We start from the raw sequence: 55,402 nt of genomic DNA on the forward strand, positions 1-55,402 counted from the left end.
AGTTCTACAACAGCAGCAAAAGTTGTTAAGGCAAGGGTATGGTTGAAGCGCAGTACTGCTATGGGTAAGAACGATAAGAATGAGGCAGATTTTGATGATGTCACTTTTAAATTAAATTGTAAGTAATTCGAGGTGATGTCTGGTGTTTTTTAAAGAGAGGAGGACGAAAGTCCTCCTCTCTTTTTCTAAATGTGCGAAAAATTATTGACACTACCTTATAACCTTCTTTATCTCCTCTTGCTCCTCTGTTCCAATTTTGTTATTTTCTCACCGTGAAAAGAATCATGACCATTGCGACTGGAACAGAGCTCATGCTGGGTTCAACCCGGGATGAGGATTTTGTTTTCATGGCATCTCGACTTGCTGAAAAAGGGTGTCCCATCTATCGTCATTACGTGGTGGGGGATGATCTTAAAAGTTTAAAAACCGTTTTTTCTGAGGCCCTTTTTCATGGAGATATTGTTATTCTTTCCGGGGGATTGGGACCTACCACGGATGATTTGACACGGGCGATGGCATCAGAAGTTTTGAATCGATCCTTAAAAATAAATCATCAAGTTCTGCAAGCAATTGAGGAAAAATTTCGCTTGCGTCATTTAGAACTTCCTGAATGTAGTCGCGAGCAAGCCCTGATTTTAGAAGGAGCCGAGGTTATTCCTAATTTTGTAGGGACAGCTCCTGGGATGTATCTCAAGGATCAAGATAAAGATATTTTTTTCCTTCCTGGCCCTCCTTATGAATTAAAACCTATGTTTGATAAAAATGTATTGCCTAAAATTCTTTCCATTTGCCAGACGCGTATGAAGAGTTTTACTGTCAAAACTTTTGGTGTTCTTGAGTCCAGTGTGCAAACTTGGATGAGTGAACTTTTTAAGAGTGAACCTGCTTTTTTAAAAAGCCTAGGTTATACCTCGTCTCCTGAAGGCGTTTCAGTAAGGGTTTTGGAGGGGGAGGACCGATGGAAGGAGATTCAACTTTTAGTAGAGAAACTTAAAAAAAGATTAGGGCCGTGGACTTATGGTCAAGATCAGGAAACTTTACCTAGGGTGGTCGCAAAACTTTTGAGAGAGGAAAAGAAGACGCTTGCGATTGCAGAGTCCTGTACGGGTGGCTTGATGGCAGAACGCTTGACTCAGATTCCCGGTATCTCTGAGGTTTTTAAATTAGGCGTGGTGACTTATTCTAATGATGCCAAGATGAATTTAATAGGTGTTTCAAAAGAAAATTTAGAGAGATGGGGAGCGGTGAGCGAAGCTGTTGTTTTGGAAATGGCTCAGGGTGTAAGAGAGAAGGGTTATACAGATCTGGGGCTTTCCATAACGGGTGTTGCTGGGCCTGACGGAGGGACATCAGAAAAACCGGTGGGTTTGGTGTGGATTGGAATGAGTGATGGAGTGAAATCTTTCGCTCAATCATATCAATTTTTTGGGGATCGCCCGACCATTCAGTTTAAAGCCTCTCAGGCGGCATTTGATTTGCTAAGGCGTTCATTGGCATAATAAATTAAAATCCAAAAATCAAAATGCAAAATGACATATTAAAATTCAAAATTTCTAATGCTATTGCAAGGAAGACATTTTAAGTTTTACATTGTCATTTTGATTTTTGATATTTGATTTTTGATATTCAAATATGAGACTTTTTATTGCAATTGAGCTTCCTCAAACACTTCAGAATGAAATTGCCCACTTCATCGAACCTTTAAGAAAACAGGTGAGGGGTGCTCGATGGATTCCTTTACAAAATTTGCATCTGACCCTTAAATTCCTGGGTGAAGTCCCCGAGATAGATATTTTGAAAATTAAAAACTGCATGGAGGAGGTGATTCGAGAAGAAAATTTTCAACCTTTTAAACTTCAATTTTCAAAAATCGGAGGTTTCCCTACCTTAAAATCTCCTCGAGTGATTTGGCTTGGTGTTTCAATTGGAGAAGAAGTTTTATCAAAAATCACCTCTTCTTTAGAAGGTTCGCTAGAGTTATTGGGATATCCTAAAAAGGATCGTCCTTATCAAGCTCATTTGAGTTTGGGAAAGGTCAAAGATCCCAAGCAATTTTGGGGTGTAGAAAAGTTTGAGTTGATCCATAAAACAAGCTTTGCTGGCTTTTCGGTGGGTGTGATATCATTGCTGCAAAGTTTTTTGGGCCGGGATGGGGCGAGTTACGAGAAGGTTTACGAAGTGAAATTATAAAAAGGAGCACTTATCATGCCAGAATCAGCCACGCTTCAAGAGAAACAAGAGAAACAGGAGAAAAAAGAATTAATTCAGAAAGAGAAGGACTTGGGAAGAGAGAAGGCGTTAGATGTAGCTCTTTCCCAGATCGAAAAACAATTTGGGCAGGGCGCCATTATGCGTTTGGGGAGAGATCATCCCATTTTTCCTATTGCAGCCATTTCGACTGGAGCCCTGACTTTGGACATTGCTCTTGGGATTGGTGGAGTGCCTCGGGGGCGTGTGGTAGAAATTTTTGGACCTGAATCCTCTGGAAAAACGACGCTGGCACTTCAGATCATTGCGAATGCCCAGAGGGCAGGAGGAAAAGCGGCTTTTATTGACGCGGAGCATGCCCTGGATTCTGGCTATGCGAAAGTGTTAGGGGTTGACATTGAGAATTTGCTTATTTCTCAACCGGATTGTGGTGAAGATGCCTTGAATATTGCAGAGGTTTTGGTTCGGTCTAATGCCTTGGACGTTGTGGTCGTTGATTCCGTTGCAGCGCTGGTTCCTCGAGCAGAGATTGAAGGGGATATTGGTGATCAGCACATGGGGCTTCAAGCCCGGCTCATGAGCCAAGCCCTTCGAAAATTAACGGGCTCCATCAGTAAATCGAGAACCTGTGCCATTTTTATTAATCAAATTCGTGAAAAAATTGGAGTTATGTTTGGAAGTCCAGAAACAACCCCTGGAGGACGGGCTCTAAAGTTCTATTCTTCAGTCAGGCTTGATATCAGGCGGATCGGAGCGATTAAAGATCCCAAAGGAGTGGTCGTTGGAAATCAGGTGAATGTGAAGGTGGTCAAAAATAAAGTAGCGCCCCCTTTTAGAGAAGGAGCCTTTGATATTCTTTTTGGGGAAGGAATTTCAAAGGAAGGATCTGTGGTGGATATGGGAGTGGCGCTCGGGGTTATTGAAAAGAAGGGATCTTGGTTCACCTATAAGAATGACAAATTAGGGCAGGGAAGAGAACAAGCCCGAGACTTTTTAAAGAGGGAAAAGGCTGTAATGCAGCAGATTGTGAAGGAAGTGAAAGAGAAGGCGGGCTTGAGGAGTTAAAGACAGTTTAACCCTGTCATTCGACAGGGTAAAAGTTTAAGGTTCAAAGATAAAAGTTAAAAGAGTTAAAATTTTTTATAACTCCTAACTCTCTAACTTTTCTTCTAAATTCATGCTATGAAAAGAAATATCTTAATTACCATTTTATTATTTTTTATTTCGCTGCCACTACGGGCTTCTCCCTTAGGGGATTTGGAGAATGCTTTTGCCGAGGTGGCTGAAAAGGTAGGGCCTGCGGTGGTCAGTATCAGCACGGTTCAGACCTATCGGTTGGGGACGGGCTATCTTGTAGAGCCTTATGAACTTCCGGATCAGACGTTTAATGATTTTATCAGCCGGTATTTTATGGTTTCCCCTGAAACCGAACTTCATAAATATGGTTTGGGTTCTGGAATCATTGTGAAGGAAACGGGTGAGATTTTAACCAATCGCCATGTTGTTCAGGGAGCCAGTGAAATTGATGTTACGCTATCCGATGGTCGGAAGTTTAAAGCGACTGTTAAGGGATCAGATTCTCGATCGGACTTGGCCATTCTTAAGATTGAAGCGGATCACTTAACCCCCGCTCAATTAGGGAATTCGTCTTCCGTTAAAACAGGAGAGTGGGTGGTTGCGATTGGTAATCCCTTCGGTTTTTTACTTAAGGATAATCAACCGACGGTGACTGTGGGTGTGATCAGTGCAACGCACCGAAAACTTCCAGAAGCGGGTTTAGGACAAGGTCCTTATTATTTTGATTTGATTCAGACGGACGCCGCGATTAATCCAGGAAATAGTGGAGGGCCTCTTGTCAATTTAAAGGGAGAAGTCATTGGCATTAACATGGCTATTTTTTCAAGTACGGGAAGTTATTCTGGGGTAGGCTTTGCTGTTCCGATTGATGTTGCAAAAGAGATTCTTGAGGATTTAATCAAGGGGGACAAGATTGTTTACGGTTGGATGGGTTTAGGGGTGGGTGCCCTCGATGAGAGAATGGCGAAAGAACTTCATCTTCCAGACTCCCGTGGCGCTTTGGTGCTGAAGGTGTTTGAAAATAGCTCTTCGGAAAAAGCAGGAATTACTGAGTTTGATGTCATTCGTAAATTGGGAAATATTCCGATTAATACTCCCGAAGATTTGATTCAGGAAATTTCAAGATTAAAGGTGGGAACACATTTAAAAGTTGAACTATTGCGTCGGGGAGAAGCTCTTCAACTGGAAGTGATTCTAGAGGCACATCCGTTGGAAAGAGAAAAAACGTGATTCGGTCATCAGAGATTCGTCAAAAATTTTTAGAGTTTTTTAAATCACGAAGTCATTCGATTGTTGTGAGTGATTCCTTAATTCCAAAAGGAGATCCCACCCTTTTATTTACAACAGCCGGTATGGTCCAGTTTAAATCTCTTTATGCAGGGGCCCCTTTACCTTATAAACGTGCGGCCAGTTGCCAAAAGTGTTTAAGGGCGGGAGGGAAGGGGAGTGATTTAGAAAATGTGGGCAAGACGATTCGCCATCATACTTTTTTTGAAATGCTCGGCAATTTTTCTTTTGGGGATTATTTTAAGGAGGAGGCCATTCTGTGGGGATGGGAGTTTTTAACTCAAGTGATGAATCTTCCCCAGGAAAAATTGTGGGTTTCTGTTTTTCGGGAAGATGATGAAGCTTATACCCTTTGGACAAAGAAGGTTGGAATTTCTGAAGGCCGAATCGTTCGCTTGGGTGAGAAGGACAATTTTTGGGGCCCTGCGGGAGATACAGGGGCTTGCGGCCCTTCTTCTGAAATTCATTTTGATTTGGGAGTTGAGCGCGGTTGTCAAAAAGACCCTTGTGCTCCGGGTTGTGACTGCGAACGATTTTTAGAAATTTGGAATTTGGTCTTTCCTCAATTCTATCAAGAAGCCGATGGAACAAGGAAATATTTAGTTCGTCGTGGGATCGATACCGGAATGGGATTGGAACGAATTACCTTTGTCGTTCAAGGTGTTCAAAATAATTATCAGACAGATCTTTTTCGACCGATTCTTTCAGAAATATCTAAACACACCCCTCAAGGGTATGACTCAAAAACTCAGATGGCTTATCATGTGATTGCCGATCATGTGCGGGCGTTAACTTTTGCTATTACAGATGAAGTTCTTCCTTCGAATGAAGGGCGAGGTTACGTTTTAAGAAGAATTTTGAGAAGAGCCAGCCGCTATGCGAAAAAATTAGGAATTCAAGAGGCGATTCTTTATAAACTCGTACCTGTGGTTGTGGATGTGATGAAAGAAATTTATCCCGAACTTGTTTCTTCAAGAGAAAATGTTGCCCGTATCGTTAAGTTTGAGGAAGAACGATTTTTAGGAACCATTTCTTATGGTTGGACCATTCTTGAAGACTTAATGAAGACGAGTCCATCTAAAATGCTTTCAGGGGGAGAGCTTTTCCGTCTGTATGATACTTACGGATTTCCTCTTGAGATGGCCAAAGAAATTGCCCAGGAAGAAGGATTCAAAATTGATGAAGAAGGTTTTAAAAAATTAATGGGGGAGCAAAAAGAACGTTCTCGGGCAAGCTGGATTGGAAAAACAGAAGTGGAGGAAACTGTTGCTTTAGAAGAACTTAAGAAAAAGTTAGGCTCCACTGAATTTTTAGGTTATCAAACTTTATCGGCCGATGGGAAAATTTTAAGTCTCTTAAAGGATCAGAATGTGGTTGAAGAGGTGAGAGAGGGAGAAGAGATTCAAATTATTTTGAACCGATCCCCTTTTTATGGAGAATCCGGAGGCCAAGTCGGGGATCGGGGTTTCATTCAAACCACGCAAGGGGAAGTTGAGGTTTGTGATACTCAGTGGCCAATCGAGGGCCTAACCGTTCATCATGCCATCGTAAAGAAGGGCCTTCTTCATTTAGGAGATGAAGTTTTTGCAAAAGTGGATCCCCCTTTTAGGTATGCGACAGCCCGCCATCACACTGCGACTCATCTTCTTCATTATGCCTTAAGAAAGATTTTAGGGACTCATGTGAAACAGGCCGGTTCTCGGGTTTCCCCTGACCGATTGCGTTTCGATTTCGCTCATTTTGGAAAAGTGAGTGAATCAGAGTTAGAACATATTGAGTCTTTAATTAATGAAAAGATTTTGGACAATAGTTCACTTCGAACTTTAGTGATCCCGATTGAAGAAGCAAAAAAAGCTGGGGCCATGATGTTTTTTGGTGATCAATATGGATCAGTCGTGAGAATGCTTGATATTGGAGGGTATAGCTTGGAATTATGTGGAGGAACACATGTAAAAGCTACAGGAGAAATAGGACTTTTTAAAATTCTAGGTGAAGCCAGTGTGGCCAGCGGGGTTCGAAGAATCGAAGCCCTTTCGGGATTAAAGGCTTATGAGGCCGTTCGGCAAACCACGCAAACTCTTTCGGATCTTTGCTCTCGTCTAGGAACTTCTCGAGAGGCGGTATTGGAGAGAATGGAAAAATTGTTGGCCGATAAACGCCAGCTTGAAAAAACATTAGAAGCAGAGCAAATTCATCGGGTCCAAGGTCAGCTTTCTGAAATTCTATCTCAACCGCTTAAAATAAAAGATCATTTCTTTTATGTAGGTTCTTTTGATGGTTTGGATCAGGAAATCTTACGAACGCTGCTTGACCAGGCAAAAAATCAGGTTACTTCAGGCGTGATTATTCTCTCCTCTCAAAAAGAAGGTAAAGTCATTTTCCTTGTTCTTGTCACTCCTGATCTTGTGAAAAAGGGTCTCCATGCGGGAAAAATTGTTCAAGAACTGGCCAAGAAGGTTGATGGAAAGGGCGGAGGGAAACCTGACATGGCACAAGGGGGAGGGAAGGACCCCTCAAAACTTCGAGAGGCGCTTAAATCCCTGCCAGAAATATTAGAGAAATTATTGTAAATAATTTCTCTAAATCTGTTTCAATATGTTACGCAACCGTTACTTCTTTACACGTATAAACATCTTGAATCGCATTCAAGAGCTTAATCCCATCTTTCATTGGTTTCTGGAATGCCTTACGGCCGCTGATCAGTCCCATACCTCCGGCCCGTTTGTTAATGACAGCGGTTTTAACGGCATCGGCCAGATCATTCTTTCCTGAAGCTCCTCCGGAATTAATCAGCCCCATCCGGCCCATGTAATTGTTGAGCACTTGATAGCGGCAAAGATCAACTGGGTGATCGGTCGATAAATCGGTATACATCTTGGTGTCGTACTTACCATAGCCCTTTTTCTCTTTATTCAGAGCTTCATAACCACGGTTAAGTTCTGGAAGTTTTTGTTTGATAATATCCGCTTCAATCGTCACTCCTAAGTGATTGGCTTGTCCAGTAAGATCCGCACTCACGTGATAATCTGCATCGCTAGTCTTGAAGGCGCTAGATCGAGTATAGCACCACAGAATGGTAAACATTCCAAGCGTGTGAGCTTGATGAAACGCTTCACTTACTTCCGTAATCTGACGGGTGCTTTCAGGAGATCCAAAATAAATGGTGGCTCCGACTCCAACGGCTCCCATTTCCCAGGCTTGCTCGATATTGGCGAAAAAAACTTGATCCGCTTTATTGGGGTAGGTGAGGAGTTCATTGTGATTAAATTTTAGAATAAAAGGAATTTTATGTGCATATTTACGAGCGACAGCTCCCAAGACTCCAAGGGTTGATGCGACTGCGTTACAGCCTCCCTCGATCGCCAATTTTACAATATTTTCAGCATCAAAATATTCTGGATTTGGGGCGAAGGAAGCTCCCGCAGAATGTTCAATTCCCTGGTCTACCGGTAAAATGGAGAGATACCCTGTTCCAGCAAGTCTTCCATGGCTGAACATACTTTGAAGGTTTCGAAGGACGGGGATCGGCCGATCACTGATTAAAAAAATGCGATCGACCCAGTCGGATGTCGGAATATGAATTCTTTCCTTGGGCACTTTACACTGGTGATGAAGCAGGCTCTCGGCTTCTTTATCTAGCAACTGTGAAATTTGATCAACCGTCATTTTAGAATCTCCTTTATGGGTCAGAATTAAAGCTAAATGTTTGAAAGAACAGACAAACGTGAGTTGAGCAAATTCACTTCCCAAAATAGGAACGGCTGGGGTGAGGGCGCTAAGCAGGTTTGCTTTTGTGTCTGCTGCTATGGTGACCCGAAAAATGGTCAAGCAATCGCACAAAGAGAAAAAGCGCAATCCCAATCACCCCAATACCAATTAGCATCACCTCCGGCGTGCTCATGGTTATTTCTCCTTTCCAGCGTTATCTGGCTTTGTCGGTGGAAGAAGCAATATCCCTATGAAAGTCAAAACTGCACCGATTCCAAGCCCCAACAACCCGATTTTGATGTTGATACGCTCTGTCAATAGACTGCTAACTGCGGCAGCAGTCAAAATATACTTGGCAACATCCAATATGAACTCGCCGCCTTTCAGACGTCTCGTGTTTTGGCTCATCAAACTCAGCATATCAATTGGTTCCCAGATTGTCAATCTGAAGGCTACTAAGATTTTGTATTGACAGAGTCATCCCCTGTGTTAATATATGGGTAAATGTGGGTTTTTTTTGGATAACATGGGTAAATGAGATGTTTCTAGGGACATTCGAACATCGAATTGATGCACGGGATAGAGTTAGCATTCCTGCAAAGATGAGGGATGAACTCTATCGCGGGACAACCAAACATCCGATTATGACCATTGGATTCGAAAAGTGCCTTTACATTTACTCCAGACCTCGTTGGGATCGGTTTGCCAATGAGGTTGAAACGCTCCAAACCAGCCATGAAGATACCCGACGACTTGAACGATTTCTTTTTGCAAATGCCAGTGAATGTCCTGTTGATCCTCAAGGAAGAATCCTGGTTCCAAAGCATTTGAAAGAACATGCTGAATTAAACGATGGACTTTTTATTGTTGGGGTACGTCATCGAATTGAAATTTGGAATCAGGATGAATGGGGTCGTGAATCGAAAAAAATTCGTGAGACTTCTAAGGGGATAGCAGAAAAGAGTGCAGGATTTTCGATATAAATCCAAAAATCAAAAATTAGAAATCAAAATGACAGATCAAAATCTAAAATTTTTTAAATCTTTGGTTTTTAAATCTTTGAATTTTAATTTGTCATTTTGAATTTTGAATTTAACAAGGGGGGGATCGATGAAAAGGAGTTTTAAGACTCTTTTAAATCAGTTCTGTGCCTTGAGTTTTACCGAAGAAGAAGCAGAACATCATTGGTATCGCATTTTAAGTCATCAGAAGGATCTCGAACAGGTTTTGGATCGTTCTGTGGGCTTCACCGTTGCGCTCACAGATTATTTGATGAACACCGTTAAAAAGGTTCGCGGGCCTGTGTTGGTTGAAAGGGACGATTTTCGAAAAACGGAAGATTTTGCCATTCGAGATCCGCTTACCAATCTCTACAATCGCCGGTTTTTGAAAGACTACCTAGATAAAGAATTTGATAAAATTAAGCGTTATCCTCTCGCTTATTCCATTCTGTTTGTAGATGCCGACCGTTTCAAAAACTTGAATGATCAGTTTGGTCACTTGGCGGGAGATCGTGTTCTTCAAAGGATCGCAAAAATTTTATCCTGCTATTCTCGGGGATCAGATTTGGTGGCTCGGTTTGGGGGGGAAGAGTTTGTCGTTGTGATGGCTCAAACGTTGGGAAGAATGGCTTTTGATGTGGCTGAACGTTTGAGAAGACATATTGAATTTCAAGAATTTACAATTTCTGGAGTGAAAGACCCTGTACATATTACCGTCAGTGGCGGAATAGCGACCTATCCTTCAGATGCGACGGATGCGGATGAGCTTCTAAGACAAGCGGATGAGGCTCTTTATCATGCAAAGGTGAAAGGACGAAACTGTATTTTTCATTATCGGGATATCCCTCATAAATCGAGACTAAGCGCCTAGAAAAGCAGTAAGTAGTAAAAAGCAGTAAGAAGTAAGTAGTAAACAGTAAGCAGTAAAAAGAAAGAAGTGAAAACTGATTTGTAGGGTTATTTTTCTACTTACTACCTACTCTCTACTCCTTACTGCTTTTTACTTCTTACTGCTTACTCCCTACTGTATTTTCCCCAGTTTTCTCTTCGCTTCTGTATGATCTGGATTTATTTCAACGGCTTTTTTCCACATTTTTTTTGCCTCTTCAATACTGCCTTCCAGATATAAAACATCCCCCAGGTTGCTGTAGGCGTTTGCATAGTTGGGATTGAATTGAAGGGCGAGGTTGAACTCTTTTTCGGCCTGAGAAAAATTTCCCTCGTGATAATGCAAGAGACCCAGGTTATTATGGACTTCGGGGTAATTAAATTGAATTTGGATGGCTTTTAAAAATTCTTCCTTAGAACGATCAAAATCTTTAAGGCGACCGTAGGCAACGCCTAAATTGCCATGAAGGTGGGAGCTATCCGAAAATCTTGCCGTGCTTTCCCAAATGGAAATATTATTTTTCCAATCTTTGTTACGTAAAATAGTTAAGGTGCCCAAAGAAATTAAATATATTGCCATGAAGGTTAAGGCAGTATATTTTGAAAAATTTCTAAAAATGGGGTGAGGTTTTATTTTTAGCGTTGAAACAAAAATGTCGCTTAAGATGAGAAAAATTCCTATCGAGGGAAGGTAGAGCCAATGTTCGGCCATGTTTGCATTGAGAGGAATAATATCTGAGAAGGGAAGAAGAGCGATGATGAAAAATGCGAGTCCGAAAAATTTGATTTTGGATTTAGAGTAGAAATAAAAGGTGAAGATGATGAGGATTAAAAATGCATTCAGAGAAAGAAGATAAGGGTATTCAAAAAGAGTTTTGGCGTAGATCATGCCTCGTTCCATATGGAGATTGATAGGAAATAACAGAAGCCCTAAATATCCTAAATCTAAATGATGGGTGACGGGGTGGATCATCCATCCCATGACAGATCTTGAGAAGGTGAGGAGCCTTAAAAGAAGAGGGATATGTCGAACAGGATTATCTTCCAAAAGTGGAATTTTTGAGAAATCAAGGGTCGTTTTTCTAAGAATAATATAGATAGCAAGAAGCATGAGCATAGGTAGATAGCGTCCAACAAGATGGAACATGGATTTTTTTTCCTGATCCTGAAATGTGACCACATCCGTAAGAATCATGTAAAGGGGAAGGAGGATGGCCATTTCTTTCGACATTAAGGCAAGGGGAAAGCAAAGAAAAGATAGACTGTAAAATCCTATGGATTGACGAAAGGTTTTAGCATGGGTTGATAAGATGTAAAAATAAAGAGAGAGCAAGATAAAAAAAGAGGCCAGAGAATCAGCTCTTCCCGATATATAAGCAATAGCTTCTGTATGAATGGGATGAATGGAATAGATTAAACTGGTAAGAAAAGCGATTTCAAAACGACGGAATAATAAAAAAAGATAGAGGTAGACTAAAAAAGATACGAAGGAATGAAGAAGGGTGTTAAAAAGATGAAATCCAAAGGGATGAAGTTCCGATAATTTATAATTGATGAGATAAGTCAGTAGTTGAAAGGGCCTCCAGAAATTGCTTTGAGAATCTCCTCCTTTGAAAAGGTTTTGAGTGAATAGATCGGGCAGATATTGGAAATTTTGAATAAAGCGATTGTGAGTGATCAGGATTTCATCATCCCAAACAAACGAATGGGTTAGGCTGTTTAGGTAGACAAAAAAGGTTGTAAAAAGAAGGGCGAAAAGGGCGATATTATGGAGATGAAAAATGGATAAGGTTTTTTTCACTTAAAAAACACCCTACCACGATGTTGATTTTTTTTAAACCCTATTTTTATTGTTTATAACAGAAGTCATTGTAGTCAGTTGCGGTCGTAGATTTTCAAAAGTCTTGCTCCCGATCTTATTTAAAAATATACTAAATTGTATGAGTAAGTCTCATCCGAAAAAAAAAGCACTTAAGATTTTGATCATCGATGATGATCAAGCCATTGCTCTTATTTTGAAAGAATTTCTTCAGATGAAAGAGTATAGGGTTTCCTACGCAACAGAAGTCGAAGATGTCGATGGACTTATTTTAGAAGAAAGGCCAGATGTTGTTTTTTTAGACTATCGAATGAGTCCTTTAACGGGGAAAGATATTCTGGAAAAAATTACTTTATTTGATGAGGAAATTCCTGTGGTCATGATGTCCGCTTACCGAACTTCAGAAGGAATGTTTGAGGTGAGGAAATTAGGGGCATTTGACTACATTGGTAAACCCTTCAATTTTGATGAGATTGATTCTATTCTTGCGAAATTAGAATAGAAACAAAAACTATTGTAGAAAATATCCTTTTTCTGATATAAAAGCGTAAGAGGTTTACTTATGGATAAAAAGAAAATTCTTGTGGTGGATGACGAGGCCAATATTCAGAAAATGCTTCGTACCCTTTTGGAAATTAATGACTATGAAGTTGAAACAGTTTCCGATGGAAGTGAAGCCATAACGAGAGTAAAACAGGCTCCTCCTGATCTTGTTCTTCTAGATCTTGTGATGCCTAAAGTGGATGGTTTTAAAGTGCTGGAAAATTTAAAACAGGATTCCAAGACGAAAGAAATTCCGATTATTCTTTTTACCGCAGCACCACCAGAGGTTGCTGCCCAACGAGGTGCAAGCGCTGTGGAAGCGGTTGATTACGTGTTGAAGCCTTTTGACCGTGTGACGCTTTCATTTTTGCTGCAAAGAATTAAAGAATTAACAGACAAACAAGGAGGCACATCCCTTCATCCATGAGTACTTCGATTGAGAGTTCCCAAGATTTTGACACTTTAATTAGCCATTCAAAAAGAATAATTCTCGTGGATTTTTGGGCCCCTTGGTGCGGCCCTTGCCGAGTGGTAGGCCCTATTTTGGAAGAAATTGAACACGAACAACCTGATCAGGTGGAAGTGATTAAGGTGAATGTGGATGAGCAGCAAGATTTGGCCGTCCGGTTTGGTATTATGAGTATTCCAACGCTCATTCTCTTTAAAGATGGGAAAGTCTTCGATCAATCCATTGGGGTCGGTTCTAAAAATAAGTTGATCAGTTGGATTCAGTCGGCTCGTGAAAAAAAGGCTTAACGAGAACAAGAGTTAGAGAGTGAAGAAGTTAAATGAAAATAACAGTTGTCGGATCAGGGAATGTAGGTGCAACAACAGCTTTTTTGTGTGCTCAAAAAGGTTTGGGTCATGTTGTTCTTGTGGACATTTTGGATGGGATTCCTCAAGGGAAGGGATTAGATATTTTACAGTCTTGTCCTTTAGCGGGGACGAGTGTTCAGGTTCAAGGGACCAATGACTACAAGGACACTCAAGATTCAGATATTGTTGTGATTACCGCAGGTCTTGCACGAAAGCCAGGAATGAGTCGTGAAGATTTACTTCGAGAGAACGCTAAAATTATTCAAGGGATTACTTCTCAAGTTATAAAATATTCTAAGAATCCTATTTTGATTGTCGTGACCAATCCTCTCGATATCATGACCTATCATGCCTGGAAGGTTTCGGGTCTTCCTTCAGATCGTGTGATGGGACAAGCCGGGGTTTTAGATAGTACCCGTTTTAAGTCTTTTATTGCTGAAAAGTTAAAGGTCTCTCCTTTAGATGTCACCTCCATGGTCTTGGGGGGGCACGGGGATACGATGGTTCCTCTTGTGAGATTCACTCAGGTGTCAGGGATTCCTTTAACAGATCTTTTATCAACTTCAGAAATTGAAGCTCTTGTTGAACGGGCGAGGAATGGGGGTGGAGAGATCGTCAATCTTCTTAAATCGGGAAGTGCTTATTACGCCCCTGCAAGTGCGGTGGTTCAAATGGTTCAATCCATTGTTTGGGACGAGAAACGGGTGTTACCCTGTTCAACTTATTTGAAAGGTCAATATGGCTTGAATGATCTCTTTATTGGGGTTCCAATTAAGCTCGGCAAGAAGGGGGTCGAAACGGTGTATGAACTTTCTCTCCACCCTGAAGAATTGACTGCTTTAAGAAATTCGGCCAAGGTTTACAAAGACGGAATTCAACTGCTTTATCCTCAATCCTCATGATTAAGTGGGTCTTACTTTTTTTTATTCTCATCCATGTTTCGGGATGCTCCCATCCCAGTGATTCTAGTCAAAATGATGACCAAAAGATTGATAAGGCTCAAAAAGAGCTTGAGAAAGACTACAATAATCCTAGACTCCATACGCGTCTTGGGGTTTTGTACGAAAAGAAGGGATTAACAAGCCAAGCAGAAAAGCACTATCGGATTGCGGTCAAACTCGATCCTCAAGGAACAGAACCTCTTCTTAATCTAGGGAATCTCTACTTAGAAGAGAAGGATTATCCTAATGGTCTTTCAACACTCCAAAAGGCACTTCAAATTGCTCCTCAAGATCCAAAAATCAATTATTTAGTGGCTACCCTTGATCGAGAGGCAAAGCAATACCCAGATGCACTCCTATATTATCAAAAAGTTTTAGATCGTGATCCTCATCATGTCTTTGCTCAAAATTATATTGGGGTTACGCATTATGAATTGAAAGAATACCCTCAGGCAGAGGCTGCATTTCAAAAGGCAGTTCAAATCGATTCTCAATTTGCTGATGCCTATGGAAATCTTGCCTTTTTATATGATTTTAATCTTCATGATAAAAAGAAGGCCATTGAATACTATGAAAAATTTCTTCAATTGAGACCTCAAGGGGAAAATGTTACCCTTGCGCAAGAACTTTTAAGTAAGGCCAAGAAGGAAGTAGAAAATGAAGTAAAAAATACACCCGTTTCCCCATCTCCAATCATTCATGAAGAGATTCAAGCTCCTCCTGAAACCATTGTTTCGCCTCCTCCAAAAGAAATATCAGAGGATGTCCTTGCGACTCCTCCTCCCATTGTTCTTGTAAAACCTGTGGATCATCATGAAACGTCTCAGCCAACGACTGAACGTCCATTACCCCGTGATCCGGCGCAAGCCATGAGATATTTTAAACAGGCTGTGAGTGATCAGTCCAAGGGGGAAAATGCACAGGCTATTCTCGAATATCAGAAGAGCCTAGCCCTTAACCCTTCTTATGTGAATGCCCACTACAACTTAGGCATTCTCTATAAATGGAATGGAGAGAATGACAAGGCCATTCATGAATATGAAGAAGCCATCAAACTGAATCCAAAACTTGAAAAGGCTTATTATAATATGGGGGTTCTTTTAAAGGAGAAGGGGAGTATCGATGAAGCCATTTTGGCCTTTAAAAAAACGATTCAATTGGATGCTCGATATTCAGATGCTTATTTAGGTTTAGGACTTATTTACAATCAAAATAAAAAAGATAGTCCTCAGGCCATTGGGTATTATAAAAAATATTTAGAGCTACATCCCAGTGGCTCCACTGCAGACAAAATTAGGGCGTGGCTTAATTCAGTTGATAAACACTGAGCATTGGCACATTTCATCATTGTAGTCGTAAGTGGTTATCTACATCTATGGGGATGAAAAGAGTCGACAGTCAACGGTCGATGGTCGACAGATTTAAAAGAAGCATTTTTTTATGGACTGTAAACTGCTGACCGTGGACTCTTTTTTTATCATTGTCACCTCGTACATAGGCATATGAATCTATGAAAAGGTTGATTTGGATTTTGCCTATACTCATCATTATTCTTGCCGTTATCACCTCCCTATTTTTTATTAAGACATCCAAGCCACAACCTCTTCTCGGAAAGAATCTTTTTCAAGGGCAACAGTTTTTTGAAGATTCAGATTGGAGACATGCAGCAGAACAATTTGAAAAAGAATTGGTTTTAATGCCTGAAACGGCTGAAGCTCATCTTCAATTAGGAATTTTATATGGAGATTATTTAGGTAAAAAAAGTGAGGCGCTTCGCCACTACGAGTCTTATCTTCAACTTGCTTCTAAAAATGAAAAAGCCCTATTGGTGAGGGAATGGCTTAAAGAACTTAAAGAAAATTCGAAAGGCATTTCTTCTTTAGATCTAGAAGAACCAAAGGTTTTACAGGAAACACGGTCTCCCCCTTCTCCAAAGGAGGAAGAGCTGAAAGCCGAGCTTCGTCAGCAATCCCTCGTCAATCTAAGTTTAAGAAATACTTTGCGTGAGAAGGAGATTGAATTAGGGCAAATTCGGAGTCAATCGGTGGAGGTATCAACCCTTAAAAAGAGTCAATCTGAACTTATTCAGGCCCTTAAGCAAGCTCAAGTGAAATTGGTGGATAGTCAAGCAAAAGTGAATCAACTCGAAGGCATGCGTCAATCTCTTGAAGAGGATCTTGAGGAATCGAAAGATGAAAAGTTGAAATTGGAGCAGGCTCTCGGAAATTTGAAAGCAGAGGCGAGCCATCAGAGAGATTTGGGAACAAAGAATTCCGTGATCATGGTTGAAAATAGGAAATTAAAGGAAGACAATGAAGCTCTTCAGGAAAAAGAAGTGTCTTTAAATCAACAGATTCAAACTCTCTTAACAACTCGAGAAACCCTTCAAAAGCAGATTAACGAGTTGCAAGAAACTCTTCTCAATCATTATGCTCACCCTTCTCAAAGTTCTCCCAACACCCGAAAATACAGGGTCAAAAAAGGAGAATCTCTCAGGACGATTGCCGCGATATATTATGGGGATGATGACAAATGGAGACTTATTTATAAAGCCAATCGAAGTCACATCATGGATCCAGATATCTTAACACCCGGTCAAATTTTGGATATCCCTGCTGAAAAAAATAAACAATGAACATGAGTCCATAGTCAACGGTCCACAGTCCATAGAAATAAATGATTCCTTTAAAACTGTTGACCGTCGACCGTCGACTGTGGACTATGGACTGTGGACCGTTGACCGTCGACTGTAGACCGTCGACTATGGACTGTGGACTCTTTCTATCCACTTGAACTAACAAAATTAATGACGAACGACCATGCTGAAATACATCATTCATAGTTCTGTTCTTTCCTTTTGGCTTTTCATGATGGGAGGCCTTTTTCTCGAACGAAAAGATTTTGAAAAAGAAGCTTTTGAGAGAAGAGATCTCGAAAAAATTCCTATTTTTGGAGAGAAATGCCTGGAAGTTTTAATCGATGGAAAAAGGCTTTGTGTGGTTCAAATTCATTCTGCTGAACGGAGTGGGGAAGCCCATCACTATTTTTATTCACTTTCTTTAAGGGCAGGATTTCGTCTGGATCAAGATATGTTTGAATTATTACTGAAAGGGTATATTCTCACCCAATCCTTTGATCAAATCCTTCGACTTAATTTTACCATTCATTTAAATGAGGAATTGTTTCGAATCGTTGGAACACGCGATCAAGATTCACTTCTTCTAAAGGTTTTTAGGGGAAATTCATTAGAGCAATCGATCTCTTTTCCTTTTGAAAAAGAAATGGAGTCATTACTTTCGGCCATTCCGCTCGCTTCACATTCTTTTGAAACATTATCCTTAAAGTGGCCAGGGCTACAGATGAGGGAAGTAAAAAAAGATGAAGCAACTTTTAATTCTTTCCAGTTAGATCATCCTGACATTAAAGGAGTAATTCATGCAAATTTTAGGGATTAAAACAATAGGTCTTGAAAAGAAATATGGGAATCTATCCGCCGTGCACGATTTAAATTTGGAGATTCCTCAGGGACAATTTTTTGCATTCTTGGGCCCCAATGCGGCAGGAAAAACGACAACTCTAAGAATGCTTTCAGGTCTTTTAAAACCCACTCGAGGGGAGATTCAAATTCGGGGTATCAATCCACAAGAGCAGCCTCTCGAGGCCAAAAAAATATTAGGGTACATTCCAGATTTTCCTCATTTTTATGAGAAATTAACCGCCCGTGAATTTTTAGAATTCATCGGAAAACTTTATTTTATGAAAGAAGAAAAGATGATTAAAAGGGCCAATGAACTTTTATGCGAGTTTGAGCTTGAATCTTATCAGCATCGCTTAATTGAGACGTTTTCCCATGGCATTCGGCAGCGATTAGGGTTTTGTGCAACTTTACTTCACGAACCCAGAGTTTTACTGATCGATGAACCGATGGTGGGACTTGATCCCAAAAGTGCTCGACATGTTAAAGATAGGATGAAAAAGATGACCAGAGAAGGAGTAACGGTTTTTATCTCGACCCATATTTTGTCAGTGGCGGAGGAATTGGCGGATCAAATAGGTATTATCCATAAAGGGAAACTGATTGCAACGGGGACACTTTCTGAACTTAAAAGTAGGGGAAAAGGGGCTCCTGACCTTGAAAATGCCTTTTTAGAGATCACGGAAGGGGAATCTCGAAGTTGAAAATGCACTGGATCGTCTTTGGAGACATGTATTTAAAGTCATTTAAAAATTGGCTTTGGGAAAGAAGGAAAATTTCTCTTCGTGAATGGGTGATTATTGTCTTCCTTCTAGGTTACTGGGTTGTGGGCTTCGAATTTTTTCTTTGGTCCTTTAAGTTTATCGGTTCTTTCCCAGTGGTGGGCGATCTTCTTTTAGAACGACTTTGGCATTTTTTCTTTTTTGCTCTAGGAATGATGCTGATTTTTTCGAATGCGATTGTGTCTTACACGGTTCAGTATCAATCGCCAGAGACCTCGTTTTTATTTAGTCTTCCACTTTCCACCAGATTTATCTTTTATAAGCAACTCATCGAAGGAACCATTTGGAGTTCCTGGGGATTTCTTTTTTTAGCTTTTCCTCTGATTCTGGCCTTTGGAATCGTTTTTCAAAGCTCTTTCGTTTACTATCTTGCTGCCCCTGTCTTGGTCATTTTTTTTGTCTTGATTGTTTCCTTTTTAGGATCTTTTTTAACCCATTTTTTCTTAAAATTGAACCGGGGGAAAAATACGGTCGCAGCCGTTCTTTTATTTCTCTTAGGTGTTTTAGTGTATTTGTTGAGATTTCCTTCCGAACTTAAACAGGATTCTGATGTTTATATTCTCGACTTTTTGAAAAAATTTTTGGAGGGTCTTTCTTTTTCAATGTCACCTTATCTTCCCAGTACTTGGCTTGCCAAGGGTCTTTTAAGTATTTCATTTTCCAAATGGAGAGTCAGCCTCTTTTCTGCAGGGCTGATGATAAGCACCCTTCTTTTGCTGGCGGATCTGGCTTATTTTATTTCTGGGAAATATTATTTTCCCGTTTGGGAAAAAAATCAAGGCGGGGCCGTTGGCAAACATAGAACTTTTTTTTGGAAGGTGTCCAGTCGGTTTAAAATTCCGACCCTGATTCAGAAGGATATGCTTTGCTTAATCAGAGACCCGAGTCAGTGGATTCAACTGGGGCTGATGGGAGCAATGGGGATTTTTTATATCACGAATTTAAAAAATGTTAAAACTTATGTCGAGAATGCTCAATGGGAAAATATGATTTTTTTTATGAATCTTGCCGCTATTAGCCTTATTCTCGCAACGCTCTCGCTTCGCTTTGTTTTTCCTCAGTGGAGTTTGGAATGGAGGAGAAGCTGGATTATTGGGATGGCTCCAAGAAACTTAAAAGAAATTTTAAGAACCAAATTTTTATTTCCCTATTTTGCTTTCTTGATTTTGGGAGAGGCGGCAAGTCTCATTTCAAATCTCGTGTTAGGTTCTTCTCTTTTAAGGATCCTTCTTTCTTTTTGGATGTTGGGAGTGATATCATTTGTAATGATCAGTTTATCGCTGAGCCTAGGAGTTCTTTATCCCAATTTTAAGAGTGATCACCCTTCACAAATTATGTCCGGTTTAGGAGGAATTCTTAATTTGGTTTTTTCGATTGTATATTTGAGTGTTCTTTTGACTGTTTTGAGTTTTCCATTTCATCTGGCCTTCTTGGGAAAAATTCATTCGAACAGGATTTTGATCTTTTGGGTAGGAGGGGTCGTTCTTTTTGAAACCCTTTTCTCTCTGAGTCTATCTTTGGGCCTTCTAAAAATAGCGGAAAGGAGACCATGTCTCGGATAAGTTTTAAAAATTTGATAGGAATATTAGAGATTGATTTTGAGGATAATCGCATCAATCGCATTCGAATTTTGCCCATCACTTCTTCGTTGTCAAAAAAGATGAATAGTTCTGCAACACTGACTCCGATCATTCAAAAAATACAGGATTATTTTCAAGGCAAGAAAGTTGACTTTCAAAACATTCCACTTTTGTTTCATGGGGTTACCCCACCACCTATTGCTGACCTTTCGGGTCAATCCGATGAAGTCGGATCGGTTTCTGGTGGTATGAAAGGTGGTGGGGTAACCCCTCTTCAAAAAGAAATTTTGGAGAGGGTAAGAAAAATTCCTTATGGAATGACAAAATCTTATGGGGAGATTGCGAAAGAATTTGGAAATAGAAATCTTGCTCGGGCTGTAGGACAGGCTTGTAAGGCAAATCCATTTCCCATTCTTGTTCCGTGCCATCGGGTGATTCAAAAGGGTGGAGGACTCGGCGGGTATTCTCAGGGGCTTGAAATCAAGAAAAAGTTGCTTGAAATGGAGAGGGGAAAATAATCGTGTAATAGTTTAAGGGCGCCATGAAGGCGTTGTTATCTAACAGGTGAAAGTCCTGTCCGAGGAAAGGCGACGCATCTCGGTAGCTACGGAAGCAGATTACACAGGCAACTGGGTGGTCTGAAGCCTTCCGGACAAGGGTCGCAAGACAAGGCAATCTCGAAATCCACAGGCCGCAACAAGAATAAACCCTGAGCAAGCTCCGAAAGACTGTTGCGGAAGCTGATCTTCTCTAAACATGGAGAAAGCCGCCACAACCAGGCATGCAGGAAAAGGTCGAGGAAGAACCTGGTTGTTCCGCCGGGGTAGTGGGGTCAGCATGTGGAGAAAGAGAACAGGGCAACACGGGAGATCCACAGAATTGGGGCTAGGGGGGACCAGCTAAACTATTACTTTTTAATAGACATTTACCTCACCTTGGATTATCCTAAAAGTAGGAAAGTAGGAATTCCAACTTTTGTGGAAAGGAAGGGATGTGTTGTGTTGTCCAAAATATCAAGTAAGAATCAGGTTGTTATTCCAAAGGGAATCTGCGCTGTGTTTGGTCTTGTCAAAGGAGATGTTGTAGGCTTTAAGGTGTCTGGTAGGAAGATTATCATGGAACCTAAGGAGCTCATTCTGAGGGACAAATATCCTATCGAGGATTTGAGGGCTACAGGGCATGCCTTGGCGAAGGGAAAAGCCGGAAAGGAAATGGCTTTTAAAAGTGGCCGAGAGATGGTTGATTTCTTTAAGAAAAGAATCAAGAAATGAACTATATTGTCCAGCCTCAAAAGATTAAGGGCGATCAGTTTGTAATGGGGGATGGGATTATTCAGAAAGGACAGAACTTAAAACGCTAAAGTCCTAGCAAAATTTGGAGTCGGTCCTGTATGGCTGACAGAGTTTTGGAAGAAACAGATCCTGTGCACTTCACAAGACGGTCTTTGGAGATTGAACGCATGTCTTCACATTTAACAAAGCTTCTTTTCTTTAAGCCGCCTTCAGGGGGTGTGATTGGAACGTGTAGGGGGATGCCTTTTTCTTTCGAGCTGATGGGCAAAGCGATTACGAGTCCTGCAGGACCACGATTAAAGGGGTTGACAGAAACAATGAGGCAAGGACGTATTCCAGATTGCTCGTGTCCTCGAGTGGGATTTAAATCCACAAACCATATCTCTCCACGAGAAGGTTCTAGACGCATCATGATTAAGCCTCGATGTCATCGAAAAGTGAGATGTCCCAGCTCTCTCTTTCTTTTAACTCGTTCTTCCAGAGCTTGGGGTCCTTTCTTAGGGCTGTATAGGCCTTGTTGGTTTCATGAAAGAATATCTGTCGACGATAGCCCTCAATCGCTTCGTCAAGGATCTCCTGCATGGATTTTTCAACCTGGGCGGAGAGTAGGTGAAGAATGTGACTGGTATGACGACTGATCCTGATTGTAGTAGACATATACGTAACTCCTTTATCTACTCTATAGTATCCAATTTTGTATATCAACGCAACTAAAAAGAGGTTAAAATGAACTACAAGCCGTTTCCGATTCTATTCGTGTTTAATTGTTCAAGTGCTGCTGAATATTCTCATCAATTCGGCTCAGGCCATTCAAGATGGAATGGAGGGAAAAATTGAAATAGTGATAGAAAAAGACCCTGTCCCTCTAAAAAACCGTGAAGGCAAAGACACCCTCTATCTGAGACTGATTCTCAAAGATAATGGACCCGGGATAGAAAAGAAAATTTTGGGAAAAATCTTTGACCCGTTCGTGACGACTCACAACACGGTGAACATAGATCGTCGCCCTGGTCTTGGACTCTTCATTAGCCAGATGATTATCGAGGGACATCATGGGTATATCCATGTGGAATCGACCGTGGGGCAAGGGACAACAGTGGTGATCGATTTACCCATAACTCGTTAGGAAGGAGTTTGCCATGTCTGATCAAAATTTCTACAATTTTATCGATGGCCAATGGATGGGGGCCCAGTCGGGTAAAACCTTTAAAAATATTAATCCAGCCAATCGTGATGAGGTCGTAGGCATTTTCCCTTTATCTGATTCAGTTGATGTGGACCAGTCCGTTCAAAGCGCCGCATGTGCACTCGAGGAATGGCGTAAAGTTCCTCCTCCTAAGAAAGGGGAGATTCTATTTAGAGCGGGGGAAATTTTAGAGCGACGTAAAGAAGAACTCGCCCAACTCATGACACGTGAAATGGGTAAGGTCTTAAGAGAGACTCGGGGGGATGTTCAGGAGGCCATTGATATGGCTTTTTATATGGCCGGTGAAGGACGTCGTCTTTTTGGACAGACGGTTCCTTCAGAGCTTTCTAATAAATTTTGCATGACTCTTCGTGACCCGATGGGGGTTTGTGGACTCATCACGCCGTGGAATTTTCCCATGGCGATTCCTTCATGGAAAATCTTTCCTGCTCTCATTTGTGGAAACACAGTGATTTTAAAGCCAGCCAGTGATACCCCAGCCAGTGCGACCCGCCTGGTTGAAATTTTACTGGAGGCGGGTCTTCCTTCTTCAGTGATACAGCTTGTTCATGGAAGAGGTATTTCGGTTGGAAATGCTCTTGTACAGCACCCTGCAATCGATCTTGTTTCCTTTACAGGTTCATCTGAAGTGGGAAGGGAAATAGGGGTTCTTTGTGCGCAAAACCATAAAAAAGTTTGTTTAGAAATGGGTGGGAAAAATGCACAACTTGTTTTAGAAGATGCAAATATGGATTTGGCTTTGGAGGGAGTGCTATGGGGAGCTTTCGGAACGAGTGGACAGAGGTGCACCGCAACTTCTCGACTGATTCTTCAAAAATCAATCGCAGGTGAATTCTTAGAGCAATTGCTTATCAAAGTTAAAAAAATTAAGATTGGCAATGGTTTGGATTTAGATTCTCAAATGGGTCCTTTGATTAATGATCATCAACTTGAAAAGGTATTTCAATATATCAAGATTGCCGAAGATGAAGGAGCTGAGCTTTGTGCCGGAGGGAAGCCCTATCTAGAGGGTGCATGTTCAAAAGGTTATTTTTTTACACCGACGATTTTTACCCAGGTGAAACCCAAAATGCGAATTGCTCAAGAGGAAGTTTTTGGTCCTGTACTGGCCGTGATAGAAGCAAGTGGTTTTGAGGAAGCTATTGAAATTGCGAATGGGACTTCTTATGGTCTTTCCGTCTCTCTTTACACTCAAAATGTTCATCGGGCTTTTCATGCCATTCGTGATTTTAAATCGGGGATTGTCTATATCAATGCCCCTACCATTGGGGCTGAAGTTCAGCTTCCATTTGGGGGAATCAGGCATTCAGGAAATGGGCATAGGGAAGCGGGGACAAGCGCATTGGATATTTTTTCGCAGTGGAAAACGGTTTTTGTTGACTACAGCGGTAAATTCCAAAGAGCTCAAATAGATTGATCACACTTCTTCATCAAAATCTTTGCGCTTGTTGTCAAAATCCTCCAAATCTTCAATATCAATATCTCCGAGCTCTTCCAGTTCGCTCTCAGATTCTCCATAATCTTCAGATTCTTCGCTTTCTTCTACAAAAGTATCTATCATTTTCTCAACATTGTTAAAATGTTTGAATTCAAAGGCATATTCATCAAGGGTATTGTTTTCCTTGTGAAGAAGTCGATGGTGTTTTTTACAAAGGGTATGAACGTTCTCAGCATTGGAGGATCCTCCATGGGATTTGGGTATCACATGATGGATATCCAGTTCATCGGTTGCAAATTCTTTCTTGCATTTCTGGCAGTGGTACGTATCGCGATGCAGGATTTTATCTCGGAATTTTTTGTAATTAACTTTTTCGAAATCTTCCATATTCCACCTCTGAAGTGTAAGGATTGTAAATAAGTGCTATCCACTGTAAATAAATTTTTATTTAAAAGCTTGATCCCTATGAACAAATCAAATATATTGCCGGAATCAAAAAACATCTTTGAGGTTGAGCATGAAATCCATTCAAGGGCGACAAAATAAGATCATTTCAACCGTTTCTTGGCCCCATCGCCATGCTCAAAAAGCCTTAACGACAAAGATGAAAAAACCTTTAGGGAGAAAATATACTTCAATTCTTCAACAAGGCAAGCAAAAATTAAAAAATCTTTCATGACTCCTCAAAAAAAGAAACGAAGCTCAATTTTATTTCTGTTAGGTTCAGATGAGTTTCTGCTTGAAAAAAGGGCTGTTCAATTGCTTGAGATTGAAACCCTTCGTCTCACCAATCCCTCAGTAGAAATTTTTGAAAGTGCAGAATCTATCTTAGAGGAAGTGATCGAGAGTTGTCTCACCCCCCCTCTTTTCACAAAAGAAAAATACATTTGGGTCAGAAACTTAAAAGTTCTTGAGAAGGCCCATGCTCAGGATGAGGTAAAATTTCTATCATTTCTTAAACAAGAAATGCCTTCTCAAAACACTTTAGTTTTAACTCACACCAAGGTGGATCAGAGGAGAAAAATTATTTTAGAGTTAAAGAAGGTCGCCCAGGTTGAAGTGATAGAAACACAGGAACAAGGTGTTCGAGAGCAAGTTCAAGGGATGCTTAAGGCCTCTCAAAAGAGAATGGCCCCTCAAGTCTATGATCTTTTTGTCGAGTGGACGGGTCATGATCCACTGGCTTCTAGAGCCGAACTGGAAAAGGTGATCACTTATGTCGGGCCTTCAAGAGAGGTGATTGAGGAAGACGATCTTTGGGCGGTCGTTTCTTCAAACAAAGAAGAACCGTTTTTTAAATTTGTTGATGAACTTTTAACAAGAAAAATAGATGCCCCCCTTAAAGTTCTTCATCAATTGATGCGACAGGAGGAAAGCGGTATTGGACTGGTGACCCATTTTATCAATAGCTTAAGGATGCTGATTCAAGTTCGATCTTTAATTGAAGAAGGCTATTGGAAGGAAGGGAGTACCCTATCCTATTATGATAAGCAGAAAATTCAACAATGGGTGAACGGACTTCCTCCAGAAGTAAGCGGTGCCTTTCCTAAGGAGTCCAATCTTCTTCGCCAACACCCTTATCGCCTCTATCTTTTATTGCAGCAAAGTTCAAATTTTACGATTTCTGAACTCAAAAGCCTTTTTTTAAGTGCGTGTCAGGCTTATTGGGAATTGGTCAATTCAAAACCGGTTGAAAAGGTGTTAGAAAAATTAGTTTTTAAAACGGTGAATGGAACTTAGAAATGGAAGCTTCTAAAAATCTCCTCATTAAAATGGAATGGGCACTGAATGCGTGCTTACTCGCTATTCCCATCGCCTTAACATTCTCACGTGCTTTAATTGAAATCTTGTTTATCCTAGTTATCTTGGGCAGAGTTTTGATTGCCTATCTTAAAGAGGAGAAACTTTTTAGACGACATTCCCTTTTTGGGCCTCTTCTTTCTTTTGCTTGCGTCGGAATTCTTTCTTTAATTCACTGCGAATTTCTAATGAAGGGTTTCAAAGAATGGGTTAATTTGGCAGAGTACCTTCTCATCACTTGCATTGCTTTTGAACAATTTTCCAGGGAAAAGCGGCTGATGTTTTTGTTGGTTCAAATTATTTTTTGGTCTTCTTTTGTGATTGCGCTGGATGGGCTTGTTCAATTTTATTTAGGGCATGATTTAATTCGAATGAAAGAGCCTCAAGTTTTTCAAAATGTTTTTCGATTGACGGCCTCATTCAATCATCCGAATAGCCTGGGAATCTATCTGGCGATGGTGATCCCAATTGTTTTGGCTGCATGTACTGAAAAATTTAAATGGATATATGTTGTTCTTTTAGGACTCCTCTTAGGAGTCCTGATTCTTACTTATTCTCGAGGGTCATGGCTGGCTCTGGCAATGGCCTGGATTCTTTATGCGCTGATTAAGGATAAAAGGCTTCTCATTCCGATGGTGATTTTAGGAATTGTTTTGATTTATTTTCTCCCCGAAGTCCTTCTTCAAAGAATGAAAGATGTTTTTAATTTTAAAAATGTAACAACCCAAATGAGGTGGACGACCTGGCATGAGGCCTTCAATCTTTATTTAAAGAAACCCTGGATGGGGTATGGATTAAAAAGCTTTTCTTTGGTTCTTAAGAAAGGATATGTGCATAATTGCTTTTTACAAATTCTTGTTGAAATGGGTGTGGCAGGATTCATTTCTTTCATTTGGATTTTAGCTGTTTTCTTTAAGAAAACTTTATCATCAAAGAACCCAAATTACGTTGTTGGCATAGGGTGTTCAGTTGTGGCTTTTACCCTCCATGCAGCCACCGACACAGATCTTTATTCGATTCCTATCGCAACCTTTTTTTGGTTTTTGCTAGGAGTAGGTATTAGCTCAAACCGAGAAAATATTTCTGATTTTTCCAAAGATAGTTCCCCATCGAAAAAATGGTAAAAAAAGTTACAAGAATCAGCAAAAAAATAAGAGTTCCCTGTGCAAAAATTCTAAAAAATCCCTCCAACGGACTATGAATGAGTTCCAAAAATCTGAGATATCCTAGATGAAAGAGCAAGAGATATTGAAAAAGGGCCTTTCTTTTTCCAAAAATGTCAACATGGAGATTAACCTTTTCCTGAGCCGTCAAGGTTCTTAAATCTGTCATCGCAAATTCCCTAATCAAAATAAGAATAATAAACCAAGCCGGGATTTGATGTACTTCCATAAAATATAGGAGAAGCGTAATTACAAAAATTTTATCCGCTAAGGGATCCAGAAATTGGCCAAAGCGCGTGACCGTTCCATAACGGCGGGCGAGATATCCATCAAAATAATCTGTGAAACCAATCAGGATAGATAAGATATAGCCGCTTAGAAAAGAGGCCCAGTGGTTTTGAAAGACAAGGAAAAAAGCAAGCGGCATCAAGAGAATTCTTAAAACAGTTAATTTGTTGGGGAGGTTCATGTTGCCTGTCTCCGGTTACCCTCGACTTATTCTCAATTGTTAATTCAAAATTCAAAAGTCAAAATTCAAAATGACAGATTAAAATCTAAAGTTTTTAATGCTATTGCAAGCGAGACATTTTGAGTTTTACATTGTCATTTTGATTTTTGATGTTTGATTTTTGGATTTTCACAGTTTATTTGATTATAGAAGGATCATTCGCTATAATGCAATCATGAACTGATGTCCTATTTACATTAACAATTTAAAGTGAGGAGAAAAAGTTTTGGAAAGAAGAAGAAAATATTTTATTGATAAAACGATTCAGTTGTCTTTTTTAAAATTTGTTCTCATTCTGCTTCTTGTGGTCTGTGGAGGATTCAGTTTTTTCCTTCTTCGAGTGAATAATTACCTCACAGAGTATATTGTCACAAGCTTAGAACAACCTTCAATGGGCTCTATCCCCATCAAGCTCGAACCGGCTCTTCCACAATTTAAAGCTAACCTCTATCAAAAGGATTTTCAATTCCTGGTTGAAATTTATTCGGCAGTCCTTCTCTTAGGATTAATGGTTTCTTTTTTAACCCTTCGTTTTACTCATCGTTTAGCCGGCCCTGTCTTTAGAATGAAAACGGTTTTAGATCGTGTTATTCAGGGGGATTATTCACCTCGTATCCATTTAAGAAAGAAAGACCACTTAAAAGAGCTTGCCGAAAAGTTAAATATCTTACTTGAGACCCTGGATAAAAAGGGATAGATATCCCCTCCTTATGACAAAACATCTTGAAATTGATCGTTTGAATCCAGATCAAGCCCTCTTAGATCATGCAGCAGAAGTTCTTCGTGCAGGAGCTTTGGTCGCGATCCCTACCGATACTGTTTACGGATTAGGGGTTAATATTCTGCTGCCCTTGTCTGTGGAGAAGGTGTATGAAGTTAAACAGCGTTCTAAGGAGAAATCTTTACCGATTTTATTGGCCAGAATGGAGCAGTTAGATGAGCATATCTCTAACCTTGATTTAAAGGTGAGAAAACTCATTCAGTGTTTTTGGCCAGGGCCCTTAACGCTCATTTTGTTATGTGATCGGGGTCCTCTTAAAGGGCGCAAAGTAGGATTTAGAGTTCCAGATGATAAAATTGCGACCGAAATCATTGCAAGAGCTCAAGTCCCTATCGGTTGTCCCAGTGCTAATTTAAGTGGGGGACTAGGAGCAAGAACTGCCCAGGAGGTTTTGAATGATTTAGGGGGGAAAATCGATCTTCTGATTGATGGAGGACCTACAAGGATTGGTAAGGGATCTACCATGATTGAGGTTGATGCCAATAAAGGAATTAAATTTCATCGTCGAGGTTTTATTTCTGAGGAACTCATTGACACCTGTCTTAACCGTCCGTCCTTGGAAAAGGGGGAAATTAAAAAGGTTCTTTTTGTTTGTACAGGAAATAGTTGTAGAAGTGTGATAGCCGAATGGCTTTTTAGGCACTTTGTGAGTGGAGTGAAAGAGGTCACCACCCTTTCTGCAGGAACCACTGCTTTTCCAGGGATTCGCCCTTCTGAAAATACCGTTCTTGTGATGAAGGAAAATGAAGTGGATGTTTCCAAACATCTTTCTCAATCCTTAACTCCGGAACTGATTGAGGGTGTCGATCTTGTCATTGCAATGACACGGGCCCATCAGCGTTTTATTCTTGAAATTTCCTCGAACCCTGCGGTAGATTCAAAGAAAGTTCATCTTTTAATGGAATTTGCAAGCCGGTGGGATTTCTTTGGGGTGGATGTAGAAGATCCCATTGGGCAACCGCTTTGGGCTTATCGAAATTGTTTGGAGATGATGAGAGATCCCATTAAAAAAATAATTGAGTTGTTATGAAAAATCAAATTAAAAATTGACAATTGAAAATTGATCATGAAGGTAAAATAAATAAATTCCTAAATTATCAATTATCAATTGTCAATTCTCAATTGAATTCTTATGGAGACTCTACCCAACATGAGCCATCTTCAAACAGTTGATCCTGAAATTTTTAAGGCGATTCAAAATGAAACGCTTCGGCAGTCCCAAGGGCTTGAGTTGATTGCCTCAGAAAATTTTGTCAGTGAGGCCGTTCTTGAGGCTTTGGGATCGGTTATGACCAATAAATATGCGGAAGGGTACCCGGAAAAACGCTGGTACAGTGGCTGTGAATTTGTCGATCGTGCTGAACAATTGGCAATTGATCGAGCCAAAAAAATTTTTGGGGCAGAACATGTTAATGTTCAACCTCATTCGGGTTCCCAAGCGAACATGGCTGTTTATTTCAGTCAATTGCAGGTAGGGGATACCATTCTCGCCATGGATCTTGCTCATGGCGGGCACTTGACTCATGGACATAAAGTCAACTTTTCAGGGCAGTTTTTTAACATTGTTTCTTATGGGGTCAATCGTGAAACAGAAATGCTGGACTATGATTTAATACGCAGTCTCGCCCTTCAGCATAAACCAAAGTTGATTTTAGGAGGCGCTAGCGCTTATCCTCGGATCATTGATGCTCAAAAATTCCGTGCGATTGCTGATGAAATAGGGGCGCATCTCATGATTGATATGGCGCATTTTGCAGGACTGGTTGCCGCAGGGCTTCACCCGAATCCTGTTCCTTATTCACATTTTGTTACGACCACGACTCATAAGACCCTTCGAGGCCCTCGGGGCGGTATGATTCTTTGTAAAAACGAATTTGCTAAAGAAATAGATGCTCAAATTTTTCCTGGAATTCAAGGCGGACCTCTCATGCATGTGATTGCAGCAAAGGCGGTCGCATTTCGGGAAGCCCTCTCAGAGGATTTTAAGGAATATCAAAGTCGAATTATTGCCAATGCAAAGGCCTTGGCGGATGCCTTGGCCCAAAAAGGCTTGCGCATTGTTTCTGGCGGGACGGACAATCATTTGATGCTGGTGGATCTTTCCTCATTAAAAATTACTGGAAAAGATGCGGCAAGCGCTCTAGACAAGGCAGGGATTACCGTTAACAAGAATTTAATTCCTTTTGATAAAGAAAGTCCATTTAAAGCCAGTGGAATTCGCATTGGGACTCCAGCCATTACGACCCGTGGAATGAATGTAAAAGAAATGCCGATGGTCGCCGAACTCATTGTAGAAGTTTTAAAACATCCAGATGATTCTAAAACCCATCAAGTTGTTCGTAAAAAAGTTTTGGATTTGTGCCATGCCTTTCCCCTTTATCAGGAGCGAATTGTCCAACCATGAAAATCCAAAAATCAAATATTAAAAATCAAAATGACAATGTAAAACTTAAAATGTCTCTTTTGCAGTGGCGTTAGAAATTTTGGATTTAAATATGTCATTTTGCATTTTGATTTTTGAATTTTAAATTAATTATGAAATGTCCCTTTTGTGCCCATCTTGAAGATCGAGTTGTTGATTCTAGAGAATCAGGAGAGGGCTTCTCCATTCGGCGTCGACGAGAATGCCTTTCCTGCCAACGACGGTTTACCACTTATGAAAAGATTGAGGAAATTCCGCTCAAGGTGATTAAAAAGGATGACACGCGTGAGGATTATGACCGTCGGAAAATTTTAAGTGGCATGCTTAAGGCTTGCGAAAAACGTCCCATCAGTGTTGAACAAATTGAAGGCATGGTGGATGAAATTGAGCGAGCGATTGAGAAAGGACATGAACAGGAAGTAAGCTCGAAAGAGATTGGCGAGCTCGTGATGGAAAAACTTCATCATATTGATGAAGTAGCCTATGTTCGCTTTGCATCCGTTTACAGGCAATTCAAAGATGTCAATGAATTTATGGAAGTGATTAAGAAACTGTTGAAGGGATAAAAATCATAAAACATAAAAAACTATTGCATTTCATTTTATTATTAATAATAATAAGATTATGAAATACAACGACCTTCGTTCCCTGATGAGAACCCCTCTTTTTTCAATTCACGATATTGAGTTATCAACGAAAAAACTTTTTGATTATCAATTAAGCCTTTGGGTCAAAAAGGGCTATTTAATCAAGCTTAAGAATGGAAGTTACGCGTTCAGTCAGGACAGGGATAGGATCAAAGGTGAATGGATTTCATTTTTTCTCTATCAACCCAGTTATATTAGCCTGGAAAAGGCACTTTTTCATTATGGTTTTATCCCTGAAATGGTGTATGCATTTACAGCTGTAACAACCAAGACGAACAGGATCTTTCAAAATCCATTGGGACATTTCATTTACCGACATATAAGGCCGTCGTTATTTTGGGGATATCAACCGATCGTTCAGGAGGATTTTCAATATTTGATTGCAGAGCCGGAAAAGGCTGTACTTGATTATCTGTATTTGAATCTCAATAGAATTAAAACTCAGCAAGATTTTGACCATCTTCGATGGAACTACGAAGGGCTTAGAGAAATCTTAAATCCCAAAAAGTTTCAACAGTATACCCGAGCATTTAATCTGAAAAAAATGGAGCGATACGCAAAAAAATGCTTACCCTAAACCAAATGAATCAATATTTCCCTGAACCGGTGGTAAGACGAAACCCGAAGGGGACGCTCGTCGAATACTTACAGTACGAAATATTAGATTCGCTTTTCAAAAATAAGGAAGCCTCTAAGCTAGGTTTTATAGGAGGTACGGCGATTCGGATTCTTCACCAAAGCCCTCGTTTTTCTGAGGATTTAGACTTTGATAATTTTGCTTTGAGTTACCGTAACTTTGAGGTCTTGTTGGGGAAAACATGTAAGGATATGAAGTTAAAGGGCTTCCTGATTGAATATAAGATGGTTCAACGTGGAGCTTACCATTGTTATATCCGTTTTCCGTCCATTTTGTATGAAACGGGCATTTCAAGCAATCAAGAGGAAAAGATTCTGATCAGGATTGATACAGAACTCAAAAAAAAACACTATCAACAATCGACCTTCGTGTTGAACGGCTTTTCTATTTATAGAAAGATTATGGTAGCGCCGCCTTCCATTTTATTGGCGCAAAAGATGATAACCGTTCTACAAAGGAAACGAGAAAAAGGACGAGACCTATTTGATGTTTCATTTTTGTGTGGGATTGCAAAGCCAGACTTCAGTTATGTTGGGAAACTTTTATCATTGAAAAAGGATAAATTCTTGAACCTTTTTCGGGATAGAATCGATCAGCTGGATCTCAATTTCTTGGCAAAGGATGTAGAGCCTTTTTTATTTTACCCTCAGCAGAAAGAACGAATATTGACGTTCAAAGAATATTTCGGTCAACTGGATCTGTAAAAAACAGTCGAGAAATCTCGATGCGAAGCTGATTAACGCAGGTGATGGGACTTCGTTACTTTCCCGTATCGTAGAATTTACATTGCTCGGTTAGGGACTGATAATACCCGTATAAAACCTTTTGCTTTTTACGTGCGAGGATTCTCGCCTTATAGGCCGTCTTCAATTTTTCGAATTCTTCTGGAGCGGGAGCGAGGCTCTCTTTTACAATAAAAAGGGCATACCCATTTTGAGTCCCTTGAGGCTCGGATGCCTGATTCACAGCACGTGTCCAGGCCGCTTTTTTAATCAAGTTAAAAGGATCAGAAGATAGCTCTGATTCTGAACGAGTAAACGGAGCTAGTTTTAAAACTTTTTCTTTTTGGCTTTTGCAGGCTTCCTCAAAAGAGAGTTTTTGATCGGTCATGATTTCTTTTACATTCTTTTCCAAAGACAAAATTGCTTGATGAGCCTCTTCTTTGGCTTTATCCGAAAGCACCAGACTTCGAACCTTATCCTTCGCCTTCTCGAAGATGGGGATGTAAGAAGCCTTCTCTTGAAAAGGGACAATCACATAATAAATTCCATTGATTAAAACAGGTTTGAGGGGTGTTTTGAGCTCGTTTTGAAAAATATTTTGTAGGGTTTGCGGTTGATTTTTCCAGAGGGTGGCAGGCTCTTTTTCAGTGAAATAGCCCGTTTTTTCAAGGAGAATATTAAATTTTTGAGCAACGCTCTTGAAAGATTTTTTGTGAATTAACTTTTGGTAGATTTTACGGGCTTTCTTTTTACCCAGGGCCTCGATTTGTGTTCGTTTGAGCGTTTTCTCAATTTCTCCAGAAACTTCATTTAAAGATTTTTTAAAAGAATCTTCATGCTGATGGTAATAGCTTTCAATTTCTTCTTGAGATATCTTTACTTGGGATTCTAAGTCTTTAAGGGGGATAGAGACATAACGAACTTGGCGTTGAGTTTCTATCCGGAAGACTTCTTGGTTTTTGTCAAAGAAATCTTTTAATTCGGAATCAGTCGCTGTCACTTTAGGGGTGAATCTTTCGGAGGGGATCTCACAATATAGAACTTCTCGTTTTTCTCGGTCATAAAAAAATGCTTCTTGAATTTCCTCATCACTGACTTGAACCAATTCTGTTAAAGCATCTTGAAATTTTTGGATGACCAAGGCTTCTCGATAAGATTTTTCAAAATCAAAAACAGACAAATGCAACCCCTGTTTTAGGATGTTTTCGTAAGTAACAAGATCAAAGGGTTTTCCATCCATTCCAAATTTTTTTTGAATGGCTTCAGAAAGTTCAGCATCTGTGATGATCAGCCCTCCCTCTTGAGCTTTTTTTAGAAAAATAAGTCGTTGCCATGTCAAAGGGGTTAGCGTGCGTTCATCCGGTGGTCGCCCTTGCTCGAGGGAAAGAATGGCAGATACGTTTGTTTTAGCTTTTAAAAAATTGGATAATCTAATTTTGTCTCCGGAAATAACTGCGAGGATCGGATCTTCTTTTTTTACAAAGGCGCTCTCGATTCCAAAGAAAATGAAGGGAGGAACAATCAAAATTAAAAGGATAAGTAGGATGAGTTTTCTATTTTTTCTAAGTTGATCGAGCATTTGAACTTTCCTTAAAAAGGGTCACCGGTTACCTGTCTTCAGTGACCGGTCGCCTGTCTTCGGTAAAAACAATACTTCCATGACCCGAGCCTGGAGACAGGTGACGGGTGACTATTTTTAGAAACATATGTATCATTTCTTTTTGGATACGGCTAGAAAAATCAGTCCATGGTCCACGGTCTACAGTCCATAGAAATAAATACTTCCATTAAGTCTGTCGATCGTTGACTGTCGACTGTGGACTCTTTTCATCCTTAGTGGACGAAAGTTTGTAGGGACAACAATGAAAAACAGTTGTACGCTATTTGTATGACTGTCATCATTGATGTCCACAACATGCTTCACGAAGTGAGGCTTTATCAAAAGCTTAGTCTTAAGCATTATGAGGAAGCTCTTCAGAAAATGATTCATGACCTGGTTCAATACCGGGATTGGACAGGGGATCATCTTGTTCTGGTTTTTGATGGGACCCTCCGAGAGGATCTTAAGAGGTATGGGGTTGAGATGATTTTCAGTGGTTTCGAGAAAAGCGCAGATGCCTGTATTGAAGCTTGGGTTGCAAAAGCTTCTTCGAAATCCAATATTCTCGTTGTAACTCAAGATCATGGGATTCAGAATCTAGTAACCGCTTTAGGAGCTCGCTTTATTTCCCCTTCCCAATTCAAAAGGTCCATGGACTTTGAAATTGAAAACCACAAGCCCAAGCGTTTCAAATTTTAAGGTAACAGGGAAAAGAGGCGGTCCGCTCCCACGATATAAAGGCCTTTTCCTTTCTGGATGTAAATATTCCTTTTGTTGACGACCTGAATGGCAAGATCTGATTGTACTTTTTCTTGAAAATAGGGAAGACTTTTTGATAGAGATGTTTCATTTTCCTTTGCCTCTATCAAAAGGACGACCTTGTTTTTATTTGTGATTGCGAAATCTATTTCTTGCCCTTCTTTTGTTCGAATATAATGCAGTTGAAAGTTCCCTTTGCCTTTTTCGTTCCAGCATGAGATAGCGCGTTGAAGTTGGACGGCGACAAAGTTCTCGAACTTAGCGCCAACCTTGTCAGCCATTCCCCAGTCCCAAAAATAGTATTTCTCTTCTCTGAGTATGCTTCGAGATAAACGGGCGGTCCATGGTTTGATGGAAAAAATGAGATAGACCCTTTTCATGGCCTCAAGCCAGGAACGAATAGACCCATGAGCCACTTCCAGAGGGGTGACCAGGGAATTGAGGGATAAAGGTGCCCCAATTCTTTCAGGCAAAAGATAAAGCAGAGTTTCAAGTTTTTGAATTTGCGTGATTTTTGTTAAATCACGTAAATCTTCATGAAGGATGAGAGAGATATGCTGATCTCGCCAGCGTGTATAGAATTCTTCCGTACCCACAGAGAGAGGTTCAGGATAGCCCGTTAAATGAATCAGGTGATCCAGCGCTTCTCCAAAATCTCGATTTGCCTCTGGGAAAATGGGGGAGGCGTCTTTGGGCGTCCATTCAGGATTGGGAGAGGATCTTGGGTTTGAAACGATTTCTCGAACGCCCAAGGGAAGCATTTTGAAAAGGAAATATCGTCCAACCAGGCTATCCCCCGATCGTCTAAAAAGATCCAGTCTGGCGCTACCCGTCACAATAAACTGGGTTTTTTCATGCCATTCGTCATAATATCCCTTTAATAGATTCTTCCATTTTGGGTATTTATGTATTTCATCGAAGGCAACCCACGATTGATTGTGATCACTGGGAATATCTTCTATAAAAAAGAGGGGATTGGCGATATATTTTCTTTTAACCGTTGCCGTATCCCAGTTATAGTAAAGATGATCTTGGCCCTCTTCTTTCAAAAATCGTTGAACAGCGGTTGTTTTTCCAATTTGTCGAGGTCCGGCGATGAAAGACATTCTCCCGTGCAAGAAATCTTTTGAAAGGGCCCAAGTCAGTACATTTCTGGGATAAAAAGTTGTCATAAGTGATCATGACTAGTTTACATTCAACTTTAAAATAGTCAAGACTAATTTTTAGTTGACTAAAAATTAGTCTTTAACTCGACGCAACCTTTCCCATGACTGTTACATTACCCAATAGATTAAATTTTAATTGCAATGAGTTCTTTTTTTCTACATAATCTGCCATATGAATGTTAAGAGATACGATCGATGGATATTGGCTATTTTCCTTTTAGGGCTCGGGCTAGGGTGTGTAGGTTGCTCAACACCAGAAGGGGGTTCTTCTCTTCCCTGGGCTCAACCTGAACCCTGGGAAGGAACTCCGGTTGGAATCCCGATGAGTAATCAACAATGAAAAATATGATCAAGAGATTTCTGGTTGTTTTTACAATCTTAGGATGGTTCTTTGATTTAGGTCTTACCTCAGGCCTCGCTCGTTGGCGGGATCAAGGACAATCAGAAAAATATTTTAAAATATGGGAAGAAAAATCCGAATGGGAACCGTTTGCGATTGAAGGATATGCCTTACTTCTTCAGCAAAATTATCAAGGGGCTCAAGAAAAACTTCAAAAAGCGATTGCACGTGGATGCTCGCTCGGAAAAATCTATTTTCAATTAGGTTTGTGTTTTGACAAATTAAATCAGCCCCAAGAGGCCATTCAAAATTACAAGCGGGCCTTAGAAATTTTTCCAACGGCTACTCTCAAGAAAAGTGAACAGAATATTGAAGAGTACACTTTTCTCACTCACCATAACTTAGGGGTCGTTTACCTTGAACAGAGTCGTGATTCTGACGCGGTTCAAGAGTTTGAAAAAGCGGCTCAATTAAAACCTGAAGATGCTTCGACACAGGTTAATCTCGGGATTCTCTATTCTAAAAATGACATGTTCGAAAAAGCCATTGATGCTTATGGGAAAGCGCTTAAATATGACACTCAATCAGCTCTGGCCCATTACAACTTAAGTGTTCTCTTAAGAAAAATGGGTGAGAAAGAAGAGGCTCAAAAACATTTAGAAAGTGCGATGAGTATTGATCCTTCTTTGGAAAAACCTTTAGGTAAAGCGACAGAATCAACGGAGATTAAAAACCCCTTCGCCTTAACCCAGGAAGAAGTTTTGGAAATTAAAAAAAATGCCAGTAGTGCAGATGACTTAATCGCTTTAGGAAATCTTTATCTTGCTCGCTTGGAGTTTGAAAATGCCCTTTCTTCTTATGAAGAAGCCATTACAAAAGATCCCAAAAAGTTAGACGCTTATTTGGGAAAGGCACGGGTTCTCCTCAGGCTTGATCGATCTCTAGAGGCTGAAAAGGTTTTTTATCAGGCGCTTCTTCTTAATCCAAATCAGTGGGAAGCCCACATTCAATTAGGGAAAATTTATTACGATTTGGGTCGAATTCAAATGGCTTGCAAAGAATTTGAAAAGGCCAATAAGCTTAAAGAAAATCAGGTGGACACTTTATTTTTCCTTGGGGTAGTCAATGAATACCAAGGAGAGGAAAGATACGGAAAGGGGTTCCCTGTGGATCAAGCCAAACAATATTATGAAAAGGTTTTAGAGATGGATCCTAAGCATATGCAGGCTCGGACGAACTTGGCCAATGTTTATGCCCGTCTTGGTGATTGGGATCAGGCAAAAAAGGAATTTGAAAAGGCTTCTGAGGTGGCTTCTGATTCTGCTTATGCCCATTATAACTTGGGTTATATTTACGATGAATTAGGTTTAAGGAAACAATCGATTGCAGAGTATCTGAAGGCCGTGGAGCTTAATCCTAAGCTAACGGATGCTTACTTCAATCTTGGTTTTGTCTATGGCGAGCATAAACTCTTTAAGTATGCTGAGAAAGAATATCTCAAAGTGCTTGATCTCGATCGGAATTATGCAGATGCCTATTTTAATTTGGGTATTCTTTATGATCGTTATCTCAAGGATAAGGACAAAGCCCATACTTATTATCACGAGTATGCTTTGAGAAGTCCCAATGCTCCGATGGATGAAAAGCGGGTGTTAAAGAGAAGAATCATTAAGCTTTATCCGTAACCTGATTGCTTATTCGTCCCACCACCTACTGTATGACCCCGGTGGATCCGATTCAGGGGTCAGCAGCAGGTGGTGGGATTATCCTGAGCGACTGTGTTCACATGAATTTAAAACCAACCACTGAATCTGATTTTTCCAATCTTGGAATTAGTTCTCTAGAAACAAAACCTTCGATTCTTTCCAAAAAGGAAGAGCTGCGTTCTGAAGTTCAAGATTTGCTTCCTCGTGAGAAATTAGAGCGAGATGGCCCTGAGCGCTTAAAAGATTACGAACTTCTTGCGATTCTTTTAAGAACAGGTTTACCCAAGAAAAATGTTTTGCAGGTGTCAAAAGAGATTTTACGGACCTATCCTCCTGAAGCCCTTTTGAATCTTAAAATGGAGCCCCTGAAGAAAATTCGGGGAATAGGCCTTTCCAAGGCGAGTACGCTCGTAGCGGCTTTTGAACTTGCTAAGCGGGCCTTCCATAAAGGATTAGGAACCTCTTATACGATTTTGAGATCGAAGGATATTCTTCCTTTGATCACTTCCATCCGTTCTTCACGTAAAGAGCATTTTATCGCTATTTTTTTAAATTCAAGAAAGCAGGTGATTCATCAAGAAACCATATCGATTGGAGTTTTGGATGGAAGTTTGGTGCATCCCCGTGAGGTCTTTCAACCTGCGATTCAGATTTCTGCAGCCTCGGTGATTTTCGCCCACAATCATCCTTCGGGAGATGTTTCTCCCAGTCGAGAGGATATTCTGATCACTCAGCGGCTTTGCCAGGCGGGGCTTCTTTTGGGAATTGATGTTCTGGATCATGTGATTATTTCAAAGGATGCTTTTTTAAGTCTTCGGGAGGATGATCCTTCAAACAGCATTGGTTTTTCACGTGAGGGATTTTAGGCTCGTGAACGAGAGATCATGAGGAGTTATGGCTAAGCCGATTAAAGAAATATATCCAACGCTTGAAAAATATGTTTCTAAGGATGCCTTTTCATGGATTCTTAAAGATGGTCTTTCGAAAACAGATTTAAACGCAATCGAAAATCAATGTCGAATTCAATATCTTGGAAGTCGTACAGGGGCTCAATCGATCGATGTTTTAGCTCGTGATGTTTCTCAAGAGTTCTTTAAAAATCCCAAAGCTCGAGAACTCATTGCCTATTATTTAAATGCCAGTACTCAAAATGAAGTTGCTGAAATAAGCCGCATGGCCATTCCTGATATTCTGATCAAGTTACGAGAGAACCAAAGTGTCATGATGGAAACAGGAAAGGTGGGAAGATATCTTTGGGCCCTTTTAATCGATGAACGGCCTGAGGCGTTAAATATTATTCCGATCTTTATTTTGAAGGTTCTTGAAACCATTCGCAAATTTACCAGTCTCTTACAGCAAATTCGTAAATCTGAAACTCCTTCACCTCTTCAGAATTTCAAAAAACCTCCGACTTTGGATCCGGCTTCTTCCAAATGGAAGGAGGAACTCAATCAGGCAAAAAGAGAGCGTTTAGATGCAAAGTTTGCTCTTGATAAATCAGAAGCCAAAAATACTCAGCTTGAAGATCGGTTACAGGAACTCCAAAATTTGTATAAAACCACACTGACCGAGGCTCAAGGGCTTAAGCATGAAAAAAATTCATTCCTTAAAAAAATAAAAGAATTAGAACATTCTGTCAGTGAAATTAAAACTGAACGTAAGGATAAGGAATCGCTGGAAAGTAGGTTGCATCAACTTGAGCGAGAAAATAAAATCCTGAAGTATGAGCTGGAGAAAAAAGATAAAACACTTGAAGAATTCTCAAAAATAAAAGATGAGCATGAAAAACTTCTTAAAAATAAGACGCTTCTTCAAAAAAGGATTGACGAGTCTGAAAAGTTGATTCTTTTCAAAACGGAAGAAATTGATAAAATCAGAGAGGAAATTAAAAAGGAAGCCTTGATTAAGAAAGAGGCTAGGAAAGTTCTTAAAAATCCTGTTCCCCGTGTTGGAATCTTTGTGGATGTTCAAAATATCTTTTATGCTTCTAAAGAGAGATACGAAAGAAAACTCGATTTTCAAAAACTTCTTTATCAAACTTTACAGGGTAGAAAATTAGTAAAAGCAATGGCGTATGTGGTTATTACCCCTGAAATTAATCAGAACAATTTTATGAACACGCTTGAAACCATGGGCTATGAAACCAAAACTAAAAATTTGAAAATTCGTCGCGATGGTTCAGCCAAAGGGGACTGGGATTTAGGGATTGCCATTGACACAATCTCTATGGCAGATAAATTAGATGTGGTGGTCTTGGTCAGTGGGGATGGGGATTTTGTTGATTTGGTCCGAATGCTTAAAGCAAAAAATATTCGTGTTGAAGTGGCTTCATTTCTCCATAACAGTTCTGCGGATCTGATTGACTCAGCTGATTTTCATTTTATCCTTGATGAAAAGATTCTCCTTACCTCATGAAGTTAAACCCGATTTTTCTAGGGGGGCTTTTTCTTGTTTTATGCCTTTTTATTGGATTTTCAGTTTTTTCAAGGAAAGAACAACCTGCTTATGGGAAATTGACTTTGCCAAAACTTGATTTAAAAACCCTCAATTTTCGAATTGAAGAAGGTCGGGCCCTTTTTCAGACCAAAGGTTGTGTGAACTGTCATACTTTTAAGGGAATTGGAAAGCCCGTTGCTGCTTCTCTTTCCATGTTAAGAAATTCTACAACCCCTGATTTTTCAAAGGCTTGGATTGAAAACCCACAAAAAATGAGACCTGGAGTTCGTATGGAAAAAATCAATATGACCCAAGAAGAACTTCTTTCCCTTCTTTATTATCTCTACGAGTCGAATTGACTCACTTTAACCTTGACAGAGCCATTCAGAGTTTTATAATAAATCTTATAGGATTTGATATGCGACAAAAAATCACATTAAGTGTCATAAAATATTTATTATAAGTAAGTTACATTTTAGGACAGCTTGAGGATCATTTATATTTAAAAATTAGCCTGACTTTCATCCCAAGGACAGCGATAGGAAATGAGAACCGAGACGCAAGAGCTTGAGCCATATTGGCCTGAAGAAAACGTAGGCATACACTGACAGGTGTCTGTCGAGGCTTTCTGAAGGCCAAGATGGCCAAGATCTTGCGTCGAATTCCGGATCGTGGGCATGTCGAGAATTATTTCCTTCAACTGGCCCAAGAAAAGGGTTTTCTCGAGAGTGTTTTTAACAGCATGCTAGAAGGGATTGTGGTGACGGATCGAAGGCAGGAAATTATTTTCATTAATCATGCTGCTCAGGAATTTTTAGGTGCACGGGATACCGAAATTCTACATGAAAATCTGCCAAAATATTTGGCATCCCTTGAACTTGATGAGCTTGCAAAATTGATTGAATTAGACTGGGGTAAGTTGATCCATCGAGATGTTCAAGTCATTCATCCTATCGCAAGAATGCTTCATTTAAATGTTTTTCCTCTGATCAGTTCAGAAAACGCCTTTTTAGGATTGGTTTTAATTTTGAATGATGTAACTAAGAAGAAAGAAGAGGAACTTGATCATTTAAGAAAGGAAAAGCTTCAGACGATCAGTCTTATGGCGGCTTGTATTGCTCATGAGATTGGAAATCCATTAAATGCGATTGATATTCATCTTCAACTTCTTGAGAGAAATTTAAAAAAGGAAAAGGCATCTCGGACCCAGCATCTCTTAGATTCTGTAAAAATTATTCGAACAGAAATCAATCGTTTGGATCATACGGTTCGATCGTTTCTTGGTGCTGCAAGGCCTATGAAGGTCAATCTTCAGGGATCAGACCTCTGGAAAATTTTGGAGGAAACCTTAGATGTGGTGAGGGAGGAACTTTCTGAGCGTAAAATCACCCTTAAAAAAAGTTTTGATTCTAAACTTCCCAAAATGATGGTAGATGAATTTCAAATCAAACAAGCCTTTTCAAATATTATTAAAAATGCGATTGAGGCGATGCCTCACGGGGGAATTCTTAAAATTGATCTTTCGTTCGAGAATCATCATGCGAAAATCTCTTTTGAGGATAATGGGGAGGGGATTCCCATGGAGAGTCTTCCCAAGATTTTCGAGCCTTATTTTACGACGAAGGCCAGTGGTTCTGGATTAGGACTGATGATTTCCTATCGCATTGTTAAAGAGCATGGAGGGAAGATAGAGGTCACCAGTCAGCCTGGAGTTGGGGCGACATTTACCGTTACCCTCCCTTTAGGACTTAGGCGTAAGATGCAGCTCTTGACAGAGGGATAGAAAAACAGGTGATGGGTTAAGAAAACAAGGGTTTATTTTAAAAATCAAATATCAAAAATCAAAATTGCGGTAGAGATTTATGAAAAACTTCTGAAATGAATAAGTCTTTGAATTTTAATTTATGAGCTTAGCTTGTGAGTTGTACATATTCAAATTAGATATATTCTTCTAAATTGCAGAATCATTTTAGATTTTAGTTTGTCATTTTGGTTTTTGCATTTTGGTTTTTGATATTTTGAATTAAGGTAGGTTATGATTCCAAAAATTTTAATTGTCGATGATGAAATAAATACCCGTGAGGGCCTTGCCCGGGCTCTCGGCCCCGTGGGTTATGAGGTTTATCTTGCCGCGAATGGAGAAGAGGCGCTTAAAATTTTAAGAGAAACCTCCATGGATCTTATGCTGACAGATCTTCGCATGAGTGGGATGGGCGGGCTTCAACTTTTAGATGAAGCACATCAATTGGATGCTAATCTTAAGATTATTGTTTTTACAGCTTATGGATCTATTGAGACTGCTGTTCAAGCGATGCGTCGGGGCGCTTATGATTATTTGTCTAAGCCTGTCAATTTAGATGCACTCGAAATCATTTTATCGAGAACCCTTCAGGCAAAAAGGATGGAAAGCGAAAACCAGCTTCTACGGGAGCAATTAAATAAAAAATTTGGATTTGAAAACATTATTGGCGAAAGTCAAAAAATGAAGGAAATTTATGAGTTGATTCAACAGGTGGCTCCTACCAAAGCAACGGTGCTGATTCAAGGGGAAAGTGGAACAGGAAAAGAGCTCATCGCCCATGCCCTCCATCATTTAAGTCCTCGAAAAGATAAGCCACTCGTCGCTCTTCACTGTGCGGCCTTGTCTGAAAGTCTTCTAGAAAGCGAGCTTTTTGGACATGAGAAGGGCGCCTTTACAGGGGCCCTGGAACGCCACATTGGACGTTTTGAAAAGGCAGACGGAGGAACTATTTTTTTAGATGAAATTTCAGAGGTAAGTCCAAGGATTCAGGTCAAACTCCTCAGGGTTCTTCAAGAGATGGCTTTTGAAAGGGTGGGCGGAAATCAAACGCTTCATGTGGATGTTCGTGCCATTTCCGCGACGAATACCCATCTTAAAACAAAGGTGAAAGAAGGAAGTTTTAGAGAGGATCTCTATTATCGTCTCCATGTGGTTTTTATTCAAGTCCCGCCTTTACGGGAAAGGAAAGAGGATGTTCCTCTTTTAGTTCAGAATTTTTTAAAACAGGCATCCGCAGAAAATAATAAAATCATTCATTCTATTTCGCCCAAGGCGATGGAGGCATTGACGGATTATGAATGGCCTGGGAATGTGAGAGAGTTGAAAAATGCCATTCAAAGCATGGTCGTTCTTGCAAAGAAACCAGAGCTCGGTGCATCGGATTTACCTCCCGCCATTCGTGAAATGACGAAAAGTCAAACTTCCTTTTTGAATCCAGGGGTTCCGATAAGAGAGGCAGAAAAAAATCTCATTCTTCAAACCTTGAATTCTACTAACTTTAATAAAACCAAAGCTGCTCAGCTCTTGGGCATCAGTCGAAGGACCCTCCACCGAAAAATTCTGGAGTATAGTGGGCCCCAAAAACTGGACAACAATGATGCCCTCAACTAGGATGGGCATAAGGAGGGATCCAGAATGGGGAATTCTAATTGTCGTCAGTGGGGAATTATAGTTGTCGCTGAGCACTAGCCCACAGATTCTATTGAAGAGGCTAAAAAAATAACTTAAAATAATTCAAATCTTTGAGCTTTAAACTTTGAACTTTGAACTGTTTTAAAAAGGAGGTCTTATGGTCAGTGCCTATATTTTTATTGAAACGGATCACGGGAAAGCACGATTAGTCAATGACGCCATTCGTAAGCTCCCTTTTGTCAAAAGGTCTCATCCGGTGACAGGTCCGTATGATTTGATTGCCTTTGTAGAAGTCTTAGATTTAGCGGTGTTAGGAGAAGATGTCGTAACTAAAATTCAGTCTATTCCGGGGGTGGTCAAGAGCTTGACAAATATTGTGGTAGATTAAGGGCCCTGGGAAGTTTTTTCAAGGTGGGGTTCTGTCACCATTCCTATTTTGGAAATTCCTGCCTGATGGACTTGATCCATCATTTCAGCGACGAATCCGTAAGAAAGCTCTCGATCTGCTTTTAAATACAAGGTCTTGTCTTCTCTCGTTTTAAAAATATTTTTAAGATTTTGAGTTAAATCTTTGGGTAAAACAGATTTCTCATTTAAAAAAATCGTTTGCCCCTTGGTCAGGGTTAGAATCATTCGCTCTTCCATTTCAAGAGGTTTTAAACTTTTTGAGGTTTTAGGAAGATGGACATCAATGCCCTGGTAAATCATCGGGGCGGTTAGCATAAAGATGAGAAGCAAAACCAATACGATATCGACCAAGGGGATCACATTGATTTCGCATAAGGAACTCCCGAGTTTTTGATAGGAAGAAGGACCCTCGGCTGTTTCTAATTTAAAGGACATCGACAAGTTCCTGGTTTTGGATAGAGGATTGACTTAAACGATTCATGATTTCTAAAATTAAATTTTCCATCTCAGAGGACCATTGTCTTACACGATTGACAAAAAAATTATAAGCCATAACCGCTGGAATGGCAGCGCCTAGCCCCGCAGCCGTGGAGACCAGGGCTTCAGAAATTCCAGGAGCCACGACAGCCAGACTTGCGGACCCTTCAGCACCAATTCCCCGAAAGGACTCGATAATCCCCCATACGGTTCCAAAAAGGCCAATGAAAGGGGCGATGCTTGCAGTGGTTGCAAGGACTGGAAGATGGTTCTCCATTTTTCCAATTTCCCTTGAGGCGGCTTGGCGCATCGACCGATGGCAGGCTTCAAGTAGGAATTTTCCCTGTCCCTGAGAGAGAGCGGCGCTATTTTGCTTTTCAGAAGATAGAACCTTCGCTGTTGCTAACCCAATTTGGGCCAGGGGACTTTCAGAATGCAAATTTGAGATCGCATGAATTTTAGAATGAACGGTTTCTCTTTCAAAGGCCTTTAAAAATTTTTTAGAGGATTTTTTAATTTGGTAAAGTTGCCATGCTTTTTCAAATACAATCGCCCAACAAACAATTGAAAATATTCCCAGAATGAGAAAAATAAATTTGGCAACGGGCGCTGCACTTAAAATAATATCAAGAATATTGGATCTGAGTAGATGACTTGGATTCACTTGAAAACCCCTCCTTCAAAAGGATTATTCAACAATATAATGTTCGGGGTGTCAAGAAACTATGAAAATGCATAGTCAACGGTCCACAATCCATAGAAAAAATGCTTCCTTGAATCTATCACCTATTTTAGTTATAATAAACCTTGGTAGGTGTAAGGGATTGGAAAGGAGGTGAAATCAGATGATGGAGATTATCTTTTTGGGTCTTGCGGCCATGAGCGCTCCCTTGTTTGCAAAGTACGCTGGCTTCGAGCATAAGAAAATGGCATTTGATCTGGTTGGTGTATCCGGGCTTTTCTTCATTTTGGGGTCTGCTTTTACTTTTGTTTTCTCAAAAGTGGAGATGTTTAGCCTGCTAGGTCATTATGGCATGCTTCTCAGTTATTTTGCTGGATTAGCCGGCATGATCGTAGGTGCTTTGTGGGCGGGCCTTGATCTCTTGTTTGAAGTGCTCATGCATACGCGGTCTATTCATCATTAATATAGCCGATAGAAGAAGGGGTGGAAAGGAAGAGAAAACGCCAACTTCTTTAAGGAAAAAGAGATAGGGAGCATAATTTTGTTAAAACTCTCAAGCAGCGATAGAGAGACTTCGTTTAAGTCTGGCAGATTTGATTTTGGATACAGTTATTCTGGAGCAAGTTAGGGGATATGGCCAAGTATAAAATATATGCAAAGCATTTGAATTACGTAAGTTAAGTTTCATATTCTGTAATTGCTTTTGACATATAAAAACCACACTCGTTTACGGAAAACTTTCTAAAGAAAAAGCACTAACTAGGGCTAACCTCTGTTTCTTCCTCTTCTTCCTCTTCTAGGACGATCTCAGACTCAGAATTATTAGGATCAAATGAATTGTTCAAATTTGTATTAGAAACTGCAGGAGAGGTGCTTGAACCATTGGAGCTAGCGATCCAGTTTCCATTCTGAGATTCTGTAATTCTTATGATGGCTCCCCTTTCATATGTTTGTACATTTTGATTTCCTTCAGAGGTCCAAATACTCAGACTGAGTTTTCCCTCGAGTACTTTAATGACGGTTCCCGCTTCTAATAGAGGAGCATTCTCTCCTGTTTTTAAAACAAGACGAGGACCCTTCGGATATATAATTTCTATTAATCCGATAAAATAAGTAATTTCTGGTGGTTTGGATGCTTTGCGCTCAACAGCTGTAGGTGCTGGTGCTTTTTGGACTGCAACAAGGACAAGAGCTAAAACTAAGAGAACGGACGCAACAACCTTCATAAGATTTCCCCCCTTGCGTTAAGTGATTGAAAAACATTTTATGAAAATAGACCAAAAAATTACAGAATGGCTGGACGGATGTTCCTAGCCCGCATTTCTCATCAGATTTCGTCGCGAGAGCGCCACGTCCGCCTTGGATGTGAGGAAGACGACCGAGGCCATGTGAGGCATACTTTACAGTATGTTGAGCGTGGCCGACCGAGTCTGACGAAGCAGACGAGGCGGAATTGGCGCTCGCAGCAGAAATGTGATGAGAAATGCGGGCTAGTTGAAAGACAATCTACACGATATGACTCTATGCTGTCAAGTAGTGTAAAAGATCCCAAATCCAGCGATAGAAAAATAGAGTAGGGAAGCAGAAATTTTAACAAGGTTGTGTAGGGAGTTTTTTATTTTTCGGGTTTAAAAAGGGCTTTGATTTTTCTTAAAGAAAAATCTTTAAAACGGGTGAAGACAAGATCAGCCTCCTTCAGTTGAGTCCGAGTGTAGGTATGAGCCAAGGCAACACACTTCATCGACGCCTGATGAGCTCCCTTGATCCCTGCAATGGAATCTTCAATCACGAGACATTCCTGGGGTAGAATTTTTCGGCGTCGATTTAATCTTTGAAGGGCTTTCAAGTAACTCTCAGGGTTCGGTTTACTCTTTGGAGTATCTTCCGCTGAAATAATGACTTGAAAATGTGAAAGTAAATTTGCGCGTTTTAAAATCCATCGGATCTCGTTTCCCAATGCTGCAGAGGCTATGGCCAAGGGATAGAGTTTGGATAATCGATGGACCCACTTCTTGACTCCTGGGAAAAGAACCCTATGCTTCTTCTCAATAAAGGTTTCGTAATAAGTCGCTTTTCTTTGAATGAGCTCCTGAATTTTAAGAGAGGCCCTTGAACAGTTTTCTTTTTCTAATATTTTTTCGAAACAATTTTTATCGTCAAAGGCGAGATAATTTTTATAATAATCCTTAGTTGTTAAACGAATTCCTTCCTCTTTCAAAACCTTTTGCAACATTTTAAGATGAATAGGTTCATCATTAATGATCACACCGTTAAAGTCAAAGATGATGGCCTTCAATATAAAACGTGGTGAGTGGTGAGTAGTGAGTGGTGAGTCATGCATGATCAGAAGATTTTTTCCCTACTTTTAGAGTGTGTTGATAAAATCAATCATTTGACGGAGTCTTCCCCAATGTTGTCGATTAAAATGAAAAATGAGGCGAGGGAAGGTTGCAAGATCAGGTTCATTGGCTTCGTCTTCTGTCGCATTCCCTTTTTCAATTTTCCCTTCGGCAATGAGATCTTTAAATTCTTGATTTAAAGTTGAAACGGCCGAGTCGGGAATGGCTTGAGTAAGTCTTAGAACCAATTGGTCTGCGACAAATCTAGAGGAGTGAAAAATTTTATAGAACCCGACTACTTCTTTCACGGCATCTTGAATATTGTAAAAAATGCGAAAAAGGCCCATATCATCAGGAGAGATCAAATTTGTTTTAAGAAGATGCTTTTCAATAAATGCCTTCCAGTCTTCCCAATAATCATTTCCTTTGGGGGCAACCATGACAATGGGCCGGGGAGTAGATTTGCCCGTTTGAATAAGTGTTAGGGCTTCAAACCCTTCATCATGGGTTCCAAACCCCCCTGGAAAAAGGACAATGGCGTCAGACTCTTTCACAAAAATGAGTTTACGTGTAAAAAAATATTTAAAATTAATCAGCTTTGGGTCGTTTTCAATAAAGGTATTTGCTTTTTGTTCAAAAGGGAGTCGAATATTGACCCCAAAGCTTTTTTCTCTTCCAGCTCCTTCATGGCCGGCTTTCATGATGCCGCTGGCAGCCCCTGTAATCACCATCCAACCCGATTCACAGAGGAGATGTGAAAATTCCTTGGCCATTTGATATTCAGGAGCCTGTTCCTCTGTTCGAGCTGAGCCAAAAATCGATGCCTTACGCACTCGGCGGTAAGGAGAAAAAACCTTAAAGGAATAGCGAAGTTCTTTCAGGGCAGAATTAATAATTTTTAAATCACCTCGCTCAGTTCCATCTTCCAACAGTTTAAAAGAGGTGTTCACAATTTCTTCTAAAAGGTCGTTTTCTTTAGATTTCTTAAGAAGTTCGATCAAATGATGAAATTCTTTTTCAGAAGGCAAAGGTCGTTGCTGTTTTTTCATAGTTGTAGCCATGAACTTTCGTTCACTCATGTAGATGAAAAAAGTCCACAGTCGACAGTCCACAGTCAACGGTCGACAGATTTAAAGAAAGCATTTTTTTATGGACTGTGGACCGTGAACTATGGACTCGTTAACACTTATGATTGAGTTTTAACTTTAGAATCGATAGGCTATTATAACAGTTATAAAAATAAGCTGTAAGCGATAAGTTATAAGCTGTAAGTAAGAATAAACTCTTTTAAACTTACGACTTATAGCTTACAGCTTATAACTGATTTGGAGGTTTGCCATGATTCATCCTACAGCCGTTGTCAGTCCAAAAGCTGAGCTCGATTCAACCGTCGAGATTGGGCCTTATGCGATTGTTGAAAATCACGTGAAAATGGGAGCTCGTACGAAAGTAATGGCCCATGCCTATGTGACGGGATATACCGAGATAGGGGAGGATAACCAAATTCATATGGGGGCAGTGATTGGCCACTTTCCTCAGGATTTAAAATTTGATCCTAGCACTCGAAGTTATTTGAAGGTAGGCCATCGCAATGTTTTTAGAGAATATGCGACAGTCCATAGAGGGACAGAACTTGAAAGCTCTACGGTGATCGGGAGTGACAATTTTTTAATGGGAGGAGCGCACGTTGCTCACAATTGTCATATTGGAAATAAAGTCATTATTTGTAATTACGCGGTATTGGCAGGACATTCTCATGTAGCGGATCAGGTCTTTATTTCAGCCAGTGTGATGATTCATCAGTTTATTCATGTAGGTCGCCTGGTCATGTTTTCAGGCGGGGCCGGGGTCTCTCGGGATGTTCCGCCCTTTATGATGGCTTGTGAGCGCAATGAAATTTGGTCGATTAATTTAGTGGGTTTGCAAAGAGGTGGAGTTTCTCCAGAATCTGTGAAGGAAATTAAGCGGTTGTACAAAATATTCTATCGATCAGGCCTCAATATCACAAATGCCCTCAAGAAAATTGAAGAGGAAAATTTTCAAAGTTCAGAAGTAAAAGAGTTTGTCGAATTTATCAAAAATTCTCCTAATGGCGTTTTACCGCATCGGGAAATGTAGGTGCTTAATTCTCTTATAAACCTCATAAAGTAAAATCGTAGGGGTAACGACGTTACTTAAACTCTTAAGATATATAGTATAGATCATTATATCGATACATTTTTTATGTCGAGCGACTTTAGCTGAAATTGATTTTTTGGCATATGCACTTGATTCCCGTCGATGCAAGCACTATGGAAAAATTTGTAGTCGCCCCATTTATGGGGCCGTCATGGGACTGCCCGATAAATCGGGCGACTACAAAATCTTAACTGGGGGAATCAAGTGCATATGCCAATTGATTTTCTTGAATCCAAAACCTTTCAAGAGGGTACCTTTCTTCTGATCTTTGGAAAAAAGCTTCTTGAACTGTTTCTCAAAATGGTTGGGAGGAGAATTTTTTACCTGTTTTGGATCATCATCAGGTAGAATGGCTTGATGGTTAGAAAAGGCCTATCAGGAAGATTGGATTCTTCACGGGTACCATGATCCTGAAATGCCCTTTGGAAAAGTCAATAAAGAAGGGGAGAATTTTGTAGGAGACCTCCGAAAGTGAGGAATTGTATGCCCTATCCCATTCATCGATTGAGACGATTGCGTCAAAATAAAATTTTACGAAGCTCCATTGATCAGGTCTTGAAAGAAATTAAAGAAGCCGTTTCCTTAGGAATCCCTGCGTTTCTTTTATTTGGAATTCCAACTTCAAAGAATGCTCAAGGAACTGAAGCCTATGGCTCTGGCGGCATTGTTCAAAAGGCCGTTCGTGCCATCAAAAAAGAATTCCCTGAAATTTTGGTTATCACAGATGTTTGTCTTTGTGAATACATGGATCACGGGCATTGTGGAACCTTAAAAGATCAAAATTCAAAATTCAAAATTCAAAATTTGAAAGAGGTAATTATTGATAACGACTTAACGCTTAAATTGCTACAAAAGACAGCTCTTTCTCACGTAGAATCAGGTGCGGACATCGTTGCCCCCAGTGGCATGATGGACGGAATGGTTCAATCTATTCGCATGGCTTTGGATCAAAAGGGCTTTCAAGATACCCCTATTCTTTCTTACGCAGCCAAATTTGCTTCGGGCTTTTATGGCCCTTTCCGAGATGCAGCTGAATCCCCTCCTCAATTTGGAGATCGCAAGAGTTATCAAATGCCTTTCTCAAACCGTGAAGAAGCATTAAGGGAGATTGCGCTTGATATTGAGGAAGGAGCAGATATGGTCATGGTAAAACCCGCTTTGGCCTACTTAGATATTATTCGAGATATTCGCGAGAAATTTCATATTCCTGTGGCGGCTTATCATGTGAGTGGAGAATATTCAATGGTGAAGGCGGCCCATGAAAAGGGTTGGCTTTCTGAAAAAGAAATAGTTCTAGAAATTCTCACGGCCTCTCGCAGGGCAGGGGCTCATATCCTCATTACTTATTGGGCCAAAGACGTAGCAAAGTGGTTTAAAGCCAGGTAACAAGAATAAATTTTTTGTAATCGTTTAACCTGCATTTCTCATCACATTTCTGCTGCTCTTCTCCGATTCCGCCTCGTCTCTGGGTGCAGACTCGGTCGGCCACGCTCAACATACTGTAAAGTATGCCTCACATGGCCTCGGTCGTCAACCTCCCCTCCAAAGCAGAATCAGGCGTTCCTCGCCGACGAAATCTGATGAGAAATGCGGACTAACCCCTCCCATCAAGGGAGGGGAATTGTTTGGTTTTCGCACCCGCCTGAAGGAATTGTTAAATAAGGCTTGAATATTTCCCAGAAGTAGGGTATCCTTACAAATGGGAGGTTGTGCATATGATTTTTGCCAAGATTTCAAGTAAGAATCAACTCACGTTGCCCAAAGATATTGTTCGATCCTTAGGTTTGAGAAGAGGGGATCTTCTCTCAGTGAGAAGACTGGATAATAAAATTATTCTTGTCCCTCAGTCTTTCGAAGATAAATATCCGGAGGATCTCTTGGAGCGCCTTGAGAAAAAGTTGAGCAAAGGCCTTTTACCAAAGGAAAAGAAATTTTCGAGCAAGAGAGACCTTTTGGAAGATTTAGACAAGTGATAAATGAGCAGATTCGAACTTACCTACACGTCTCATTTTAAGGCCATTTTCAAGAAACTTTTCCCCTCGGAACAGGAAAAAGTCAAGGAAGCCATTTCAGATATCCTTTCCTATAAAACCACAGGGGAAGCTCCCTATGGTCTGCGTATCAAACGCTTGAGACCTAAGATATTTGAAGCTCGCGTAGATCTTTATATCCGAATCGTTTTCTTTGCGCAAGGAAATATGATTCGCATGATAGCGTTAGGCAATCATGATGATATTTTAAGAACTCTCAGACAAATTGACCGAATCGATTTTTAGACCTTCTTCCGCCTCTTCATCTACTGTTTTCGCCCTCACCTCAATCGACCCCCCCTCTGGCGTAAACTTCACCGCATTGTAAACCAGGTTCATGATCACCTTCTCAATCTGGTCTCGGTCGAATTCGCCCTGAAGAGATTCTTCACATTCAAAAGAAAGCTTCAGATTCTTTTGCTCGGCTAGGGCCGACATAGAGTCTTCGATCTCTCTAAAGAAATCCCTCACATTCACCTGGCTCAAACGAAGCTCCAGTTTGCCCGCGTCAATTTTTATTAAGTCTAAAAGCTGATTCATCAGCTTCAAAAGCCGAAGGGCATTGTTGCGAACCACATTTAAGTTCTTGGTTTGATGGGGCTCTAGATGACCCTCTTTATCTTTGAGCATCATTTCCACAGGCGCCAGAATCAGTGTCAGAGGCGTACGAAGCTCATGAGAAATATTGCCAAAGAACTGGGTCTTGAGGCGATCGAGCTCTTGGAGTTTGAGATAAGAATCTTCTAAATCTTTTTTTGCTGAGATCAAAGCCTGATTAGAACTCTCAAGTGCCTGATTTGATTTTTCCATATCTGTCTTTGCCAAAAATTCTCTCCAGTGGTATTGGTGTCCCACGTGAGAGGCCACTAAAGTGATGAGCATCGTTGAGAGCAGAAAGAAATTATTATTGATGAAAAGGGGAAAATTTGTAATGTGATCAAAGATCAAAATGGGGATCAAATAAAAAGCGTACACAATCAGAACAGCGTAAAGTGTGTCTTTCATTTTCCAGGGGAGAAGAAGTCCCATCACGAGCAGCACAAGATTGAGTCCCGCATAATAGCTGCTCTCATAGCCGCCCAAAAATCGGATCATGATAGAGATCATGAGCCCTATAATCGTCACGATCAGTATTCCGGCTTCTCTTGAAAAACGCTTAAAGAATTTCAAGTAAGAGCTTGCGAAAATAAGAAGAATGATTGAGCAGGTGACTAATCTTAAAATCATGAAAAATTTAAAGTGCTCGGGTGTCGTGACAAGATCTAAAAATCCGAAAAGAGGAACCAAAGTGGTTGCAATGAAGACATAAACACGAATGCGCTTAACCAATAACTCTCGGGTTTCTACTTTGAATCTTTCTTGGATAGGGGTTGGGATAGAATTCATGAATTCGTTTCCGTGTTTTCTCTCTTTACCGTTTTCGCCCTTACCTCAATCGACCCGCCCTCCGGCGTAAACTTCACCGCATTGTAAATCAGGTTCATGACCACCTTCTCAATCTGGTCTCGGTCGAATTCTGATTGAAGGGATTCCTCGCACTCGAAAGAAAGCTTCAGATTCTTTTGCTCGGCTAGAGAAGACATAGAATCCTCAATCTCTCTCAAGAAATCCCTCACCTTCACCTGACTCAAACGAAGCTCCAGTTTCCCTGCATCAATTTTTATTAAATCCAAAAGCTGATTCATCAGCTTGAGAAGCCGCAGCGCATTGTTGCGAACCACATTCAAGTTCTTGGTTTGATGGGGCTCTAGATGACCCTCTTTATCTTTCAGCATCATCTCCACAGGCGCCAGAATCAGCGTCAGAGGCGTACGAAGCTCATGAGAAATATTGCCAAAGAACTGGGTCTTGAGGCGATCGAGCTCTTGGAGTTTGAGATAGGCGGTTTCTAAATTGATCTTCGCTATAAATTCTCTCCAGCGTTGTTGGTAACCAAGTCGTGAAGAAACGAGAGAGATCAGGAGAGTCGTAACCAGAAAAAAGTTATTGTTCAAAAAGATAGCCCAATCTGTAATTTTATCGGAAATAAGAATGGGAATTAAATAAAAGACATAAATGAGAATGCCTGTGATCAGCATATCTTTAATTTTCCAAGGAAGGAGGCCCATGGCAAGGATTACGGTGTTGAGACCCGCATAATAACTGCTTTCATAACCCCCAACAAATCTAATCATGGTCGCAATCATTAAAGATACAGACAGAGCAACGATCACTCCCATTTGTTTTGAAAATTTCTTAAAAAAAGTTGAATAGGAAAGACAAAAAATTAAAAACATAATGGTACTTGTGGTCAATCGTAAAGTGAGAAAAAGTTTGAAAAATCGAGGTGTGGTTAAGATATCTAACAATATGAAAGGAGGTATCAAGGAAAAACCGAGACAGGCAATGACTCTTGTTCGTTTGATAAGGAGTTCTTGTGTTTCGACTTGAAATCTTTCTTGAATATTAGCTGGAGACGATGTCTCGCAAGTGCCTTTAAATTCTTGATGGGGTACAGTCGAAATGTGAGCCATCTTTATACCTCTTCGAAAACCCCATTCTACGCTGCTTTTCAAGAAATCTCCAAGGCCTAAATTTTTCTTGCAAATAAAAAGGCAGATGAGTATAGTGGTAAAGCCTCTTTCGGATATCGAAAGAAAGAATTATAAAAATGCTGTTATTCCCGCAAGTTTTAAGCGGGAATCCGTGTGGGTGGTTCCCCGCTTACTGCGAAAGGGGTTGCTTCGCTGAAGCTTGCGGGGACGACGTCTGGATCCCCGATAAAAGCACTCGGGGATGACAACGTCGTAGCATTCGTTGTATTTGTTTAATATCACGGGGGGATTTTATGGAACCCAATGTCTTAGAAGAAATTCTAAAACTCAAATCTTTACGCCTCAGAAGATCCGATGTTGCCAGAACCTTAGGCATTCCTGTTTCAACGCTCAAATTTTATACCCAAGAAGGCCTTTTTAAGGTGGCAGAAACCACTGAAGGGGGCATGACCCTTTATGACCTGAGGGAAGTAGTGATCAGGCATTTCGAGATCGAGCGCTTAAAAAAAGAAGGCAAGTCTTTGGCCGAGATTAAAAGCGTGATATTGAATTAATGAAGAAAATCTTTCAAG

The 55,402-nt window shown here is 40.4% G+C and carries 60 protein-coding genes; 44 read left to right on the plus strand and 16 right to left on the minus strand.

What is annotated here, in order from left to right:
- The first annotated feature begins 284 nt into the window (after positions 1–284).
- The 5 genes from HYS07_00935 to alaS all read left to right on the plus strand — a co-directional run bounded on the left by HYS07_00935 (position 285) and on the right by alaS (position 7,142).
- On the plus strand, positions 285–1,499 hold the full coding sequence (locus HYS07_00935) for a competence/damage-inducible protein A (GenBank protein MBI1869738.1): 1,215 nt from the start codon (positions 285–287) through the stop codon (positions 1,497–1,499).
- 133 nt (positions 1,500–1,632) lie between these two features.
- Positions 1,633–2,190, plus strand: coding sequence for an RNA 2',3'-cyclic phosphodiesterase (gene thpR, locus HYS07_00940; protein MBI1869739.1), 558 nt, complete (start codon positions 1,633–1,635; stop codon positions 2,188–2,190).
- Between the two features lie 15 nt (positions 2,191–2,205).
- Positions 2,206–3,273 carry a recombinase RecA gene (recA, locus tag HYS07_00945; protein MBI1869740.1) on the plus strand — a complete coding sequence of 356 codons (1,068 nt, stop codon included), beginning with the start codon at positions 2,206–2,208 and terminating at the stop codon, positions 3,271–3,273.
- Between the two features lie 117 nt (positions 3,274–3,390).
- The gene (locus HYS07_00950; GenBank protein ID MBI1869741.1) at positions 3,391–4,515 is read left to right on the plus strand and encodes a trypsin-like peptidase domain-containing protein; all 1,125 of its coding nucleotides are present in this window, start codon (positions 3,391–3,393) and stop codon (positions 4,513–4,515) included.
- A complete protein-coding gene (gene alaS / locus HYS07_00955) occupies positions 4,512–7,142 on the plus strand; it encodes an alanine--tRNA ligase (protein ID MBI1869742.1) in 2,631 nt (876 codons plus the stop codon). Before HYS07_00950 ends, alaS begins: the two co-directional genes overlap by 4 nt.
- A gap of 28 nt (positions 7,143–7,170) precedes the next feature.
- Here the strand turns inward: alaS and HYS07_00960 are convergent, their stop codons facing one another.
- Positions 7,171–8,238 carry a class I fructose-bisphosphate aldolase gene (locus HYS07_00960; GenBank protein MBI1869743.1) on the minus strand — a complete coding sequence of 356 codons (1,068 nt, stop codon included), beginning with the start codon at positions 8,236–8,238 and terminating at the stop codon, positions 7,171–7,173.
- 581 nt (positions 8,239–8,819) lie between these two features.
- Here HYS07_00960 and mraZ point away from each other — a divergent pair.
- Together mraZ and HYS07_00970 are read left to right on the plus strand one after the other, a co-directional pair.
- A complete protein-coding gene (gene mraZ / locus HYS07_00965) occupies positions 8,820–9,263 on the plus strand; it encodes a division/cell wall cluster transcriptional repressor MraZ (GenBank protein ID MBI1869744.1) in 444 nt (147 codons plus the stop codon).
- A gap of 127 nt (positions 9,264–9,390) precedes the next feature.
- Entirely contained in the window at positions 9,391–10,152 is a 762-nt protein-coding gene (locus HYS07_00970; GenBank protein MBI1869745.1) for a GGDEF domain-containing protein, read from the plus strand.
- A gap of 150 nt (positions 10,153–10,302) precedes the next feature.
- Here HYS07_00970 and HYS07_00975 read toward each other — a convergent pair whose 3' ends face one another.
- Complete coding sequence (locus tag HYS07_00975) at positions 10,303–11,970, minus strand: tetratricopeptide repeat protein (protein MBI1869746.1); 1,668 nt, start codon at positions 11,968–11,970, stop codon at positions 10,303–10,305.
- Between the two features lie 139 nt (positions 11,971–12,109).
- On the opposite strand from HYS07_00975, the gene HYS07_00980 reads away from it, so the two are divergent.
- The 10 genes from HYS07_00980 to HYS07_01025 all read left to right on the plus strand — a co-directional run bounded on the left by HYS07_00980 (position 12,110) and on the right by HYS07_01025 (position 20,643).
- A complete protein-coding gene (locus HYS07_00980; protein ID MBI1869747.1) occupies positions 12,110–12,490 on the plus strand; it encodes a response regulator in 381 nt (126 codons plus the stop codon).
- Between the two features lie 60 nt (positions 12,491–12,550).
- Entirely contained in the window at positions 12,551–12,958 is a 408-nt protein-coding gene (locus tag HYS07_00985) for a response regulator (protein ID MBI1869748.1), read from the plus strand.
- The gene (trxA, locus tag HYS07_00990; protein ID MBI1869749.1) at positions 12,955–13,287 is read left to right on the plus strand and encodes a thioredoxin; all 333 of its coding nucleotides are present in this window, start codon (positions 12,955–12,957) and stop codon (positions 13,285–13,287) included. Before HYS07_00985 ends, trxA begins: the two co-directional genes overlap by 4 nt.
- Positions 13,288–13,319: 32 nt before the next feature.
- Complete coding sequence (gene mdh, locus HYS07_00995; protein MBI1869750.1) at positions 13,320–14,249, plus strand: malate dehydrogenase; 930 nt, start codon at positions 13,320–13,322, stop codon at positions 14,247–14,249.
- Positions 14,246–15,616: a tetratricopeptide repeat protein gene (locus HYS07_01000; protein MBI1869751.1), complete on the plus strand. Its 1,371-nt coding sequence runs from the start codon at positions 14,246–14,248 to the stop codon at positions 15,614–15,616. Before mdh ends, HYS07_01000 begins: the two co-directional genes overlap by 4 nt.
- Positions 15,617–15,798: 182 nt before the next feature.
- Positions 15,799–16,923, plus strand: a complete 1,125-nt coding sequence (locus HYS07_01005; GenBank protein MBI1869752.1) for a LysM peptidoglycan-binding domain-containing protein — start codon at positions 15,799–15,801, stop codon at positions 16,921–16,923.
- A gap of 184 nt (positions 16,924–17,107) precedes the next feature.
- Positions 17,108–17,743 carry a hypothetical protein gene (locus HYS07_01010; protein ID MBI1869753.1) on the plus strand — a complete coding sequence of 212 codons (636 nt, stop codon included), beginning with the start codon at positions 17,108–17,110 and terminating at the stop codon, positions 17,741–17,743.
- Positions 17,724–18,467, plus strand: coding sequence for an ABC transporter ATP-binding protein (locus HYS07_01015; protein MBI1869754.1), 744 nt, complete (start codon positions 17,724–17,726; stop codon positions 18,465–18,467). Before HYS07_01010 ends, HYS07_01015 begins: the two co-directional genes overlap by 20 nt.
- Before the next feature lie 2 nt (positions 18,468–18,469).
- Positions 18,470–20,107 (plus strand): hypothetical protein, encoded by a 1,638-nt coding sequence (locus HYS07_01020; protein ID MBI1869755.1) that lies wholly within the window; start codon positions 18,470–18,472, stop codon positions 20,105–20,107.
- On the plus strand, positions 20,095–20,643 hold the full coding sequence (locus HYS07_01025) for a methylated-DNA--[protein]-cysteine S-methyltransferase (protein MBI1869756.1): 549 nt from the start codon (positions 20,095–20,097) through the stop codon (positions 20,641–20,643). Before HYS07_01020 ends, HYS07_01025 begins: the two co-directional genes overlap by 13 nt.
- Positions 20,644–20,742: 99 nt before the next feature.
- Here HYS07_01025 and HYS07_01030 read toward each other — a convergent pair whose 3' ends face one another.
- On the minus strand, positions 20,743–20,883 hold the full coding sequence (locus HYS07_01030) for a hypothetical protein (protein ID MBI1869757.1): 141 nt from the start codon (positions 20,881–20,883) through the stop codon (positions 20,743–20,745).
- Between the two features lie 81 nt (positions 20,884–20,964).
- On the opposite strand from HYS07_01030, the gene HYS07_01035 reads away from it, so the two are divergent.
- A complete protein-coding gene (locus tag HYS07_01035) occupies positions 20,965–21,396 on the plus strand; it encodes an AbrB/MazE/SpoVT family DNA-binding domain-containing protein (GenBank protein MBI1869758.1) in 432 nt (143 codons plus the stop codon).
- Positions 21,397–21,481: 85 nt separating this feature from the next.
- Here HYS07_01035 and HYS07_01040 read toward each other — a convergent pair whose 3' ends face one another.
- Positions 21,482–21,826, minus strand: a complete 345-nt coding sequence (locus tag HYS07_01040) for a type II toxin-antitoxin system PemK/MazF family toxin (GenBank protein ID MBI1869759.1) — start codon at positions 21,824–21,826, stop codon at positions 21,482–21,484.
- Positions 21,827–21,831: 5 nt separating this feature from the next.
- Positions 21,832–22,074 carry a toxin-antitoxin system protein gene (locus HYS07_01045; GenBank protein MBI1869760.1) on the minus strand — a complete coding sequence of 81 codons (243 nt, stop codon included), beginning with the start codon at positions 22,072–22,074 and terminating at the stop codon, positions 21,832–21,834.
- Positions 22,075–22,189: 115 nt separating this feature from the next.
- On the opposite strand from HYS07_01045, the gene HYS07_01050 reads away from it, so the two are divergent.
- Positions 22,190–22,543: a hypothetical protein gene (locus tag HYS07_01050; GenBank protein ID MBI1869761.1), complete on the plus strand. Its 354-nt coding sequence runs from the start codon at positions 22,190–22,192 to the stop codon at positions 22,541–22,543.
- Between the two features lie 13 nt (positions 22,544–22,556).
- Positions 22,557–24,041, plus strand: a complete 1,485-nt coding sequence (locus HYS07_01055; protein MBI1869762.1) for an aldehyde dehydrogenase family protein — start codon at positions 22,557–22,559, stop codon at positions 24,039–24,041.
- Here the strand turns inward: HYS07_01055 and HYS07_01060 are convergent, their stop codons facing one another.
- Entirely contained in the window at positions 24,042–24,449 is a 408-nt protein-coding gene (locus HYS07_01060; protein ID MBI1869763.1) for an HNH endonuclease, read from the minus strand.
- A gap of 130 nt (positions 24,450–24,579) precedes the next feature.
- On the opposite strand from HYS07_01060, the gene HYS07_01065 reads away from it, so the two are divergent.
- Genes HYS07_01065 through HYS07_01075 form a run of 3 tightly spaced genes read left to right on the plus strand, consistent with a single transcriptional unit; the run spans position 24,580 to position 26,986 of the window.
- Positions 24,580–24,741, plus strand: a complete 162-nt coding sequence (locus HYS07_01065; protein MBI1869764.1) for a hypothetical protein — start codon at positions 24,580–24,582, stop codon at positions 24,739–24,741.
- The gene (holA, locus tag HYS07_01070) at positions 24,738–25,802 is read left to right on the plus strand and encodes a DNA polymerase III subunit delta (protein ID MBI1869765.1); all 1,065 of its coding nucleotides are present in this window, start codon (positions 24,738–24,740) and stop codon (positions 25,800–25,802) included. The genes HYS07_01065 and holA overlap by 4 nt, the downstream gene beginning before the upstream one ends.
- A gap of 2 nt (positions 25,803–25,804) precedes the next feature.
- Positions 25,805–26,986, plus strand: coding sequence for an O-antigen ligase family protein (locus HYS07_01075; protein ID MBI1869766.1), 1,182 nt, complete (start codon positions 25,805–25,807; stop codon positions 26,984–26,986).
- On the opposite strand, the gene pgsA is transcribed toward HYS07_01075, so the two are convergent.
- The gene (gene pgsA / locus HYS07_01080) at positions 26,922–27,494 is read right to left on the minus strand and encodes a CDP-diacylglycerol--glycerol-3-phosphate 3-phosphatidyltransferase (GenBank protein ID MBI1869767.1); all 573 of its coding nucleotides are present in this window, start codon (positions 27,492–27,494) and stop codon (positions 26,922–26,924) included. The two genes, HYS07_01075 and pgsA, sit on opposite strands and share 65 nt — an antisense overlap.
- A gap of 265 nt (positions 27,495–27,759) precedes the next feature.
- On the opposite strand from pgsA, the gene HYS07_01085 reads away from it, so the two are divergent.
- From HYS07_01085 to HYS07_01110, 6 genes are all read left to right on the plus strand, one after another.
- Entirely contained in the window at positions 27,760–28,230 is a 471-nt protein-coding gene (locus HYS07_01085; protein ID MBI1869768.1) for a hypothetical protein, read from the plus strand.
- Positions 28,231–28,243: 13 nt separating this feature from the next.
- Positions 28,244–29,344, plus strand: a complete 1,101-nt coding sequence (locus tag HYS07_01090; GenBank protein MBI1869769.1) for a threonylcarbamoyl-AMP synthase — start codon at positions 28,244–28,246, stop codon at positions 29,342–29,344.
- 120 nt (positions 29,345–29,464) lie between these two features.
- Positions 29,465–30,718, plus strand: coding sequence for a serine hydroxymethyltransferase (locus HYS07_01095; protein MBI1869770.1), 1,254 nt, complete (start codon positions 29,465–29,467; stop codon positions 30,716–30,718).
- Positions 30,719–30,849: 131 nt separating this feature from the next.
- Complete coding sequence (nrdR, locus tag HYS07_01100; protein MBI1869771.1) at positions 30,850–31,302, plus strand: transcriptional repressor NrdR; 453 nt, start codon at positions 30,850–30,852, stop codon at positions 31,300–31,302.
- Between the two features lie 58 nt (positions 31,303–31,360).
- Positions 31,361–31,960: a hypothetical protein gene (locus HYS07_01105; protein ID MBI1869772.1), complete on the plus strand. Its 600-nt coding sequence runs from the start codon at positions 31,361–31,363 to the stop codon at positions 31,958–31,960.
- A complete protein-coding gene (locus tag HYS07_01110) occupies positions 31,948–32,724 on the plus strand; it encodes a nucleotidyl transferase AbiEii/AbiGii toxin family protein (GenBank protein MBI1869773.1) in 777 nt (258 codons plus the stop codon). Before HYS07_01105 ends, HYS07_01110 begins: the two co-directional genes overlap by 13 nt.
- A 55-nt stretch (positions 32,725–32,779) precedes the next feature.
- On the opposite strand, the gene HYS07_01115 is transcribed toward HYS07_01110, so the two are convergent.
- Positions 32,780–34,321, minus strand: a complete 1,542-nt coding sequence (locus HYS07_01115) for a SurA N-terminal domain-containing protein (GenBank protein ID MBI1869774.1) — start codon at positions 34,319–34,321, stop codon at positions 32,780–32,782.
- Between the two features lie 309 nt (positions 34,322–34,630).
- Between HYS07_01115 and HYS07_01120 the strand changes: the two genes are divergently transcribed.
- Positions 34,631–35,041 (plus strand): NYN domain-containing protein, encoded by a 411-nt coding sequence (locus HYS07_01120; GenBank protein ID MBI1869775.1) that lies wholly within the window; start codon positions 34,631–34,633, stop codon positions 35,039–35,041.
- Here the strand turns inward: HYS07_01120 and HYS07_01125 are convergent.
- Positions 35,038–36,207 carry an ATP-binding protein gene (locus HYS07_01125; protein ID MBI1869776.1) on the minus strand — a complete coding sequence of 390 codons (1,170 nt, stop codon included), beginning with the start codon at positions 36,205–36,207 and terminating at the stop codon, positions 35,038–35,040. The two genes, HYS07_01120 and HYS07_01125, sit on opposite strands and share 4 nt — an antisense overlap.
- A 232-nt stretch (positions 36,208–36,439) precedes the next feature.
- On the opposite strand from HYS07_01125, the gene HYS07_01130 reads away from it, so the two are divergent.
- The 8 genes from HYS07_01130 to HYS07_01165 all read left to right on the plus strand — a co-directional run bounded on the left by HYS07_01130 (position 36,440) and on the right by HYS07_01165 (position 44,570).
- Complete coding sequence (locus tag HYS07_01130) at positions 36,440–36,607, plus strand: hypothetical protein (protein MBI1869777.1); 168 nt, start codon at positions 36,440–36,442, stop codon at positions 36,605–36,607.
- Positions 36,604–38,292 carry a tetratricopeptide repeat protein gene (locus HYS07_01135; protein ID MBI1869778.1) on the plus strand — a complete coding sequence of 563 codons (1,689 nt, stop codon included), beginning with the start codon at positions 36,604–36,606 and terminating at the stop codon, positions 38,290–38,292. The genes HYS07_01130 and HYS07_01135 overlap by 4 nt, the downstream gene beginning before the upstream one ends.
- A gap of 41 nt (positions 38,293–38,333) precedes the next feature.
- Positions 38,334–39,179 (plus strand): DNA repair protein RadC, encoded by an 846-nt coding sequence (radC, locus tag HYS07_01140; GenBank protein ID MBI1869779.1) that lies wholly within the window; start codon positions 38,334–38,336, stop codon positions 39,177–39,179.
- Positions 39,180–39,537: 358 nt separating this feature from the next.
- The gene (locus HYS07_01145; protein MBI1869780.1) at positions 39,538–40,728 is read left to right on the plus strand and encodes an NYN domain-containing protein; all 1,191 of its coding nucleotides are present in this window, start codon (positions 39,538–39,540) and stop codon (positions 40,726–40,728) included.
- Entirely contained in the window at positions 40,725–41,108 is a 384-nt protein-coding gene (locus tag HYS07_01150) for a c-type cytochrome (protein MBI1869781.1), read from the plus strand. Before HYS07_01145 ends, HYS07_01150 begins: the two co-directional genes overlap by 4 nt.
- A 281-nt stretch (positions 41,109–41,389) precedes the next feature.
- Entirely contained in the window at positions 41,390–42,532 is a 1,143-nt protein-coding gene (locus HYS07_01155; GenBank protein ID MBI1869782.1) for a PAS domain S-box protein, read from the plus strand.
- Between the two features lie 252 nt (positions 42,533–42,784).
- Entirely contained in the window at positions 42,785–44,161 is a 1,377-nt protein-coding gene (locus tag HYS07_01160) for a sigma-54-dependent Fis family transcriptional regulator (protein ID MBI1869783.1), read from the plus strand.
- Between the two features lie 178 nt (positions 44,162–44,339).
- A complete protein-coding gene (locus HYS07_01165; GenBank protein ID MBI1869784.1) occupies positions 44,340–44,570 on the plus strand; it encodes an Lrp/AsnC ligand binding domain-containing protein in 231 nt (76 codons plus the stop codon).
- Here HYS07_01165 and HYS07_01170 read toward each other — a convergent pair.
- Together HYS07_01170 and HYS07_01175 are read right to left on the minus strand one after the other, a co-directional pair.
- Entirely contained in the window at positions 44,567–45,025 is a 459-nt protein-coding gene (locus tag HYS07_01170; protein ID MBI1869785.1) for a biopolymer transporter ExbD, read from the minus strand. The two genes, HYS07_01165 and HYS07_01170, sit on opposite strands and share 4 nt — an antisense overlap.
- Positions 45,015–45,731: a MotA/TolQ/ExbB proton channel family protein gene (locus HYS07_01175; GenBank protein ID MBI1869786.1), complete on the minus strand. Its 717-nt coding sequence runs from the start codon at positions 45,729–45,731 to the stop codon at positions 45,015–45,017. Before HYS07_01175 ends, HYS07_01170 begins: the two co-directional genes overlap by 11 nt.
- A 181-nt stretch (positions 45,732–45,912) precedes the next feature.
- Here HYS07_01175 and HYS07_01180 point away from each other — a divergent pair, with 181 nt between their 5' ends.
- The gene (locus tag HYS07_01180) at positions 45,913–46,212 is read left to right on the plus strand and encodes a hypothetical protein (protein ID MBI1869787.1); all 300 of its coding nucleotides are present in this window, start codon (positions 45,913–45,915) and stop codon (positions 46,210–46,212) included.
- A gap of 292 nt (positions 46,213–46,504) precedes the next feature.
- Here HYS07_01180 and HYS07_01185 read toward each other — a convergent pair whose 3' ends face one another.
- The 3 genes from HYS07_01185 to HYS07_01195 form a co-directional block, all read right to left on the minus strand.
- A complete protein-coding gene (locus HYS07_01185; GenBank protein ID MBI1869788.1) occupies positions 46,505–46,975 on the minus strand; it encodes a hypothetical protein in 471 nt (156 codons plus the stop codon).
- Positions 46,976–47,364: 389 nt separating this feature from the next.
- Positions 47,365–48,090: an HAD family phosphatase gene (locus HYS07_01190; protein ID MBI1869789.1), complete on the minus strand. Its 726-nt coding sequence runs from the start codon at positions 48,088–48,090 to the stop codon at positions 47,365–47,367.
- A gap of 24 nt (positions 48,091–48,114) precedes the next feature.
- Entirely contained in the window at positions 48,115–49,137 is a 1,023-nt protein-coding gene (locus HYS07_01195) for an LOG family protein (GenBank protein ID MBI1869790.1), read from the minus strand.
- Between the two features lie 289 nt (positions 49,138–49,426).
- Between HYS07_01195 and lpxA the strand changes: the two genes are divergently transcribed.
- From lpxA to HYS07_01215, 4 genes are all read left to right on the plus strand, one after another.
- Entirely contained in the window at positions 49,427–50,206 is a 780-nt protein-coding gene (lpxA, locus tag HYS07_01200) for an acyl-ACP--UDP-N-acetylglucosamine O-acyltransferase (GenBank protein MBI1869791.1), read from the plus strand.
- 543 nt (positions 50,207–50,749) lie between these two features.
- Positions 50,750–51,652 (plus strand): porphobilinogen synthase, encoded by a 903-nt coding sequence (gene hemB, locus HYS07_01205; protein ID MBI1869792.1) that lies wholly within the window; start codon positions 50,750–50,752, stop codon positions 51,650–51,652.
- Between the two features lie 329 nt (positions 51,653–51,981).
- A complete protein-coding gene (locus tag HYS07_01210; protein ID MBI1869793.1) occupies positions 51,982–52,239 on the plus strand; it encodes an AbrB/MazE/SpoVT family DNA-binding domain-containing protein in 258 nt (85 codons plus the stop codon).
- Positions 52,240–52,242: 3 nt separating this feature from the next.
- Positions 52,243–52,542 (plus strand): hypothetical protein, encoded by a 300-nt coding sequence (locus HYS07_01215; protein MBI1869794.1) that lies wholly within the window; start codon positions 52,243–52,245, stop codon positions 52,540–52,542.
- On the opposite strand, the gene HYS07_01220 is transcribed toward HYS07_01215, so the two are convergent.
- Both HYS07_01220 and HYS07_01225 read right to left on the minus strand, forming a co-directional pair.
- On the minus strand, positions 52,504–53,682 hold the full coding sequence (locus HYS07_01220; GenBank protein ID MBI1869795.1) for a hypothetical protein: 1,179 nt from the start codon (positions 53,680–53,682) through the stop codon (positions 52,504–52,506). The two genes, HYS07_01215 and HYS07_01220, sit on opposite strands and share 39 nt — an antisense overlap.
- Positions 53,679–54,809 carry a hypothetical protein gene (locus HYS07_01225; protein MBI1869796.1) on the minus strand — a complete coding sequence of 377 codons (1,131 nt, stop codon included), beginning with the start codon at positions 54,807–54,809 and terminating at the stop codon, positions 53,679–53,681. Before HYS07_01225 ends, HYS07_01220 begins: the two co-directional genes overlap by 4 nt.
- A 314-nt stretch (positions 54,810–55,123) precedes the next feature.
- Between HYS07_01225 and HYS07_01230 the strand changes: the two genes are divergently transcribed.
- Positions 55,124–55,384, plus strand: a complete 261-nt coding sequence (locus HYS07_01230) for a MerR family transcriptional regulator (protein MBI1869797.1) — start codon at positions 55,124–55,126, stop codon at positions 55,382–55,384.
- The last annotated feature ends 18 nt before the right edge of the window (positions 55,385–55,402 follow it).

This window comes from Chlamydiota bacterium (genome assembly GCA_016178055.1).
In the GTDB taxonomy this organism is placed as follows: domain Bacteria; phylum Auribacterota; class JACPWU01; order JACPWU01; family JACPWU01; genus JACOUC01.

What these genes read in the sequence shown, in the direction of transcription:
- thpR (MBI1869739.1), top strand. Translation starts at nt 1,633, where the DNA reads ATGAGACTTTTTATTGCAATTGAGCTTCCTCAAACACTTCAGAATGAA.
- holA (MBI1869765.1), top strand. Translation starts at nt 24,738, where the DNA reads ATGACTCCTCAAAAAAAGAAACGAAGCTCAATTTTATTTCTGTTAGGT.
- pgsA (MBI1869767.1), bottom strand. Translation starts at nt 27,494, where the DNA reads ATGAACCTCCCCAACAAATTAACTGTTTTAAGAATTCTCTTGATGCCG.
- recA (MBI1869740.1), top strand. Translation starts at nt 2,206, where the DNA reads ATGCCAGAATCAGCCACGCTTCAAGAGAAACAAGAGAAACAGGAGAAA.
- HYS07_01075 (MBI1869766.1), top strand. Translation starts at nt 25,805, where the DNA reads ATGGAAGCTTCTAAAAATCTCCTCATTAAAATGGAATGGGCACTGAAT.
- HYS07_00985 (MBI1869748.1), top strand. Translation starts at nt 12,551, where the DNA reads ATGGATAAAAAGAAAATTCTTGTGGTGGATGACGAGGCCAATATTCAG.
- HYS07_01225 (MBI1869796.1), bottom strand. Translation starts at nt 54,809, where the DNA reads ATGGCTCACATTTCGACTGTACCCCATCAAGAATTTAAAGGCACTTGC.
- HYS07_01220 (MBI1869795.1), bottom strand. Translation starts at nt 53,682, where the DNA reads ATGAATTCTATCCCAACCCCTATCCAAGAAAGATTCAAAGTAGAAACC.
- HYS07_01055 (MBI1869762.1), top strand. Translation starts at nt 22,557, where the DNA reads ATGTCTGATCAAAATTTCTACAATTTTATCGATGGCCAATGGATGGGG.
- HYS07_01125 (MBI1869776.1), bottom strand. Translation starts at nt 36,207, where the DNA reads ATGTCTTTCATCGCCGGACCTCGACAAATTGGAAAAACAACCGCTGTT.
- HYS07_01065 (MBI1869764.1), top strand. Translation starts at nt 24,580, where the DNA reads ATGAAATCCATTCAAGGGCGACAAAATAAGATCATTTCAACCGTTTCT.
- HYS07_01120 (MBI1869775.1), top strand. Translation starts at nt 34,631, where the DNA reads ATGACTGTCATCATTGATGTCCACAACATGCTTCACGAAGTGAGGCTT.
- HYS07_01195 (MBI1869790.1), bottom strand. Translation starts at nt 49,137, where the DNA reads ATGAAAAAACAGCAACGACCTTTGCCTTCTGAAAAAGAATTTCATCAT.
- HYS07_00950 (MBI1869741.1), top strand. Translation starts at nt 3,391, where the DNA reads ATGAAAAGAAATATCTTAATTACCATTTTATTATTTTTTATTTCGCTG.
- HYS07_00970 (MBI1869745.1), top strand. Translation starts at nt 9,391, where the DNA reads ATGAAAAGGAGTTTTAAGACTCTTTTAAATCAGTTCTGTGCCTTGAGT.
- HYS07_01015 (MBI1869754.1), top strand. Translation starts at nt 17,724, where the DNA reads ATGCAAATTTTAGGGATTAAAACAATAGGTCTTGAAAAGAAATATGGG.
- HYS07_00935 (MBI1869738.1), top strand. Translation starts at nt 285, where the DNA reads ATGACCATTGCGACTGGAACAGAGCTCATGCTGGGTTCAACCCGGGAT.
- trxA (MBI1869749.1), top strand. Translation starts at nt 12,955, where the DNA reads ATGAGTACTTCGATTGAGAGTTCCCAAGATTTTGACACTTTAATTAGC.
- HYS07_01005 (MBI1869752.1), top strand. Translation starts at nt 15,799, where the DNA reads ATGAAAAGGTTGATTTGGATTTTGCCTATACTCATCATTATTCTTGCC.
- HYS07_01190 (MBI1869789.1), bottom strand. Translation starts at nt 48,090, where the DNA reads ATGCATGACTCACCACTCACTACTCACCACTCACCACGTTTTATATTG.
- HYS07_00960 (MBI1869743.1), bottom strand. Translation starts at nt 8,238, where the DNA reads ATGACGGTTGATCAAATTTCACAGTTGCTAGATAAAGAAGCCGAGAGC.
- HYS07_01040 (MBI1869759.1), bottom strand. Translation starts at nt 21,826, where the DNA reads ATGCGTCTAGAACCTTCTCGTGGAGAGATATGGTTTGTGGATTTAAAT.
- nrdR (MBI1869771.1), top strand. Translation starts at nt 30,850, where the DNA reads ATGAAATGTCCCTTTTGTGCCCATCTTGAAGATCGAGTTGTTGATTCT.
- HYS07_01170 (MBI1869785.1), bottom strand. Translation starts at nt 45,025, where the DNA reads ATGTCCTTTAAATTAGAAACAGCCGAGGGTCCTTCTTCCTATCAAAAA.
- HYS07_01155 (MBI1869782.1), top strand. Translation starts at nt 41,390, where the DNA reads ATGGCCAAGATCTTGCGTCGAATTCCGGATCGTGGGCATGTCGAGAAT.
- HYS07_01145 (MBI1869780.1), top strand. Translation starts at nt 39,538, where the DNA reads ATGGAAACAGGAAAGGTGGGAAGATATCTTTGGGCCCTTTTAATCGAT.
- HYS07_01210 (MBI1869793.1), top strand. Translation starts at nt 51,982, where the DNA reads ATGATTTTTGCCAAGATTTCAAGTAAGAATCAACTCACGTTGCCCAAA.
- HYS07_01045 (MBI1869760.1), bottom strand. Translation starts at nt 22,074, where the DNA reads ATGTCTACTACAATCAGGATCAGTCGTCATACCAGTCACATTCTTCAC.
- lpxA (MBI1869791.1), top strand. Translation starts at nt 49,427, where the DNA reads ATGATTCATCCTACAGCCGTTGTCAGTCCAAAAGCTGAGCTCGATTCA.
- HYS07_01095 (MBI1869770.1), top strand. Translation starts at nt 29,465, where the DNA reads ATGAGCCATCTTCAAACAGTTGATCCTGAAATTTTTAAGGCGATTCAA.
- HYS07_01230 (MBI1869797.1), top strand. Translation starts at nt 55,124, where the DNA reads ATGGAACCCAATGTCTTAGAAGAAATTCTAAAACTCAAATCTTTACGC.
- hemB (MBI1869792.1), top strand. Translation starts at nt 50,750, where the DNA reads ATGCCCTATCCCATTCATCGATTGAGACGATTGCGTCAAAATAAAATT.
- HYS07_01115 (MBI1869774.1), bottom strand. Translation starts at nt 34,321, where the DNA reads ATGCTCGATCAACTTAGAAAAAATAGAAAACTCATCCTACTTATCCTT.
- HYS07_01000 (MBI1869751.1), top strand. Translation starts at nt 14,246, where the DNA reads ATGATTAAGTGGGTCTTACTTTTTTTTATTCTCATCCATGTTTCGGGA.
- HYS07_01090 (MBI1869769.1), top strand. Translation starts at nt 28,244, where the DNA reads ATGACAAAACATCTTGAAATTGATCGTTTGAATCCAGATCAAGCCCTC.
- HYS07_00980 (MBI1869747.1), top strand. Translation starts at nt 12,110, where the DNA reads ATGAGTAAGTCTCATCCGAAAAAAAAAGCACTTAAGATTTTGATCATC.
- HYS07_01185 (MBI1869788.1), bottom strand. Translation starts at nt 46,975, where the DNA reads ATGAAGGTTGTTGCGTCCGTTCTCTTAGTTTTAGCTCTTGTCCTTGTT.
- HYS07_01030 (MBI1869757.1), bottom strand. Translation starts at nt 20,883, where the DNA reads ATGTTTAGAGAAGATCAGCTTCCGCAACAGTCTTTCGGAGCTTGCTCA.
- HYS07_01110 (MBI1869773.1), top strand. Translation starts at nt 31,948, where the DNA reads ATGCTTACCCTAAACCAAATGAATCAATATTTCCCTGAACCGGTGGTA.
- HYS07_01020 (MBI1869755.1), top strand. Translation starts at nt 18,470, where the DNA reads ATGCACTGGATCGTCTTTGGAGACATGTATTTAAAGTCATTTAAAAAT.
- HYS07_01010 (MBI1869753.1), top strand. Translation starts at nt 17,108, where the DNA reads ATGCTGAAATACATCATTCATAGTTCTGTTCTTTCCTTTTGGCTTTTC.
- HYS07_01165 (MBI1869784.1), top strand. Translation starts at nt 44,340, where the DNA reads ATGGTCAGTGCCTATATTTTTATTGAAACGGATCACGGGAAAGCACGA.
- HYS07_01130 (MBI1869777.1), top strand. Translation starts at nt 36,440, where the DNA reads ATGAATGTTAAGAGATACGATCGATGGATATTGGCTATTTTCCTTTTA.
- HYS07_01160 (MBI1869783.1), top strand. Translation starts at nt 42,785, where the DNA reads ATGATTCCAAAAATTTTAATTGTCGATGATGAAATAAATACCCGTGAG.
- HYS07_01060 (MBI1869763.1), bottom strand. Translation starts at nt 24,449, where the DNA reads ATGGAAGATTTCGAAAAAGTTAATTACAAAAAATTCCGAGATAAAATC.
- HYS07_01215 (MBI1869794.1), top strand. Translation starts at nt 52,243, where the DNA reads ATGAGCAGATTCGAACTTACCTACACGTCTCATTTTAAGGCCATTTTC.
- HYS07_01105 (MBI1869772.1), top strand. Translation starts at nt 31,361, where the DNA reads ATGAAATACAACGACCTTCGTTCCCTGATGAGAACCCCTCTTTTTTCA.
- HYS07_01180 (MBI1869787.1), top strand. Translation starts at nt 45,913, where the DNA reads ATGATGGAGATTATCTTTTTGGGTCTTGCGGCCATGAGCGCTCCCTTG.
- HYS07_01135 (MBI1869778.1), top strand. Translation starts at nt 36,604, where the DNA reads ATGAAAAATATGATCAAGAGATTTCTGGTTGTTTTTACAATCTTAGGA.
- HYS07_01025 (MBI1869756.1), top strand. Translation starts at nt 20,095, where the DNA reads ATGTCTCGGATAAGTTTTAAAAATTTGATAGGAATATTAGAGATTGAT.
- HYS07_01150 (MBI1869781.1), top strand. Translation starts at nt 40,725, where the DNA reads ATGAAGTTAAACCCGATTTTTCTAGGGGGGCTTTTTCTTGTTTTATGC.
- mdh (MBI1869750.1), top strand. Translation starts at nt 13,320, where the DNA reads ATGAAAATAACAGTTGTCGGATCAGGGAATGTAGGTGCAACAACAGCT.
- mraZ (MBI1869744.1), top strand. Translation starts at nt 8,820, where the DNA reads ATGTTTCTAGGGACATTCGAACATCGAATTGATGCACGGGATAGAGTT.